This window comes from Vibrio sp. 10N.247.310.23 (assembly GCF_041467155.1).
Taxonomy (GTDB): domain Bacteria; phylum Pseudomonadota; class Gammaproteobacteria; order Enterobacterales; family Vibrionaceae; genus Vibrio; species Vibrio crassostreae_C.
Genome location: NZ_JBFSTZ010000030.1, coordinates 1 through 56,779, shown reverse-complemented (window position 1 = coordinate 56,779; position 56,779 = coordinate 1). Strand labels below are relative to the sequence as shown.

The window sequence follows — 56,779 nt, the reverse complement described above, 5'->3', positions numbered from 1 at the left end:
GTATGCTTCTTGGCCTGAAGAGCTTGCCGCAGACCAAATCTTAATAGGACGTTTATTTGCCGCTATTTCCGGTAGAAGCTTATCCGCAAGCACAGCAAACGGGTAAGTATCACGGAACCAAAGTGTCTCGTTCGTCGTCATGGCATCGACAGCAGCCACACGCAGCTCACGGTTTCGACCTGTTACTACATCTCTCAACAAATCAGACAAAGAAGCTAACTTAAACTTCGTTACTAATGGGCTTAGACGACTGCGCACTAAATACTGCTTGCTGTCACCTAATACAATGCCACATTGAGATTCTAAGAAACGGCTGAAATCGCGATACTCTTGATCACTTATTGTTATAGCAGTCATTAATGTCTCTTTTAGTTAGTTAACGCAGCTTTTACAGCTGCACCAAGCTCATCTGGGTTGAATTTAGCGATGAAGGAGTTAGCTCCAACACGCTCAACCATGGCTTGGTTAAATACACCACTCAACGATGAGTGTAAAATTACGTATAAATCTTTAAGTTCGGCGTGACGACGAATCTCAGCAGTCAGCGTGTATCCATCCATTTCTGGCATTTCGATATCAGAAATCACCAATGAAATCTGATCGTAAATACTGCCTTCTGATGACATCTGTATCAGCTTCTCGTAGGCTTCTTTACCATCCTTCACCGAGATAACTTCAAAACCAATCGACTCAATAGCACGTTGAACCTGCTTACGAGCAACGGTCGAGTCATCAGCAATCAAGATGCGGCGAACCAGTTCTTTCTCTTGTTCTACTTTCGCAATATCTTCAGCAATCTTGCTGTCCATTGTTTCATCAACAGGAGAAATTTCTGCAAGGATCTTCTCAACATCAAGAATTTCTACCAATTCATTATCAATGTTGGTTACCGCTGTCAGGTAGTTAGCTCTACCTGCGCCATCTGGCGGCGGAAGAATCGATTCCCAGTGCATGTTAATAATGCGCTCAACTGAACTTACCAAGAAACCTTGAATGGTTCGGTTAAACTCAGAGATAACCACAAAACACTTTTCAACATCCGTTGTAGGACGGCCACCAATCGCTAAGCTCAAGTCGATCACAGAGATCGTTTGGCCACGAATGTGTGCTACACCTTTAACCAGTGGGTTCAAGTTTGGCATCTTTGTCAGCTTAGGGCATTGCAGCACTTCTTTTACTTTAAAGACATTAATGCCGTAACGCTGACGCCCCATTAGGCGAAAGGTTAGTAATTCTAATCGGTTTTGACCGACGAGTTGCGTACGCTGATTCACCGAATCAAGAATACCCGTCATGAGCTCATCTCCATATCAAACTTTTTTGTATAAAAAGTGTTAGTCTACTGCAGGCTACGAACCACCAGAGAAACGGAATGACGTATTATAAAACAAATTTGCCACCTCTTTCCATAGCAATGTGTAGAGCTACTTTTAAAACTGTCGCTAAGTTTATCGGCATTTTATCAATATTGTTTAGTTTTTTTGTACAAGCTGCGACCCCAGAACAAATTGAGATGATTCAGTCTGCAGCGGAGCAACATATCCTTGATACAGTTGAGCAGCCACAAGGTGGCGAACTCTTTGTTAATTCAGCAAATGTTGACTCAAGAATCAAAGCGACAGACTGCCCAGTGCCTTTAGAGACCAGCGCCTCAACCACCACCAATACCCGCAGCAGTATTACGGTTTTAGTGCAATGTGTTCCTGATGAGTGGCGCGTTTATGTACCCGTGCGTCTTTCGATGTCGGTGCCCCTTGTCACCACCACTCGTTCACTCGCGAGAGGCGAAATCGTCGGTCAATACGATGTCACCACCGCTATGATTTCTCTTAACAAGTTTCGTCGCCAAGGTTTCACAGCCCCACAACAAGTCATCGGCGCTAAGGTAAAAAAGAACCTAAGACCGGGCGATGTTGTAGAAAGAGGTGATATCTGTGTCGTCTGCCGAAACGAGAAGGTTATCATACAGGCAGTAAAAGGTGGCATGACCATTACCACCAAAGGGACTGCGCTTACCGATGGCTCTATGGGTGATCAAGTAAGAGTGAAAAATGACAAATCACAGCGTATAATTGAAGGAATTGTTACCAGCATGTCTGAAGTCACAGTTTACTTTTAACTCTTTACTTCTAAATTGAAGGTATCGTTAGCGATTTCACTCTCTACTCTAACGCCAAATGTGACGGCGGCGGTGTTTTGTCGCTTTTCGACTATTGAGCTAAAAATTGCTAAAGTATTCGAACCCTTGGTCGATATTGACTGTACAGGTTCCCATTTTTGAAGAAAAAGGCTTAACTATGGCAGGCATTGATAATATTCGTTCAGGGCAAACCCTAACGACCACTAACCGATCAGCAGTACGCTCTGATTCTAGTTCTGAGGCATCACATTCTGATGTATCAACTAAATCACCAACAAGCAAAGATGCGGTTTCACTTAGCCAACAAGGCAAAGCGATTGGTCAGCTCCACCAAGATATGGCAGCACAACCAAGCTTTGATTCTGTGAAAGTAGCAGCGATCAAAGAAGCGATTGCGAACGGTTCATACACTGTTGATCCAGAAAAACTGGCAGACAACATGATCAAGTTCGAAGATGAATTAAAAGGTCTTTAAGCCAACACTCACTTTTGATTGAAGTGATTGTCTTAAAGCATACGAGGTTATGAATAGGTTTACGTTATGGCGGCACTAGCAGATTTAGTTAATTTTCAACTTCAAAATGCCAAAGCCTTATCTGAATTATTAAGTTCAGAGAAAACCGCTATTACGAGCCGACAATCAAACGATATTGAGCGAATCGCCAAAGAAAAAGTAGTCCTTGTTGAACAATTAAGATCAACCGATCAGCGAATCGCGACCCATACCAATATCTCAGAACTGACCGAGAATCCTGAACTTGCTCAGTTAGTCACAAAGATCCAGTCGATAGTGCACGATTGCCAGCAAGCGAACCTTGTTAATGGCGAAGCCTTGAATCGAGCACACCTTAGCTTCAAAAAACTCAGCAATATGATGCAGCAAAGCCACGGTAAAATTGGCATGACCTACAATGCCGGTGGTCAAACGCATACTATTTCCACGCTGGGAACCAACGTAAAAGCCTAGTTAAGCTACCTCTTCAACAACACTCCTACTTAAGTCTGTATCTCAGGCTATTTCTGTCGTTGTTCTTTATCAAAATTTCTAATCAGCCTTTGAACACCCTGACAAAATCGATAAACAAAAAAGCGGCAAGTATTTTCATACTTGCCGCTTTTACATCCATATTAGTTATTGGTTGCCGATATGCCATCTGGAAAGCGAGTAGCAACCAATATCACTGAATATTCAATTCGAACACCGAAATTAGAACAGTGTTTGTTGTCTCTTCTCAGGTACTGCCTGAACTTCACCGTAGTTACGTAGCTGATCCATCTTGCGAATATCCAACTGAAGCTCTGTTACGTAGCTATCACCCACAGGGTAACTGCGCACCACTTCTGCGCCACGGATAACACCATCAACCGCACCAGAAGTACGTTCCGTACCAAGGCGTTGATCTTCAAGCTCTGCCCGACCACTCACTCGCATACCGTAAACTTGTTCTGCAAGTTCACGATAGGCGTCGATCTTAGAAGCTCTCATCGCACGGATACGTCTTTCTTCATCGTTACGTCCTTTCTGCTCACTGATACTCGCGTAGCCAACGGCAACTAAGTAGTCGTCTGGCCTCATGTTTTGCAGTGGCTGACAGCCAACAAGCAGTAAAGCGGCAACAACAAATATTAACTTCTTCATCTCGAACTCCTAAGGGCGAAGAATAACAGTATAAGGCTGGCTGATCGTTGGGTCAGAACGAATGATAACGCCATCTTGAGTTCGAATACTGTTTAGAGTATCTAGGTCACGACCAATACGGTCTGCAGGCAAGAAGCCTTGTGCCGTCGCCACGACAATGCGAGTTTGCATGCCAACAACACGAGCATTGACTAACACACCACCTTCTTGGCGAAGCATAGTGCCTGTCAGTACGTACTGTACGTCTTGTTCTTGAGCTAAGTCTTTCCAATCGCGGCTTAACGCAAAGTCACCTTGATGAGTCACTTGAATAGAACCTGTTGTTTTGAAATCAACAACCTTGAAGCCACGACGCTGAAACTGATGAATGAAACCTTCTGATACCGAGTTTCCTAGCCAGTTCGTTGTGTCCATGTGTTGCAGGTCAACAAACGACGTAATCGCTATCGGAGTTCTTGCTGAGATACTCGTATTCGAAATGATCAGATCTTCGGTCATACTTTCCACGAAGAAATCCATGGTATGACGAGGGCTATCCATCAACATAAACTGACTGCCTGAATATTCAGACTTGCCGTTATAGATTGGCGAATAAGCGCATGAGGTCAACAACATGACACTCATTACTACGAGCCATTTTTTCATTCTCTTATCTCCAGATAGGTTTAGTGCTCCCTGTTCCAATATGTTCTCACCATTATTCTTTTCAATGGATTACAATGTTGGAACAGTCTTTGCTTTTCATTAATGGTTCAGATTAAGAAAAACGCACTTAAGTCAGCTTCAAGCTTATAGTTATTTGTTAAGCAATATTTATACCCAACTGGTAACGAATAGATGAAAAAAATAATTTCTTACTTATTTTCAATAAGTTCACTGATAACCATAAGCTTCAGTGCTCATGCCTCTTGGTATGAGGTTACCGGTACCGCAGCCATCGTATCGTCAGAGGAAACGGCAAGGGTCCATGCTCTGGAAGACGCGGTATATAAAGCGATCCAGTTCTCAGGAGCCGACATTGGTAGCATTGCCAACCTCACGCCCTACCTCGACGCAAACAAAAAAGAGTTTCAATTTACCAATCATGAGGTGCGCTACATCTTGGTAGAAAAAGAGAAAAAACGCAGTGGCAATATAATGATCACCGCAAGGATCGATATCTATCCTTCGGCAAATGCTTGCCATGAGAGCCAATATAAGAAGACATTTTTGGTCGGCAACATCGATGTGACTTCCCCACAGCAAGCTGTAATGGGCAGAATCTATAACATCGGTGATGATTTTGGTCATGTCGTAGATCGACAGCTGGCGCAAGAGTCTCGCAGCTTTGTTTCCGTTGGCACGACCAATTACGACATCGACAAACGTCGACCTGAAGTGATCAAGATGATCGCCCAAGACACTGGCGCACAATACATCATTGGTGGCGACATTACCGATTTAACCGCGACCATCGAGTCCAAACTGTTGAAAGACGACATCATCAATCGCCAGTTTGCGTTAGAGATGCAAGTCTTCGATGGTAAAACAGGACATCAGGTTTACAACCGTAGCTATCGTGAAGTGGCAAAGTGGCCATTTGCTAAGACCAGTGAAGTCGACACCCGCAGTGCCCGTTTCTGGGCATCAACCTACGGCAGCATGATGCTGCGTGTTAGCCGTAACATTATGTTGGACTTAGAATCGGAAGTGTCATGTAAGATCACCCTTCCAGAGGTTGCAGCGGTATTTGGTAACACTGTGACCATTGATTTAGGTCGAATGCATGGCGTACAACAAGGTGACAAGTTGCAACTGTGGCACACAGGTTCGTTTATCGACCAACGCGGTTTGCCACGCAACAAGGTTTCTCAAAGCGACATCACACTGACCGTTTCTCGCGTTTATGAAAACGAAGCAGAACTGACGATCGACCAACCAAGCCTTGCTGGAAGCATTCAAATTGGTGATGTGATGCAGAAAATCATGTAGTTAGCGACACGCCCGCCTCACAGTTTCTAATAAAGCCTTAGCACTTTTGTTAAGGCTTTATTTTTTTCATGGGTATTAGTTTCGGTTTTGCAGTATTTGGCGTAATCTTATTAATAACATAATCATCACTTAGCAAACTATGAGTCAGAATAATCTAATTGGTGCTACCGGTTACCGCTTTATCTCGAAAGGTAAAACCGCTTTTAAGATCCACATTCATACTCCCGAAGATACGGTGTTGCATCGGTCGGTCGGTTTTGTTCGTATGGGTGAAGACAAAGCACTGAAGAAAACCATTAAATTAAGAGATGAACTGGGCAGACAGCTATGGGGCAAATTTTGGCCCAAAGTCCTCAAAGAGCCCTACCTGATGACGCGCCTGCCTCATAGTCTAGAACCCAAAATTGTATTCAAACCAAATCCAACTCAGAGTGATCCCGAACACCGCGACGAATGCTACATCGCTAAGTGGCGTGTATTCTCAGAAAACGGCGACTACAAATACAAAACTAAGGTGTGCTCCATTAGAAAGCACGGCAGACTTGCCGCTTACAGCCAAACCAAACGTGCGCTGCTTGATGCTCACAAAGACGTAATTGATCTACTTATATTTATGGGACGATTGAACAGCATCGACTTAAAATAGGCTTAAATCCGATTAAGCTGACCGCCCATATTTTTCAGATACAAAAACAGCCGCACATTGCGGCTGTTTTTAATTTATGACGATCCATCGTGGCAATTTAGAGTATTGCTACATACAAAATCGATTACCTAGTTTCGGCATATCTCAGCCAGTGTCGCCAATCGGCGCTTAGACTCTTTCACATAAGGGTTGGCTTGATCCCATGCGTAACCCGCCAGAATTGAGCACACCATCTGCTTAATCTTTGGATTTGGATCTTGATAGAAAATCACATCCTGCAAAGTACCTGAGTACCACCCCTCAACATACGTTCTAAAGGTGTTTACACCAACCATCAAAGGAGCGGCATAATCGCGTTCCCAATCTACCTTCTCACCGTTAAGTTGCTTTTCGACACACTCAACCGCAAACTGTGCCGACTTCATCGCAATCGTCACGCCTGACGAGAACACCGGGTCAAGGAACTCGCCGGCATTGCCAAGCAACGCGTACTTATCCGTCGCCAAATGTTTTACATTGGCAGAATAGCCACCAATTTCACCCGCAGGGTTTGGATACTCGGCGCTTGCCAGTATCTCAGCCAAGCCCGGCTCTTCCGCTGCCAGCTGTTTAATTGCAGCAATCTTGTCTTCTGGATAGGACTCAAAGAACTTAGGCTCTCCTACGACACCAAACGAAGAGACACCGTTACTAAACGGGATCAACCAATACCAAACATCAGGGTTGGTTGGATGCACAGAGATAAGAATTTTATTTCGGTCATATTCAAGATCGGTATCCACCTCTGCAATATGATCGTTAATGTGCGTAAAAATAGCTTTGCGTGGAGGGAGCGATGACGGCTCTGCCAAGTTAAGCATTTTTGGTAGCACTCGACCAAAACCACTGCCATCCAGAACGTATTGCGCTTCTATCTGATAACGCTCTCCACCCAGCACTTGTACATCTAAAATGGTGCTGTCGTCGGTGAAATTAATGCCCATTAACTCATGTTGGTAATCAATGCAGACACCCTGCGCCTCAGCCGTATCTGCCAAAACCTTATCAAAGGCACCTCGCTGAACCTGAAACGTAGTTCCAGGGCCAGAAGAGAACTTGTCTTCAAAATTAAACGCCGTATAAACGCCATTTTTGCGAAAGGCAGCGCCATCTTTGTATTGGAAGTTAGCGTTGATCACTGCGTCAGTCATCCCAGCCTGTTCAATCACTTCCATACAAGCTGGTAATAGGCTTTCACCAATAGAAAAGCGAGGGAATACGCTCTTTTCAATCACTCGAACATCGATGCCTTTTTTATGAAGTAAAGACGCAGCAATAGACCCTGATGGCCCAGCTCCGATGATCACCACTTGAGTTGATAGTTTTTTCATTATTTAAGCCATGTTTGTTATTTTTATTGCGCGCCAGCTTTCAATTCTAGAAGCGTGTGACCAAGACCGATATCGTCGGTACGCGTTACCACTTCAAAGCCCGCTTCTTCAACAATCTCTAAGAAATCTTCACTGCGGTAAAAACGACTGTTGCCATTGGCCAAGCAGGTAAAGTAGAGAGACGTCGCGTTTAAGCTATAAGAAGCCGCATCGTATTTCTGTGAATCCCAAAACAGTTCAAGGATATAGACAGTCGCATCTTCTGACATATGAGAGCGAACGCGCTTTAATATGCTCAGAATCTCCATTGGCGAGAAACAATCAAGGAACTGACTCATCCACCAAACATCCGCGCCCGTTGGCAGAGTTTGCTGTTTATCGAGCATATTCGCTGGGAATGGCGTGACTCGCTCTTGATGACCATGCTTTGCCGCGTTTGCCATTGCCATTTCTAGCTGCTGTGGCAAATCAACAATCGTCACCTCAACGTCCGCATCATGGTTGCAGCATTGCATCGCCCACTTACCCGTGTTGCCGCCGATATCCACCAGCGACTTAGGTTTCTTGCTGAAGACTTTTTCAAGTAACACAGGGAACGAGCGATCCGAATAGAAGTGATCAAACTTGAACCAACTCTCTTTTGCTTTTTCTGGCAATTGAGACAAGCCTTGGTAAATGGTTTCCCAATCACCCAACTCTTTCAAGCCTGCAGGTGTGCCTTCTTCAATCGCTTCTGTTAGATGCATCATCGCGGCATAACAAACATCGGCTGTGAAATCCATGTTTGCGTTAGTCATACCATCATGCAGAAGGTAGAAACCAAGGTTAGCCATTTTGTAGTTAGGCTTTTCCCAAGTCACAATATGAGCACTTAACGCCATATCGAGCAGGACTTTCACGCCGTACTCAGAGACACCGGTCGATTCAGAGATAGACTCTGCTGGTAAACCCTCGTTGCCCGCGTCATCTAACGCTTTCAAAATGCCTAAATCACGAAGTGTACGAGCAGTATGAAAAACAATCGGAGCGAAAGACAATTTCTGCGCTTCTGTTTTTGCTTCTAATGCGTTGAATGGATCTAATTTATATTCCGACACGAAAAACCTAACTTTAAATAATAGAGAGTTACTCAGCTGCCATTTGCGCAAGCTTACGTTTAATATCAACGTTTAAGTTATTAACCCAACGGTTGTAATTACGGTGTATTTCACCATCGTCGTACTTCAAATTCTCTGATTCAACGTAAAGAATAGAGTAAAACTTATCACTATAAGGAATTTCAACCACAGCGTGGTGCGAACGAACATACAATTCAGCGCGGATCAAACCAGGCTTTATTTCTGAAACCAACCAGCCTCGATTTTCAGCAGATTCAGAAATAGCTGATTTAACCTGTTTACTTTGAAGATTCAGTGCAACTGGAGTATCCTCAACATTCATTACAGGTTGGACGCGTCCACATCCTGCAAGAACGAATATGAATAACATTGAAACTGCTATTTTTAGTAATTTCATTTAAATTCCTTATCTGTGTTTATTTATAAGCGCGCATAGTATTTAGTTAGACTCAAAGCAAATCAATACTCTATGTCAAATCAATCCCAATTAATGTCGTTTAATATTGAGAAATGGTCTGCAAATTCGGCTGGTCTCAATTCTGTTGCCCAATGGCAAGCGTGGAGCACTAATTTAGATTGGCCACAAGATGGCTCAACTGAATTTAAAGCGATCCCACCGATGATGCGCCGCCGAATGAGTGTGCAAAGCAAACTTGCTGTCCAAACCGCGTTAACCCTATTAAAAGACACCTCGATTGATTATCTGGTCTTTGCTAGCCGACATGGTGAGTTGCATCGAACCGCCACTTTAATTCAGTCGATATTAGAAGGTGACGATGCCTCACCAATGGCGTTCTCGCAGTCGGTACATAATACCGCAGCTGGTCTAACCACCATTGCCGCCAAAGCACCGATTCCACTGACTTCAATAGCCGCAGGGCAAGATACTTTCCATAACGCTCTGATCGAAGCTTATCTTTACCTTCATCAATATCCGTCGCATCGAGTGTTAGTTATCGATTTCGACCAACCTCTGCCCGAGCTCTACCAAGAGTACGAAACACAGAACTTTGCTGATTATGCGCTGGGCTTAGTGCTCACCGCTGGCAGTGAATACTCTATTACTAGGACAGTAGAGACCAACCAAGCACCTTCCGTGTTACCACAAGGGTTACAAACGCTCCAACATATCTTATTAGGTACAAATAGGTGGGCTATTGCTGGCAAGCACCAAACTTGGTCTTGGGTAAATAACACCGAGACAGGTACAGCGTAATGAGCAGAGTAGACCAGTATTGGCGAGTAATCGCGACAGGCCTCTGCTTTACCATCTTTGGTTTGGGTGGCTTAGTATTGAGCTTCTTAATCTTACCGACTATCGCGCTAACCAATCCCAATACCATTAAAAGAGAGCTTAAAGCACAGCGATTAATCCGTTTCTCATTCAATGCGTTTTGCCAGATCATGAAGTTCACCGGAGCAATCGATTACCGAATTGATGGTGCAGAACTACTGCGTAACGACCGTAACTGCATTATCGTCGCCAACCACCCAAGTTTGATTGACTATGTGCTGATCGCCTCTCAACTTCCTCAATGTGATTGCCTCGTCAAAGCGGCCATTTGGGAAAACCCTTTTATGAAAAGGATTGTCAAAGCGGCAGGTTATATACCGAACCAAGCCCCTGACGATCTTTTAGAGCGCTGTGAAGAACGCTTCTCACGTGGCAATGTCATGCTGATTTTTCCCGAAGGAACTCGCACAACGCCAGGAATTGAACCATCCTTACAGCGTGGGGCGGCACAAATCGCGACTCGAACACAAACCGATTTACGCGTGATTCATATTACGGTTTCTCCGACATTCTTAACGAAAGAGAAAAAATGGTATCAAGTTCCTGCGTCGAAGCCCTTTTTTCATGTCGCGGTGAAAGGTAAAATAGAAGTCGAACCATTTATTGAAGGCTCAAATAATTTAACTTCGGCAGCAAGGCGCCTTAATCATCATCTTGCACAAACAATTTTCCCTTCCGAAGAAAACATTTAGCGTATCAATAACATAACAGGCGATATCGGCATTTCGAAAATACCTCATATAATGTAGAATCGCCCCCTTAAAGCAGCATTCAGATAAAGCATTAAGTAGGCCAAAGTGGAAACATTACACAACGAACTGAAACAACTGATCATCGACGCATTGAACCTTGAAGACATGAGCATTGATGAGATTGAAACGGAAGCTCCACTATTTGGTGATGGACTTGGACTAGACTCTATCGATGCCCTTGAGCTTGGCCTTGCTATCAAGAAAAAGTACAACATTGTTATCGATGCAGATGATTCAAACACTCGACAGCACTTTGCGTCAGTTGAAAATCTAGCGAACTACATCTCTTCTCAAACGAATAACTAGACAGATCTTTATGACACAAGCTAACCAACAAGAAGTATACAACCAGGTTAAAGATGCGCTTATTGAGCTGTTCGAGCTTGATGCTGAAGATATCACCCCTGAAGCTCATCTCTATCTTGATCTAGACCTAGACAGCATTGATGCCGTTGATTTGGTCGTTCACCTACAGAACGTCACAGGTAAGAAGATCAAACCTGAAGAGTTCAAAGCAGTGCGCACCGTTAATGACGTTGTCGAATCTGTGGTTGAACTATTGAAGGACGCCTAATGCGTCCTCTGCTGACTTTACTGTCGGCAATTATACTTTTCACTTATCCAATAGCGGTTTACTTTGGACTCAACAAGTTTGGCTTACAAACCGTTGGTATTGCCTTAGCCGCTATCTTTGCTGTACGCATTTTCACCGGCGGTCAGGCTAAAATCAAAGAGCTAAAACACCTAGCTTGGATCAGTGGAAGTGCCGGTATTGTTCTGCTGGCTTTAGGCTTAGCCTTTAAGCAACACGGCTGGCTAACCTATTATCCCGTTATCGTTAATGTTTGTATGCTGGTTGTATTCGCTTCGAGCCTATGGCAACCACAAACGATTATCGAACGTCTTGCTCGCCTTCAAGAGCCTGAACTTCCGCAAAGTGGCGTTGATTACACACGACAAGTCACCAAAGTGTGGTGCTTGTTCTTTGTTATCAATGGCTCTATTGCCCTTTACACCTGCTTCCAACCGCTAGAAGTATGGACCCTATACAATGGCTTACTCAGCTATCTGTTTGCAGGGTTACTCTTTGCAGGAGAGTGGGTAGTAAGACAGCGCATTCGTCAGAGTTAAATTGTTATGACCCAAACCGTATCTTACACCTCGTTGTCTGAGCTTCTCAGCCAGGACAGAACCCCTGAATCTATTGTCTGCTTTGACGACAATAGCGAGATTACGTGGCAAACATTTAACGACGACTTATCTCAACTCGTACAATTTTTGTCTTTATCCCCTTTTCAACGAATCGCGATTTGTACCCAAGACAGCTACCTATTTACGGTGGCCTTTTTGGCATGTGCAGCAGCCAACAAACACATCATCTTACCGGGCAACTACCAGCCATGTGCGCTTGCTGAGTTAAGTAAGCAGTTTGATTGCCTGCTAGTTGATAACTCGATTGGCGAAGTTGAGGTGAGTGACGTTCGTAATATCCAAACCTTATTGGATTCAAACACTGAAGCACAAAAACCTCTAACCGAGAATCTTACGACCATTGATTTGGCAACAGTCCCATTAACTCTGTTCACTTCAGGTTCAAGTGGCACGCCAAAAGCGATAGATAAAACGTTAGAACACCTAGATATTGAAACGGCTCAGTTACACAAGAACTGGGATGCTTTACTCAAGGGAAACCGAATCCAAAGCACCGTTTCCCACCAACACATCTATGGCCTGCTGTTTAGAATCTTATGGCCGCTCTGTTCTGGTGTGCCATTTGCTCGAAACAACCTTGAGTACCCAGAACAAATTCTGTCTCATGCCAATAAAAACTGTGTACTGATCAGCAGCCCAGCGCTACTTAAACGATTAAAGCATGAGACCAACAAGGTACAACTTGCAGGAATCTTCTCTTCGGGTGGTCCATTGCCTACCGAGTCGGCTCACCAGTCACGAGATCTGCTTGGTCATTTACCGATTGAAGTCTTTGGTAGCACAGAAACCGGTGGCATCGCATTTCGTCAGCAAGAGAGCGCTCAAACGCCTTGGCAACTTTTTGCCTGTATTGAGGCTAGTCTCAACAGTGAGAATTGCATTAAGTTATTGTCGCCGTACATCGATAAGAATAACTGGTATCAAACCTCTGATGAGTGCGAGATGGTCTCGGAGAATCAATTCATATTGAAGGGCCGAACGGACCGAGTGATCAAGATAGAAGAAAAGCGAGTATCACTGGTTGAAGTGGAAAAGCGACTGGAGCAACTGCCTTGGATAAGTGAGTGCGTGGTTATTCCATTTGAGGAGCCTGAGCGATTAATATTAGCCTCTGTTTTGGTATTATCAGATGAAGGCCAAGCCGCTCTATCGACCATGAGCAAAGGTAAATTCTGGTTGATGCTGCGTACAGAACTCAGAAAGTGGTTAGAGCCAATCGCAATCCCGAGAAAATACCGTGTTGTCGATGAGATCCCCCTCAACAGCCAAGGTAAGCGATTAACATCTCACATAGAACAGCTAATAAAATCATAGAAACCGCTGATCGTATTTTACACTGAGATTATCTTTTTATATTTTTGTCAAAGAACCAATATTTGCCCAAGGATTCTAAGCACGCCCTATGGATAAAAGAAAACCAAACATCATTGCTGTAGACACGGTAGAAAATGAATCGACCCTGACACTTCATGTTAGCGGAGATATCACCGACTTTAATGGGCACTTCAAGAGCTTCCCTATTCTACCGGGCGTCACGCAAATTGATTGGGCACTTCACTACGCAGTCCAAGAGTTAGGCGTTCCTGGTTTCTTTAAAGGAATGGAAGTCATTAAGTTCCAAGAGCCTATCCTGCCTGACGCTACAATCCAGCTATCACTCAAATGGGATGCTGACAAAGACAAGCTGAGCTTTAGTTACACATCAAACAACGGTGAACAGACCCACTCTTCAGGCAAAATGAAGCTGGGAGAAAAAAGTGAATAGCGCTCCCGTCGAGGCTACTTCTCAACACCACACAAAAGAAAGCAGCTACAAGGCTTGCTTCCTTATCCCGTGCTTTAACCATGGCGCAACCATGCCGGCTGTGGTGTCGTCACTTCATCATTTTGAGTTACCGATCATCATCGTTGACGATGGCAGTGAACTCACAACAAAACAGTTTCTGTCTCCCCTAGCAGAGAATTCAAACGTAACCTTGGTGACGCTTGAACAGAACCAAGGTAAAGGCGGCGCAGTAAAAGCCGGAATCAAAAAAGCGCAGCAACTAGGCTTTAGCCACGCTATTCAGATAGATGCTGATGGGCAACACGACCTGGAAGCCTTGCCAACATTGATTGAGGCCTCACAAGCTAAGCCACAACGTCTGATATCAGGCCAGCCTATCTACGACGACAGCGTACCCAAAGCAAGGCTCTATGGGCGCTACGCGACACATATCTGGGTATGGATAGAAACCCTTTCTTTATCAATTAAAGACAGCATGTGTGGCTTTAGAGCGTATCCTATCAACCAAACTCAAACTGTGTTGAATAAGTACGATGTTGGTTCGAGAATGGACTTCGATATCGAGATTTTGGTTCGCCTGTATTGGGAAGGTTGCGACATAGACTTCGTTGAAACGCGCGTTATCTATCCTGAGAACGGCATCTCTCATTTCGATGCGTTGTGGGATAACGTCAAAATCAGTTGGATGCATACACGTCTATTCTTCAGCATGCTGCCAAGAGCACCAAAACTGATTGCTCGCCATTTCAAATCCGATTCAGCTGATAATAACCCAAATTTATCGACTGATTCAGAGCCGCAAGCTTCTGAACAACCACACTGGTCCCGCACTCAAGAACGCGGCACAGTATTAGGCATTAAGCTGTTATTAGCCATTTATACCTTGTTAGGTCGCGGTGTGTTCAACCTCATTCTGCGTGGTGTGATGCGTTACTACCACTTGACGGGCCAGCGTGCGCGAAACGCTTCCGAACAATATCTATTCCAATTAAAAGCCTATGCGGAACAGCAAAATATTGAGCTCCCCGGAGAACTAACCAGTTACAACCATCTGCTTTCATTTGGCCATACCATGCTCGACAAGCTCGCGGCATGGAAAGGTGATTTCTCGGCAGATAACCTGACTATTCATGGCCAAGACCAGTTCGAGAGCATGGTGGCAAATAAGCAAGGTGTGCTAATCCTTGGATCTCACCTTGGCAATATTGAGCTGTGCCGAGCTTTAGGTCGCAGACACTCGAACATCAAAATCAACGCCCTGGTTTTTACAGAACACGCCGAACGTTTTAATTCCGTGATGAAAGCGGTTAACCCGCAGTCTGATTTAAATCTGATTCAGGTGACATCGATGGGGCCTGATACCGCTATCTTGTTACAACAGAAACTAGAGCAAGGCGAATGGATCGTGATTGTTGGCGATCGAACTTCCACCAGCAAAGAGAGCCGCTCAGTATGGGCTGAGTTCTTAGGTAAGGAAGCTCCATTCCCTCAAGGTCCATTTATGTTAGCCTCGGTTCTCAAAGCACCCGTATTTTTGCTGTTTGGGTTACGTGACGACTCACAATCTAAGCCGCATTTTAATGTCTATTTCGAGCATTTTAGCAACAAGATCGAGCTACCAAGAAAGACTCGCGAACAATCTTTACAGCAAGTCGTGCAAAAATACGCAAATCGACTTCAGCACTACACACTGCAAGCACCGCTTCAGTGGTACAACTTTTTTAATTTTTGGACATTGAGCAAGCACCATGACGAAAAAGAATCCAAATAGCATCACCTTTGGTGCCGAGCGCCTCACGATTGAGGATGTTGTCGCTATCTCACAAGGCGCAAAAGCCTCGATGAACACAAGTGAAGCATTCACATCTAAGATCGACCGTGGTGTCGCTTTCTTAGAACGCCTATTGAAAGAAGAAGGTGTGATTTACGGTGTAACGACGGGTTACGGTGACTCATGTACGGTTGCGATTCCGCCAAACCTAGTTGACGAGCTACCACTGCATTTAACACGTTTTCACGGCTGTGGTTTAGGTGAAATATTGTCTCACGAACAAGCTCGTGCAGTCCTTGCAACTCGTCTTTGTTCGTTATCACAAGGTGTCTCTGGTGTGACTCACGATCTACTCAACCAGATCGTTACCCTAATCAACCAAGACATCTCACCACGCATTCCTCAAGAAGGATCGGTGGGTGCCAGTGGCGACTTAACACCTCTGTCTTACTTAGCCGCAGCACTGATTGGTGAGCGTGATGTAATCTACAAAGGTGAAGTGCGCCCAACCAGTGACGTCTACAAAGAGTTAGGAATTAGCCCTATCAAACTTAAGCCAAAAGAAGGCTTGGCGTTGATGAATGGTACGTCTGTAATGACGGCATTAGCTTGTATCGCTTACAAGCGTGCGGAATATCTAGCTCAGCTATCAACTAAGATCACCGCTATGGTATCAGTCGGTATGCACGGCAATGACTTCCATTTCGATGAAGCGCTGTTTGCAGTCAAACCTCATCCTGGTCAACAACAAGTTGCTGCATGGCTGCGTGATGATCTGCAAGCGGATCGCCCGCCACGTAACAGTGATCGCCTCCAAGATCGTTACTCTCTGCGCTGTGCTCCACATGTTATCGGCGTGGTTCAAGACTCTCTGCCTTGGCTACGCCAAATGATCGAGAACGAGCTAAACAGTGCCAACGACAACCCAATTATCGATGGTGATAATGAGCGCGTACTGCACGGTGGACACTTCTACGGTGGACACATTGCAATGGCGATGGATACGTTAAAAACTGCAGTTGCGAACCTTGCTGATCTGCTTGACCGTCAAATGGCTCAGCTGATGGACTACAAGTTCAACAACGGTTTGCCATTCAACCTAACGGGTGCTGAAGGCGAACGTAAGCCAATCAACCACGGCTTTAAAGCAGTACAGATTGGCGTTTCAGCTTGGACAGCAGAAGCATTGAAACACACCATGCCAGCAAGCGTATTCTCTCGCTCAACTGAGTGTCACAACCAAGATAAAGTGAGTATGGGCACCATCGCAGCTCGTGACTGTTTACGCGTTCTAGAGCTAACCGAACAAGTGGCAGCAGCGTCACTACTGGCGGGGACACAAGCACTCGAACTTCGTAAGCGCCACAATGAGCTTGATGAGCACCACATGAGTGAGAACCTCAAGCACATTCGCGACGAAGTGCTTAAGGAGTTTGAATTTATCGTAGAAGATCGACCACTTGAAAGCGATCTACGCCACTTCATTGCTCGTATTCAAAGTCAGCACTGGTCACTTTACTCATAAAGTAGCCAACCCTTTACGCAATATTGTTGAGAGCGATTTATGTCTGAAATCCTTCACCCATTACAATCTGAGGTGACGCTTATCTCCTCATTCCAAGATGCCGACCCAATGGGCGTGATCTATCACGGCAACTACTTCCGATTCTTTGAAGAAGTTAGGCGCATCATGATGGATAAGATTGAGTACAACTACCATGAGATGAAGGATTCTGGCTACATGTGGCCTATCATCGATACCCGCGTGAAATACATTAAGGCGATACCGTTTAATCACAAGATTAAGGTAACGGCGAAACTCACCGAGTGGGAAAATCGCCTGCGCGTCGATTATGAAATTCATGATGCTCTAACCGGTGCTCGAATGACACGTGCTCACACCATGCAGGTTGCCGTCACCATCGAAGAACAAGAGATGTGCTTTGCCTCACCCAAAGTGTTTACTGACAAAGTCGAACACTGGCACCAATTTGGTTGCTTACCTCTAGCAACTGAACATCAAACACAAACCTCTAACCCACAGCAGGTGAACCATGAATCTGTTTAAACGCAGTCGCAAATACATCAATATCGCGCTAATTGGACTTACTGCGATGATGGCAAGCGGCCTTGTAAGCGCCAAAGAAAACTCTGCTGCTGTCAATTCTATTTCAGAGCTGCAGACGGTGCTCAGCGAAAATAGTATTGTGCGTGGTGAGTTCACTCAAACACGCAGTATGGAGATGTTCGCCCAGCCTTTAACGTCACAAGGTACATTTCTGTTAGACAAATCAAGTGGCTTACTCTGGACACAAACCACTCCGTTTCCCGTGAACTTAGTGCTCACCGATAACAAACTGAGCCAAAGGTTTGCCGATCAACCCGCAAAAATCATCACCGACAAAGAAAATCCAATGGCGTTTTATTTCAGCCATATCTTCTTGTCAGTGTTTCATGGGGACACGCAAAAACTTCAGGAACAGTTCGCACTCAATTTTGAGCCCGCAACTAACACCAGCTCTGATGAAAATGTACAAGCATGGACACTGACTCTAAAGCCCCAAAATGCACCGATGAATGCGGTGTTTGAGGCTATCACGCTGCAAGGCAACAGCGATATTGAACGTATTGAGTTGAAAGAGATTCGTGGAGATAGCACAGTGATCGAATTCAGTCAGTTAAGCCATCTACCGGAAGTATTATCAGATGCTGAAGCGAAACAATTCCAACTCTAGTCTTGCCCTTGTTTGGCTTGTTGTTGTAATGCTGTTTAGCGGGTTGTTGACCAAACAATTCGCTTTTTCTTCGTCGGTACCGATTGAAAGCAACATTCTAAAGTTACTGCCCGAAAACCAGCAAGACCCAATGGTAGAGCAAGCCTTTCAGCAGATATCCAGCTCGATGAGCGAGCAAGTGGTATTTATCATAAGCGCTCCCGATATCGAACAAACCATGGTTGCGACCGACGCTTTTGAAAAAGCTCTCAACCAAAGAACTTTTTCAAGTCAGCCAACTCTGTTTAAGCAAGTTCAAGGTAAAATCAACGCCAGCACTCAAAGCCAGTGGAGCGATTTCTATTTTCGTCACCGATCTCAACTGCTGACCCAACAACAAAAAGAGACGCTGACACACTCGCCTGATTCGCGAGCTCAATATGTCATTCAGTCTCTGTACAATCCATTCTCAGGCGTCACTGCAGCAGAGTTATCTCTCGACCCATTCTTGTTATTTCGCGACTACATCAGTGCTATTGGCGTCCAATCAAGTAACTTTGTTCTGAAAGAGGGCTATCTCACGGCCCAGTCGAATGAGCAAACTCATATTTTAGTCACGGCTACTCTGGCGGACTCACCTTATAGCTTGGCGATTCAAGAACAACTTCCAGGTCTTGATTCAATTGAGCGCAAGCTCGAAAAGCAGTTTGGTGTCAAAGTGCAGCATACCGGTGTGGTGTTCTACGCCAATTACGGTACCGAAAGCGCGAAATCAGAAATCAGTACCATTGGTTTGGGCTCATTGGCAGGTGTAATTTTATTGGTGTGGCTGACGTTTCGTAGTGCCCTACCACTTGCCTTATCCTTACTTTCCATCAGTACTGGATTGTTGGTTGCGTTGGCAAGCACCGTCGCTATCTTCGGCAAGGTTCACCTGTTTAGTTTGGTGTTCGGTGCCAGCTTAATTGGCGTATCCATCGACTACTCTTTCCATTACCTAACCGATCGTTTGGCGGCTGGTAATCTATGGCGAAGCGACAAAGGGTTGAAACATATTATCGTTGCGATCACCTTGGGTCTGATCACCAGCTTGATCGGCTACCTAGGTCTGTTGGTGGCACCTTTCCCAGGTTTACAGCAACTTGCTCTTTTTTCGTCGATTGGACTGATCGCAGCTTACGCCAGTGTAGTGTGTTGGTATCCGGTTTTAGCGGCAAAACCAAGCCAAGAACGACCTCTTCCCTTATCGAAGCTTTGGCATACTTGGTTAAGCCTCTGGAGCAACCAAAAATTTAGAATTGGCTTACCATTAATAGTGACTGTCGTTAGTTTGATATCACTCAGCCAAATTCGCTACGACGACGATATTCGTCAACTTCAAGCGATGCCAGATCAACTCAAACAGCAAGAGCAAGCCATTACTGATATCTCAGGATTAGGCAGCGGTCAAAATATGCTGCTGGTGACCGCCAAGAGCGACCAAAAACTGCTAAAAAAACTGGCTGAGATCACCACGAGCTTAGATTCTTTGGTCGATAGCCAAGGTATCTCCGGATATCGCAGCATCAACCAACAATTGTTAAGCAAACAAGAACAACATGATAACTATCAATTGGTTGAACAACTCTACAGCCAGCAAAGCCATATCTTACAGAACACGCTTGGTTGGCCTAGCTTTCCAGAATTACCTAAGTTCGAAGCAATCACGGTATCTGGATTTTTAGAATCACCAGTGTCAGAACCTGTTCGACCACTTTGGTTAAAGCCGATAGACGGACAAGCAGCGTCGGTCATTTTGATAAAAGACGTCACTGATGCTGAGCTGTTCTCACAGTGGTTGGAGTCAGATTTTGCTCAGAAGCAAGGTGTGAAACACCTCAATAAAGCGGATGAAATCTCCTCTCTTTTTGCTGAGTACCGCGTCAAGATTACCGAGCTGTTATTGATAGCATTGGCAGCTATTGGCATGCTGTTAGGCTGGCGCTATGGTGTGAAGCAAAGCCTGTTAATGCTGCTGCCTTCATTGATTGCAGGCGTAGCAGGTTTGGCGGTCACGGGCATTTTAGGCTCGACACTGAACCTATTTAACCTGCTTGGTTTGATTCTGATTTTAGGGATTGGAATAGACTACACCCTGTTCTTTGCTGAGCAAAAGAAATCGCTGAGCACCTTATTAGCGATCACCTTGTCAGGTCTCACAACACTACTTTCATTCGGCTTACTGTCGCTGAGCCAGACTCATGCTATTCATAGCTTCGGGGTGACGGTTCTGACAGGGATCTTTGTCGCTTGGCTGCTTTCTCCACTCGCGATCAACAGTAGTAAAAACGTAGAAGGACCAATTACTCGAGAGGCTTTTAGATGATCCAGACATTAAAGGTAACCTTCGCCATACTAGTGGGCATTCTAATGAGTGCCTGCTCGATGGTTTCTCAGCAGCCAAGTGGTGCGAGCGTGTCTATCGATCAAGACACCGATCTAGCACTACCACTGCCAGCTGAACTGGGATACTCATTAACAGCCAGTCAGTTGATTAGCGCTACGTGGGAAAATGATACACAGCAGCTTCCGGTTCAAGTCGAAGTCACACCAGGTAAAGTGGTTTTGGCGGGGTTCTCCTCTTGGGGTACTCGCATTCTATCGCTGCAATACCAGAATCAAGTAATTGATACGCAGGTTTTGTCTGGGCTTGGCGCAACTTTGCCACAACCTGAACAGGTGCTATTTAATTTAATGCTTACCTTATGGCCGGCTGAAGCATGGGCTCAGCCTTTACAAAGCATAGGTTGGCACCTAGTCGATACCGACAAAACAAGAACCGTATTTGATGAAAACCAACAGGCAATCATTCAAATTGATTACCAAACAGATCCTGGTACACACAAAACGGCAGGCGACATTGTTTTCAAACATTTGACCCTGGGCTACAACATCACCATACAAACGTTGAACTCAACGATTGTCGACAATCCAAGTAAGAGTTGAACACTATGCCTATTTACATCCAAGACTGTGGTTTCCACTCAGCGCTAGGCTCAGAGATTGCCGATATTCATGGCTGTCTAAAAGACGAGCGTGAATCAAATATGGTCGAAGTGCACGATATGCTGAACGATGGTAAACACACTGTCGTTGGTCAGATCGCGGGTGAACTACCACCGATTCCTTCAGATCTTACGCAATACGCCACTCGCAACAATCAACTGGCGCTGTCGGCTCTTCACCAAATTGAAGATTCTATCGAGCAAGCCAAATCTCAGTTTGGCGCAGATAGAATTGCTGTTGTTATTGGCACCAGCACATCTGGGATCTCCGATGGTGAAGCAGTCTTCAAACAAAAATTGGCAAACGGCGAGTTTCCAGCAGATTACCATTACTCAAAACAAGAGCTTGGTGATACCTCAGAGTTCGTTAGCCAGTATTGCGCATTAACGGGGCCAAACTACGTCATATCTACGGCTTGCTCATCCAGTGGCCGCGTATTTCTGACCGCCCAGCGCTTATTAGATTCAGGTATGGCTGATGCCGTGTTAGTGGGTGGTGTGGATACCTTGTGTAAGCTGACACTCAATGGTTTCCACGGTCTTGAAGCACTCTCAACAACACATTGTAAGCCATTTAGTGCAACCCGAGAAGGTATCAACATAGGAGAAGCAGCGGCATTTATGTTGCTCAGCAAAACAAAGTTAGCCGGTGTTAATGCAGCACAAGACACGTCAAACATTGCCTTATTGGGCTGTGGGGACAGCTCTGATGCACACCACATTTCAGCGCCTCACCCTGAAGGCAATGGTGCTGAACAAGCAATGAAAAAAGCGTTACATTCTGCACAGTTAAACGCAGAAGACATTGGTTATATCAATGCACATGGTACAGCAACGCCACTCAATGACTCGATGGAAAGTAAAGCCATTCATCGTATTTTTGCAAACAAGGTTCCCGTCAGTTCTACCAAACCGCTGACCGGGCATACTCTAGGCGCAGCAAGTGCGATTGAGGCTGCAATTGCGTGGCATATTTTGAAATATGACTTACCGCTTCCCTTACAAAAATGTCAGGATAAAGCTGAAGATATTGAGATTGATTTGGTAAACTGTTCACAGAAACTTAAAGCAAAGAACATCTTAAGCAACTCGTTTGCTTTTGGTGGCAACAACATTAGCCTGATTTTTGGTGTAGTAAATGACTGATATCCCTTCTGTAGACCAACTTCTCCCTCACGATGATCCGATGATATTAATCGATCGTGCTATCAGCGTAGAGGCGTTGTCGATCCACTGTCAGGTCGATATTGGTGACCATAATCTGTTCTTTGACGCCGAATCTCAAACGGTACCAGCATATGTTGGAATCGAGTTTATGGCGCAGTCTGTAGCGGCATGGTCTGGATATCACGCACTTAAAAACGGCACCACGCCCCCAATCGGATTCTTACTCGGCTCTCGTCGCTATAAATCACTGTGTGATGAGTTTACTCAAGGTCAGACCCTTGATATCTACGCCGAACAGATGATGGAAGACAGCGGTATGGCTGTGTTTACCGCAAGAGTCGAAGACCGAGGTGAGTTAGTGGCTCAATGCCAACTCAACGTCTACGTGCCGACCGAACAAAAATTACAAGAAATGAAAACTAGGAGCCCATCATGAGCCGTCAGGTTTTAGTCACTGGTGCCAGTAAAGGTATTGGTAAAGCGATCGCTATTCAACTCGCGAAAGACGGGTTTGAAATCGCCGTTCATTACATGGGTGACAAGCAAGGTGCTGAAGAGACGCTAAAGTCGATCACCGAACTGGGTGGCGCTGGACGTCTTATTCAATTTGATATCAGCAAACGAAGCGAGTGTCGCGAAAAGCTTGAGTCTGATATCGCTGAACATGGTGCTTACTATGGTGTAGTGAACAACGCGGGCATTACTCGTGACACTGCATTCCCCGCGATGACGGAAGAAGAGTGGGATGGTGTGATCCATACCAACCTAGATAGCTTCTACAACGTACTTCACCCTTGTGTAATGCCTATGGTTCAAAAGCGTAAAGGTGGCCGTATCGTCACTCTAGCGTCGGTATCCGGCATTATGGGTAACCGTGGTCAAACTAACTATGCTGCAGCAAAAGCGGGGGTGATTGGCGCAACTAAGTCTCTTGCTCTAGAACTCGCAAAACGCAAGATCACGGTAAACTGTGTCGCTCCTGGCTTAATTGACACAGGTATGGTTGACGAGCACGTGAAAGATCATGCACTTCCTCAAGTACCACTGCGCCGTATGGGTGAGCCGGAAGAAGTAGCCGGCCTAGTCAGCTACCTAATGTCTGATATTGCAGGCTACGTAACTCGCCAAGTGATTTCAGTAAATGGAGGCTTAGTATGACCCGCCGCGTTGTTGTAACTGGAATGTCTGGTGTTACTGCTTTTGGTAACGACTGGCAACAGATAGAGCCTAAGCTAAAGGCCTGTGAAAATGCGACTCAATATATGCCAAGCTTCGAGCAATATGATGGTCTCAACACAAAACTTGCCGCGCCTATTGATGACTTCCAACTGCCTAAACACTACAAGCGTAAGCAAGTGCGTGGCATGGGCCGTGTATCACGCCTAGCTACCGTTGCGACTGAGAATGCATTGGAGCAAGCCGGCTTAATTGGTCACGATGTATTGACCAATGGCGAAACTGGTATCGCTTACGGCTCTTCAACTGGCAGTACCGATGCGGTTGGTGCTTTCGGAGTAATGCTGAACGAGAAGTCGACACGAGCAATCACAGCAACCACTTACGTTCAAATGATGCCACACACAGCCGCGGTAAACGTAGGTCTGTTCTTTGGTCTGCGTGGCCGCGTGATTCCCACCAGCAGCGCCTGTACTTCAGGAAGCCAAGCCATTGGTTACGCCTATGAAGCGATCAAGCATGGTTACCAAACCGTAATGGTTGCCGGTGGTGGTGAAGAGTTATGCCCAACTGAGTCTGCCGTTTTCGATACCCTTTTCGCTACCAGTTTAAAAAACGACACACCCAAGAAATCCCCTAGCCCATACGACAGCGAGCGTGATGGCTTGGTTATCGGCGAAGGCGCTGGAACCCTGATCCTTGAAGAGTACGAACATGCTGTTGCTCGTGGCGCAAAGATCTACGCAGAAATCATAGGTTTTGCGAGCAACTGTGATGCGGCTCATGTGACTCAACCTCAGATGGAAACCATGCAAATCTGTATGGAGAAAGCATTGAGAGACGCACAACTTCCAGCTGAGAAGATTGGCTATGTTTCTGCGCACGGTACTGCGACTGAAAAAGGTGATATTGCAGAGAGTAACGCGACAGCGAATATCTTTGGTGAAGTACCAATCAGCTCTCTTAAGAGTTACTTTGGCCATACGCTTGGTGCGTGTGGTGCAATTGAAGCGTGGCTCAGCCTAGAGATGATGCATAGCGGTTGGTTCAGCCCAACCCTAAACCTTAAGAATGTCGATGAACAGTGCGGCAAGCTCGATTACATCACGGGCTCAGGTCGCGAATTGGATGTTGAATACTTGATGAGCAACAACTTTGCTTTTGGTGGAATCAACACCTCTATCATCTTCAAGAAAGTCTAAGCTTAGCTACATAAAACGCTAAGTAAATAAAAAGGGCCAGTAACCAAGTTACTGACCCTTTTTTGATTCTATCAATCGCTCAAATTAAGCGTTAGCTTCACGCTCAGCGATGAACTCAAGAGCCATCTTGATACGAGCGATTACGCGCTCTTTACCAACAAGCTCCATCACTGCATCAACAGAAGGAGACTGACCGCCGCCTGTTACTGCTACGCGAAGTGGCATACCGATTTTACCCATGCCGATCTCTAGCTCTTCACATACTGCTGCGATAACACCGTCTTTGATGTTTGCAGTCGTGAAATCTTCAAGCGCTTCAACCTTAGCAAGCGCAAGCTCTAGTGGGCCTTTAGCAACACCACGTAGGTGCTTCTTCGCTGCGCCAGCTTCAAACTCAGAGAAATCTTCGTAGAAGTAACGAGATTGCTCAGCAAGTTCGATAAGCGTGTTACAACGCTCGCCAACTAGCTTGATCACTTCAGTGATAGCTGGACCGTTTGTTGTATCGATCTTCTGTGCGTCTATGTGCCATTGCAGGTATTTTGCAACGTACTCAGGCTCAGATGTCTTGATGTAGTGATTGTTCAACCAAAGTAGCTTATCAGTGTTGAATGCAGAAGCAGACTTGCTGATAGCGTTCAGGCTGAAGAATTCAATCATCTCTTCTTGAGAGAAGATCTCTTGGTCACCGTGAGACCAGCCTAAACGAACTAGATAGTTGTTTAATGCATTTGGTAGGTAACCTTCATCGCGGTATTGCATTACAGAAACAGCACCGTGACGCTTAGAAAGTTTCGCACCGTCATCACCAAGAATCATTGCACAGTGAGCGAACGTTGGAACTGGCGCGCCTAGTGCTTCATAGATGTTGATTTGACGAGGTGTGTTGTTGATGTGGTCTTCACCACGAACAACGTGTGTGATACCCATGTCCCAGTCATCCACTACTACTACGAAGTTGTAAGTTGGTGCACCGTCTGTACGACGAATGATCAGGTCATCAAGTTGGCTGTTTGCGATTTCAATGCGACCACGGATTTGGTCATCAAATACTACGCTGCCTTCTTTAGGGTTACGGAAACGGATAACGCACGCATCGCCTTCTTTTGCTGCTTCGTTTGCTGCAACAATTTTAGGGTGGTTAGCATCGTAGCGAGCCATTTCTTTGTTTTCTTCTTGCTCTGCACGAATTTCATCAAGCAGCTCTTTAGACGCGTAGCATTTGAATGCTTTGTCTTCAGCAAGTAGCTTATCAACCATTTCGTTGTAACGGTCAAAACGCTTAGATTGGTAGTAAGGACCTTCGTCCCATTCCATACCCATCCATTGCATGCCTTCTAGAATTGCATCAACCGCTTCTTGAGAGTTACGCTCAAGGTCTGTGTCTTCGATACGTAGAACGAATTCACCGCCTTGGTTTTTAGCGAATAGCCAAGAGTAAAGTGCAGTACGTGCACCACCAACGTGAAGATAGCCAGTTGGGCTAGGAGCAAAACGAGTTTTAACCGTCATTTAAATACCTTGATTATGTAGGTGATTCTTTTAGTGCTCGCCATTACAAGGCCTGCAATAGTCAAACATCACTAAATTTTGGGCGCTATTTTATCACCACCGCTTAAATCTACAATCAGTAGTGAATGATTAATGCGCGGATCTTGTGCGAAAGCCACTGTAGAAAGGCCAAATTCAGCTTCGATGTAGCAAATCTATAGTCTGAGCCAATAAATTATAGCCACGCTTTTCTTTAACTCCCGCTTATTTCACCAGCGTACCCCACCCATTAATATGCCACTAATATCAAATTCTTGAATTTATGTTTGACCTTACCCTTACGGGAAGGTTTATGTTAGGCGTAGATGAGAATTGGAGTATCGATATGAACCACTACACAACGGCGCTCAACGGCCTAAATTGCATGGGTTGCGCGAAGAAAGTTCGCACACTGTTTAGCGATCTCGACAGCACGATGATTAATGACATATCGCCGACCTACATCGATATTTCGACTCCATTTAGTTACATTCAGCTCAACGAACAGTTAGCAACGCTTGGCTATTCAATGGGTAATCAGCTGCACCTTTCGCTATCCGGTCTGAGTTGCGGCAAGTGTGTGAGCAAACTGACTAAAGCGCTTGAACAAACTGAGCAAGCCTTAAACCTAGAAGTCAGCAAACAGGAATTATCACTGGTTACTCTGCTTTCTGAGTCTGAGGTGATTAAGCTGGTCGAAAGCCTGGGTTACCACGCAGCTCCCTACTCAGAAACGAATGACCTTTCATCGAGTTCAGATTTAGAAGACGAACAAGCAGATAAAAAGAGTGAAGATAAAACCGCAGCTAGCCAATATACCTATCACCTTGTTCTTGAGGGGATGACTTGTGCGAGTTGTGTCTCTTCGGTAGAGAAAGCACTGAAAAAGAATGAGTTTGTCGACCAAGCTCAGATCAACCTTGCCGAACAAACTGCCTTGGTTTTCACCTCCAAAACACGTGATCTCATTGAAAACAAGCTCATCGAATCAGTCAAAGCTGCGGGGTATGGCGCCGAGTTTGTTGATGATGCGGCAACACAACAACAAAAACAGCAAGAGCAACAACTTCGCACTCAACAGGCCTTCCTAAAAAATTCAGTGAGTGCGCTACTGCTTGGGGCACCGCTAATGGCATGGGGCGTGTTCGGCGGCAGCATGACCATTACTACATTTAACGACCAACTGGCTTGGGGATTCATTGGTGTGGTTTGTTTAGTGTTGTTAGCCACTTCTGGACGCAGCTTCTTCACCAATGCTTGGCAATCCTTGATGCATAAACGCGCGACCATGGACACGCTAGTAGCTTTGGGTACAGGCGCAGCATGGTTCTACTCAATGTTGGTTGTGCTCATTCCATCGTGGTTCCCTGAAGCTTCTCGTCATGTCTATTTTGAAGCAAGTGCGATGATTGTTGGCCTTATTTCTTTAGGTCACTACATTGAAGCCAAAGCCAAAGCACGCACCACTAAGTCTTTACAGGCGCTGATAAACTTACAGCCTCAAAAAGCCGTGGTTATCGTCGATGGTAAAGAGCAAACCATCGCCGTAGAGGCCATCCAAGTTGGCATGCAAGTTCGAGTAAAGCCGGGAGAAAAAGTCCCTGTCGATGGTGTCGTGGTTTCGGGTGAATCTTATATCGATGAATCCATGCTGACTGGCGAACCACTGCCCAACGTTAAATCGATTAATGATGGCGTTTCAGCAGGAACCATTAATGGTGATGGCAGCCTGATCATTGAAGCGACGGGAATTGGCTCAAGCACTATGCTGGCTCGAATCATTCAAATGGTTCGCCAAGCGCAAAGCAGCAAGCCTGCGATTGCTAAGCTTGCCGACTCTATCTCTGCCGTTTTCGTTCCAGTTGTGGTTGCGATCGCAGTTTTTGCCGCCCTAGTTTGGTTTTTTGTTGGCCCACAACCAAGCGCCAGTTACATGTTAGTGGTATCAACCACAGTGGTGATCATCGCTTGTCCATGTGCCTTAGGCCTTGCGACACCACTTTCAATTACTGTCGGCGTTGGCAAAGCCGCTGAGTTTGGCGTTCTGATCAAAGATGCCGATGTGTTGCAATCTGCAAGCAAAATTGATGCTGTCGTGTTTGATAAAACAGGCACCCTAACCCAAGGTAAGCCAACCGTTCAGCAAGCCTTTTATGGCGATTTATCAGAACAAGAATTACTGGCTTGTGCTTATTCAGTAGAAGTAGGATCTGAGCACCCACTTGCCAAAGCCGTTTGCCAATATGCAGAGAGCTTGGAAGTTTCAGTACTCCCACACAGCGAATTTGAAAACCAACGAGGGCTTGGGGTTCAAGCAACAATTAACGGCAAGAAAGTGCAAGTTTGCTCGCTTAAGTACCTCACCCAATTAGGTATCAATACAGAGGTTGGCGCGGATTTCATCGAGCTTTGCCGCTCGCAAGCGTGGACGCCTATTTTCATTGCGATTGACCAAAAACTGGAAGGCATATTGGGCATTTCAGACGCGTTAAAAATAGATAGCAAACAGGCGATAGCTCAACTAAAATCCGCCGGAATTCACACTGTGCTATTAACGGGCGACAACGACTCTGTAGCTCAAGCGATAGGTAAAAACGTCGGTATCGACGAAGTGATTTCAGAAGTGCTTCCAGAGCAGAAAGCTCAACACATTGTTCAGCTGCAACAGCAATATAAGAGTGTTGCCATGGTCGGAGACGGTATTAACGACGCGCCTGCACTTGCTCAAGCAGATATAGGCATAGCAATGGGCAGTGGCAGTGATGTCGCGATTGAAAGTGCGCAAATGACGCTACTCAACTCGTCGCCACTGTCTGTCAGTAACGCGATCGAGCTATCTCAAGCGACCGTGAGAAATATGAAGCAAAACCTATTTGGTGCCTTCATCTACAACTCGCTTGGTATTCCTATCGCGGCCGGTGTGCTTTACCCATTTTTCGGATTTCTGCTTAGTCCAGTAGTTGCAGGGGCAGCGATGGCGATGTCGTCAATTACTGTAGTAAGCAATGCCAACAGGCTGAGATTGTTCAAACCAACTCATTCTAATATTAATAAAAACCATATTCATGAGGTTAACCATGATTCGTAAAATTATGACTCTTACTGCACTCGCTGCAATCTCAGGACAAGCTTTAGCTACTGATGTTCTAAACCACAAATCTCCATACTGCGGCTGCTGCACAGAATGGACTGAACATATGCGAGATGCTGGGTTCGATGTTACTGAGAAGCTCCACGATGATATGAACCCAATCAAGCAGAAACTAGGGATAACACAAGAGCTAGCCTCTTGCCACACTGCAGAGATCGACGGATACGTATTTGAAGGACACATTCCAGCAGATGACATTAAAGCCTTTCTAGAAAACCCACCACGTAATGCGATTGGTTTAGCGGTTCCGGGTATGCCAATGGGTTCGCCAGGCATGGAATATGGCGATAAGAAAGACGAGTATTCTGTGTATGCGTTTAATGAAAAAGGTCAGGTGTTTGAATACCGTCACTACAACGGGAAATAGAACCTAAACAGACCAACACACAGCAATAAAAAGAAGTCATAAAAATAGAGCCTAGCATTCAGTAAACCCAAGACTGTGGTTTACTTGCTAGGCTCTTTGCTTTTGGACAGTAAAGCAAATCTTGTCGCGGCACCAACCGGGCTGTTAGTACCGCTATGTTCCCCTCGCTAATTAGCTAGCAAGCTATTTAGCAAAAAGCTATTTAGCGAAGAAGCTCACTCGGCTAATAATCTAATAGACTAAGCAACCAAGCGAATCAGCTTAGAAGCCGTAAGAAGCACCGAATACGAATGCGTTGTTCTGCTTAGAATCGCCGTTTGCGAAATCTACACCGTTAGCTTGGCTACGGAATTCAAAGTAAGGTTGAACACCTTGACGAGTCCATGTTGCACGTAACTCGTGGTCCATCGCTTCAGCATCAATCATGTATACGTTGTTGTAGCTAAGCGCTAGGTCAGCATTCACTGTGTAAGCAATGCGGTTATCCATGCGGTAGTCTGTGTCAGCATTAGCTGAAGTATCATCGATGTGTGCACGAGTACGGTTACTAATAGAGATGCCGTTGTCGAAGTTGTAACCGATCTTAACTAGTGGACGGAACTGAATGCTTTCGCCTGCAGAGAATAGGTGTTGGTAACCCGCAGCAACCCATAGGTTGTCAGTGATGTTGAAAGATTGCTCACCACCTACAGTGATGCCTGGAGTAGTATTACCTGCACCGCCATTTTCAGATTCAAGTTTGCCCAGTTGGATACCATCAAACTCAGAATAAACCGTGAAGCCGCCTAGAGAGTTGTCAAACGTGTGACCAGCTTCTAGCGTAGAAGTCATGTCAGAACCGTGGATACGGCCATCGTCATGAATTTGGATGTTACCCGTTACGTAAGAAGAACCAGCAAAAGCACTAGAAGCGAAAGCAAGAGAAAGAGCACTTAGAGCGATAATTTTTTTCATAGTAAACTGCCTTAGTTTAATTTTTTCAGCGGCACATCTTCGGTACATCATTCACCTTCACCGCTTGAGTAGTTGGTAGCCTCCCTGGCATGAAATCTATGTTGCTCGAATTAATTCGCGTTTAAAAATAAAAGGGACAGCAGAGTGATCCCTCTCACTATCAAAAAAAGACAAGTTATTTAAAACTTTAAAATCAACAACTTAAAAACATAAAAATTGATAAAAAACTTAAGATGGAAAAATATACAGATCGGGATCACGTTATTTCACGAAGAAAAATTAGATCTAGATAGTTGAATCACATCTGATTTAGAGTTTTTTACAGGGGGCTTATTTTTTGAAGAGAATAATGAGAAGCGCGTCACTTTTGGGATTAAAGTCACCTTATGTGCATTGTTGATGATATGACCAAAGGCGATTTCTATATGTTTCAGTTTTGGATATGCACCTAATTCGCAGTAAACAAAAAGAGCTCCCGTTTTATCTTGAATAAGATAAAGGTCAGGAGCTCTTCTACTAATAGTGCTTATCGATTATTTAACTGAGGTCACTCGACTTACTTTCTCACCACTTTCTGAAATAGAGCGGATGTAAGTCTCACCAGAAACTGATGGACGTTGTTGCTCATCGTATGTTAGCCAGTTTTCGCCATCAGCAGAGTATTGCAGCTCTACACCTGGGAATTGAACGTTCATCGCTAGCTTACCGTCAACAACCTTCGCACCTGGAACTGGTAGTCGGTAATCAATACCCGCTTTTTCTAGCTTAGCTAGCTCACGTTGACCAAGAATATTCGCGAAGCGATTAAAGTCGCTGTTCAACGCTTGCTTATTCACTAAGTTAGTTTCTTGAGAGTATTCAACACCAACCTTGTAGTCGTTTTCCCAATCTGCTCGGTGCCATGCGCGCTCTGCTGCTGCCAATACGCGAGGGAACACCATGTATTCATATTGCTCGTCAGTACGTACTGTTTCTGACCAAAGTTGAGCTGACAGACCGTAGAAAGGTTTCGCTTCAACCTCACCTTTACCAGTAAAACCATTGCCATCACGGTCTAATGATGTTTCTGCGTTTTGTGGCATGTTTTCTGGTGCGAAGCCAAACATCTTACGAGTATCGGTTGCACGTGTTGCCCAGTAGTAACCACGCTCAGCTGCATCAACTTCGTATGGCATATCCATGTATACGTAGTCTGGGTTAGAGACAATCACGTCATACCCTTTTGCTGACCAATCGTATACTGATGAAGTTCCGCCCCAGTAAAGAACGTCCCAGAAGTTCACGCGTGTACTTTCGGTCGCAAATGCTTCCTCGCCTTCGCTGTATTTCAGACCATCTTGCCATGCTTGGAAGTGTGGAATACCCTTCTCAGCAACAATCTTAGAAACCTGTTCTGCGAAGTGGCTTGGTAAATGACCGAAATCGCTTACAGTACCATCAGCGATCAATGACTGACATTGTGGTGATTGTTGGAACGGCTTATCTTGCTTAGACAAATCGATGTTGCCTTTCCAAGCCACTTTATCTTCTGCATTAATATCTTGTAAGCCTGCGCCTAACTTGATGTTTTTCGCTTCATCGCCGCCGAAGTGCCAAGTCGTTAGCGGTACGCCCGCTTCTTGGTGCATTGCCGCCACTTCAGAGATTACTTTATCGACGAAGTGAGTTGATGACTCCATACATGGGTTAATGAAGCTTTGCTTATCGTAGAACTGAACCGTGGTTACATTCGATGTATCTTGCGGATCCATCAAGCGGTATTCGTTCGCTTCTGCTTCTTTGCCTTCCGCCATGAGACGAGTGTAACGCGCTTCCATTGATACCACAGCTGAACGAGCGTGTGCTGGCATATCAATTTCAGGGATAACTTCGATGCTGCGCGCTTTAGCGTAGCTTAGGATCTCGACGTAATCCGCTTTACTAAAGAAACCAGAGCCAAAGTTGTCTGTTGTTGGACCAGAACCTAGCTGAGGCAGTAAGCAGCTTTGTTCATCCAAATCAAAACAACGATTAGACCCTACATCCGTTAGCTCTGGTAAACCTGGAATTTCTAAACGCCAACCTTCATCATCCGTTAGGTGAAGGTGCAGTTTATTCATCTTGTATGCCGCCATTTGATCTAGCGTTGCTAGGATGGCATCTTTTGAGTGGAAGTTTCGAGCAACGTCCACCATCACACCACGATAATCAAAGCGCGGCGCATCTTTAATTGACAGTTGTGGTAATGATTCAGCGTTCTGACTATCTATTAGGCCAAAAATAGACTGAACTGCGTAGAAAGCACCCGTTTTATCAAACGCTTTAATTGCAATCCCCTCTTCCGAGATGCTTAGTTCATAAGCGCCAGATTTCGCTAAATCACCCGTAAACTGAGTAGGAACAACAGCGACACTCACAGGTAGGTCGCCACTCACATCTACGTTTACCACATCTGCACGTTCTTCAATTGCTGCGAATTGCTCAGCGTCGAATGCGTCTTTAGGTAGGGCAATACCACCAGCAATGCTAACTGAACCTTCACCGGCTTCTACCGACATTGGCGTTGGTAGTAAAGTAGTTGATACGTCTTGCGTTGCTAGATCAGCATTCTTTTCAAAACGCGTCACCGCTGTCGCCATTACGTTATTATCATCAGGCGTACGCTTAAGGTTATTACCCTCTAGACCAGTTACGAACGATGCAACATCTTCTGTATTCAATGATGCAATCATCTTAGGTTCTGCGTTTGGCGCCGTCACGAATGCACCTGGCATAAAGTCAGTTTCAAACAGTTGCCAGTATTCACTCGTTAACGGAAGAACCACTTCTTCACCAGCCGCAAAGCCGTCAAATTTTTCAGTAGGTTCTAGCTTGTGAAGGTCACCAGTAACGCGAGTGATCTTAAATTGCTCATTATCAACATCTAAAATAAGACGAATACTGTGGAAGTAGATGCTCCAATCTTTAGAGTCAATCGCTTCACCGTCATTGGTTAGCGTCATGTTCACTTTATTACATGACGCCCATTCAGCACCTAGGTCCTGACAAGCCAAGCCTTCATTCGCACCATGATTAGTTAGAATTTCGTACTGAACATCAAGATTATCAGCCAGTGCATTCACTACTTTTTGTTCTGGTGCTTGCGTTACTGCACAACCTGTTAGGCCAGCCAATACCGCTACAGATAGTAAGTTTCTCTTCAACATCGTATTCACCCATAAATTAAAAATTGAGTAAGAAGCAAAATGGAGCGCTTCGAAAGTTAGATAAACTATATGGGCTTATTTTTTACCGTGAATTAAATCGAGCTAATAAAGTGATCGGCTTCAAATCTCAAAAATATTGATAAATTTAATTTAAATAAAATCATCAAGTTACAAGCAACGGCACTTCCGTCATTTTAATTTTGACGTAAAATTTGAGAAATGAATCACAATCTTTTTTACCGATTTCATAAAATCGTGTCATTGGTAGTCAGAAAGGATTTAGAGTTTCAGCGTATTGTTATACTTTTCGTACAAACAACGTGACATTGTTCTCAAAAAAAACCGTTAAAAAACATCGTCAAAATCGATTTTAACGAGTTTAATACTTCCTTAAGGAGCTCCCTTTGCGTCCACTCTGGTACATGGTTTTATTCGTTCTCGCTTTTTCAGCTAGGCAAGCGGTCGCCGAGCCCCTTTATTGGCAAGCACAAAAGGATGATCTGACACTCACTATCTTAGGTTCAGTGCACGTTGGAGACGAGAGTATGTACCCCCTTCCTTCGGCGATCACCGACGCGCTAAAAAACAGTGATGGCTTAATTATCGAAACGGATATCAGAAAGTCTGATGGCGTTGTATATCCCCGCAACAAACTCACGACTGCCGATGTACTCAATACAGAACAGCTGCAATTATTAACCGACATATCAAAATCATTGGGCATGCCGACGCAACAACTGCTTCGCTCACCGCCTTGGGCAACTTCTCTCTCCATACAAATGCAGCAGTTAAAAAACCTTGGTTATGGCTCCGCCAGCGGCGTTGATGCGACGCTAGCGAACAAAGCGACTACCCAAGATGTTCCGGTTATCAGTTTGGAGCCTCTGCAATTCCAAATAGACCTGATGACAAAACAAAAGGACGACGGTAAAGAGTGGTTAGTCAGTAGCCTTGAAGAATTTGACCAAACTGATCGCGTGGTTCATTGTCTGATTGAAAGCTGGAAAGCGGGTGATTTAGCGAAGCTGGAAGCCTTCTCAGAACTGTCAGAGATGTCGCCTGAACTTGAGAAAGCATTCTTAACCGATCGCAACATAGACTGGGCAAACAAACTATCCTCCAATGATTGGAAGCTTAAGACTAAAGGGAACTACATGATAGTAGTTGGTACCTTGCACCTAATTGGAGAAGGTAACCTTATACAGTTATTAGAAAAGAAAGGCTTCAGTGTCATTCAGCAATCACAAAGCCAATCAGCCCAATGTCAATTTGAGACTAGCTAAAAAAGCTAACGATGCTCAACCTCATTTTGTTTTCGTTATAAAAGCATTTCCTTAATAACAGAATCTTTACATTTAATAGCACCATTGCAGTGCTATTATCTTTCGCTCTTTTTACCTATGGCGTTGTTCTAATGAAACCAGTACTTTTTGCTTTCCCTTTAGCCCTCACGATGCTGATGCCCTCAATAGCCTCAGCCAAAGAAACATGCACCATCGAACAGTTTCAGGCGATAGACATACAACCGGATACCAAAGGCGGTGTATTAGATAAAGAAAGCGGACAGTTTTTGATTACAGAGAAACCACCGATGCGCTGCGCCAATATTACGTTCACAACATCTACAACACGAAACCGTATCGCAAGCCAAATGAACAACAATTTTGAAGCAAACTTTTACGACAACCAAACGGGAAGCTCTCACTCGGTGACGTTTGATGAAGATGAAATAAAGGCAGGTTACATTCGAATAGGCCCGAATAAGCCAGCGGAAGCGTATGTTTGTTTTGTTACCTCGGAAACACCGATAAAAGATATTACGTGCGATGTGAATTGATCATTGAGTTGCTTGAAGAAAAAAACAGGGCTAAGGGAAAGGTCCGTTTTCCGCATAGCCCTATTTTGCTGCTTACTCGGTAGCTTAAAGTATGTCTGTACTCGCTTCGGAATAACGTGCGATAATCGGATTTTCTAATGCATTCGGATCGCCCGGCGACCACATTCCACGCTTCATTCCTTTCACAATCAAATGAATCACCGCGGCATCAATAGCAGACATCACAGCAATATTGACCGGTTCATTTTGGCTATAGCCCATTTCAACTTCCAACAGTTCTTTGTAATCAACAAATCGAAATGCGCCGAACCCAATCTCGTGTGAAGAGATAGTTTTAGTGGTGGTGACACTCAATAGAACTTGCCCGGTTCTAACGTCAACGGCTCTTAAATTCACAGTGACTTGATCCGTTCTATATTGTCCAGAACCACCGATCCCAAGATACTTAGCACCCGCACCGCCTGTCACGATATTCGAGTCATAAGCCACAATCCCGCCTTCGATGACGATGTTAGCGGAACTCAAAGACGACAAGTCTGCCCCATGATTATTTACGACCTTATCTTTTTTCTGAGCCGCTCGAATGATCTTACGTTCAGTCAATAAGTTTTGGAGCCCTTCACGCTCCAGAGGTACAAACCACTGAGAGTCGATAAGTGCTGTCGTCAATAAAGACGTCCCACCCTGTGGCACTGCTGTGGAAAAGTTACTGTTTGGCTGAGGCTTGTATTGGCCTGTTTGATCTCTAAAGTCATAAACTGAGACCAATATTTTCCCGCGAGGCTGAGGTAATGAGATAAGATCGGTATAAGTCGATCCTCTCGGCATCAGTTTTGGCGTTTCAGAAGTCTCTGGAATTTGCATAGAGTAAGTGCACCCTCCCAACACAAAGGTCAAGAAGACGATAATGATCGATTTCATAACACAATCCTTGTGATTAGAGGTCTGGGTTTAGTCCCGAAACACTGATTTCTGTTGATTCCCCAGTCTCTTTATCGACGATTTGAACCAACAAAGTCCCGGAATCATCCACAATATTCAGGAAAAAATCATCAGTTTCCAACTGCCCCGTGTTTCCATTACCCACGTCAGCAAGCAATTGGCTAATTAAACGGGACTCTAAACTAGACGCTAAACGATCTAAGGCTGATTCTTGCTCATCAAAGATATCCCTTGCACTTGGGTCTTCATAATCATTGATAGCATTAGCGTGATTAAAAAGGTGAGAACTGTTTAAAGCGTTTCCGCCAAAACTTGGATTTACGGGCGTATAAACTAATTCGCTTGAGTAAACCGAAGGCGAAACTATCAGCGCAATGAGCGCGGCCTTTCTGAAAAATATCGACATCCTTGGCTCCTTAAAATTCATCATGGTCTAGATCGTAAGTGTCCTGAAAGATCCGTTCCGCTTGCCATCGGATGATGTAATTCCCAACCACTCGTGTTGCATCGGCAGCGCGTTCTTTCGCTTGTCTACGACCAGGGGACAACGCCGTACGGAAGATCGGTTTTCTAGAGTGTTGAACCTCTATGATGCTTCCTGATAACGCCGTTGGCCTTTCTTTTACCGTCAAATTTTCCTTAAGGTCGGGATAACTATCATTGAGCGATTGCGAGAAGAAAAAATAGAAATCCTCTCCCAACCGCGTAATGGTTCTGTCCACAATGATTCCATCGACTTCACTGAAGTCATTGAATTTTTCCTTAAGATTATTTGTCGAGTCCTCAAGTTTTTGTCCATTTTCTAAAGGAGCAGCATTTTCAAGACCATGACTCTTTTCTTCTGCATGAAGAGCAAAGGAAAGCAGAGTTATTGTAAGCAGCTTGATTTTCATATGTGCTCCCATTCAAAGTCTATTTACAAAATGAGAATGTGATTCGTTGAAACTGAATAAAGCGTAATTCATGCTTACAGTGGCATATATAAACTTTCGAATTAATTACTGAAGGGAATTGATTAACTAAGGTTGGTAGGATTCGGTCAAATACTAATTAAATTTCATATGAACAACTAAATATTTTCAACTTTAAGTTTATAGCTGTTCGTAAATTCAAGGCCTAGGATTTCGATAAGACAAAGGTTCACTCATTCCCTACGCAGTTTATTTTCGTAGGGATCATAATCACGAACACTTTAAGGTAAAGATGATGGTAATTGGGAAAGCATCACTTATCAGCTTAACTTGTTTATATTTTTTATCAGGAGGTTTTAATAATGCTATCGCGTCAGATATAGAAGGGGATTTTTTACATAATGTTAATCAAGATATAGTCAATGATTATAATTATTTAGAAAGCTTCTCTTCTGGAGATTTAGATAATTATTCAGAATTAAATATATCTAATGCTACTGATTCAATAGCAATAATAAAGCAACGCAGTCCTGGTATTACCGCGAACAACAGAGCGAAGATAACGCAAAGCGGAAGTTCTAACTCCGCATACATTGGTCAAACAGGGCGCAATAATACCGCCTTAATAGACCAGAATGGTTCAAATAACGATGCCGCAATTGGGCAACTCGGAGTAAATTCTGAAGCGCTTATTTCCCAAGACGGGAATAACAATTTAGCAGTTATCGGACAAGCTAACGTCTCAAGACAGAGTAGTCAGCTGAGCATTGACCAAAAAGGCAATGGCAATACTGCTTATTTGGTTGGTTCTGGAAGAAGTAATTTAGGAATTTCTCAAGACGGCAACGACTTTGCTTTAGTGAAAGCGTCTAGCTCAATGAGAATTCACATCAATCAAGCCAATTAGCGCGCAGTATGGAAAGCTTGATTCACCGTTGCTTCTCGATGAAGTAACAACATAGTCGACATGGAAATGTATAAGGATACAACTTATGAAAGTTACACAAATTGGAATTATAGTCGGTGCTATTCTGGGCTTTAATGCAGCATACGCAGATAATTTACCTGCTCCTTTTCCAGCCTCTGAGCCAGCGTTGGGGACAATAGAAGGAACAACCGATCTTGGCATATCATCGACAGTAGCCGGTATTCAACCTTTAGCGATGGATAATACTGCCGTTTGGCAAATGGGTAGTGGCGATAATGCCAATGTCACCATTAACCAGAACACGTCTGGTGTTACTGATGGGCATGTTGCACTAGTTGACACACATGCTAGCTATAACTCTGACGTAGTGGTTCAACAAGATGGCAATCTCAATGAAGCTCACGTTAAGTTACGCTATGTAAACAACAACGCCTGGGTTGATCAAGATGGTGTTAGTAACCAAGCCCAAATTACAGTTCAACCTTATGGTCGAAGCAATGATTTACGAGTTACACAAGTGGGTAACGAGAACATCTCTGTCGTCAATGCTCTAGGTGGTGCTGACTACAATGAAGCTGATGTGAATGTCTCTGGTAACTCCAATACAACCTATACCGAGTTTAGTAACGCGAGTGTTGATAATAATGATGTAGACATCGATATCAGCGGCGATAATAACTATGTTCAAACGATAGTCAACACCGATGTTGGTGGTGGCGACGATAACTATGTCGATATCGATCTCGTGAGCAGTAGCGATAACCGAGTATTCACGTTACAAACAGGATCTCATTCAGATGCCATTGTTAGCTTAACAAACAGCAGTTCAAACCAATTTATGATTGAACAAACCTCTTATGATACTGCTCTCGTTTCAGGTAATGGCGCAATTGGTAATGTCGGTATAATTTATCAGAATTAATATGATAAAGAGTGCATATATTAAAACGGCGTTGATCGCCGTTTTATTTATTTCTTTCCATTTTAATGGATTTTCTTCTGATTTAAATTCAGTACAGTGCCTGATAAAAAATAAAAGTCTTATTCTGACCATAAATAACAGTGTGGCATCTTCATTAACGTTGAGTACGAACACCAACTCTAATTTCAACCAGAATACGAATAGTGGTATTACAACGTTGATTATTAATATAAATCAGTTTCCTGCCACTATAAAACTTCACCCAAACAAGGGGATCTGGAAAATTCATAAAGACTGTACAATCAATAAAATAAAACCATAAATCTCGGTAATTCCCTCTTTCTACTTAAGTATTATTTTACCTTCGACAATACTATTAAATTAATTTCATAGATTTGATGAATAATTAGCTTTAAAAATTAGCAAAATAACAATACGTGCTTTAAACTAAAACACCTAAAGTTCAAGTAATGAGTTAAGAAAAGGAGTTCCACATGGCTAAACTGGAGGCTCATAACGCCATTTTACTTGCGGAGAACAATTTACAATCGATACTACTAAAAGAGTCTATAGAACAGAAAGTTAACCTGAACATAAAACTCATATCACCGGAAAGGCTCAGTGCTAAATCCCTAAAAAACGATGACTTAGTTCTGATTATTATTGATTTCCCGACAATGAGTAAGCAATACATTGAGAAATACCAGGAGCTCAGAGATGACGTAGCAAGTGATGTCCATGAAGTGCTACTCAATACACCAGGCGATTTCCCGCACTCTGAAATGCTTAAATGGCAGTATCTTGTCGGCATTTTTTATACGTCGGACACGCTTGAAAAGCTCGTGGCCGGCTTTAACTGCATTTTGCAAGGCGAGATGTGGATGAGTAGAAAGCTCATTTACCAGTACATTAGCTTCTACAGAGAGAGGCAGTGCGCGAAAACCAGTCCTTATTACCTCAAGCTGACCAAACGCGAGCAGCAGATCATTAAGTTACTCGGTGATGGAGCATCTAACACTCAGATAGCAGATACCCTCTATGTCAGTGAGAATACGGTCAAAGCACACCTTCACAACACGTTTAAAAAAATCAAGGTGAAGAATCGCTTACAAGCTTTGATCTGGGTTAAGAACAACGTTGCGACAAATGAGTTTGTCCAATAGACCTAACTCTCTGCCCTCAACCATAAACAGTCAATGCAGTTAGAATGTAGAAATCCCAAATACAAAAAAGCCGTAGCATTTCTGCTACGGCTTTTTCTAATGTGGTCGGTGAAGAGGGATTCGAACCCCCGACCCTCTGGTCCCAAACCAGATGCGCTACCAAGCTGCGCTATTCACCGAGATATCTAACTGGCTCATTGCCTGTCGATGGAGCGTATAATACGGGTTCTGAATTTATCCGCAAGGGCTTTTTCTCATATTTATTGCGATTTTGAATCGTTCGAACAAAAGACATACAACAACGAGCATGATGTGACGAAAAACACACAGTTACCAACAAGTATTTAACTTATGAAACAGGATTGATCCAGATCAGTGAATTGATAATGCTTGTTAATACACTAAGCCATGTCATATAACTTTGAGGTATACACATGGACTTTTGGCTAGATCTCCTATTTGGTAATGCGGTGGGACTATCTTCAATGATAGTAATCTTCGGGGCTCTGGGTCTCATGATGTTTTATGGAGGCTTCTTCATATACAAAGTTATGACTGAAAAATCTCCTCACTAGAATCGCTCTGCCTAAATCATTTACTTTTAAGTATTCTTTTACTTTATAAGTAAATGTCAAAACGCTTTGCACCGGAGCAGACTTATTGTCTTCTCCGGTTTTTTCATTTTTAAACCTAACCTCAACTTAGGTATACTTACCCTATCCTTCTCCAACTTGAGATACACACTATGTCTCATGCTGATGACTTAGATCTATTCCAAGAAATGATGGGCGATGTTAAACGTATCGACCATGACACCGCTGAACACCAGAAAGTACACCGAGTCACCGAATCTCACCTTGCTAAGCGTGAAGCCGCTATGTGGCTGTCTGACGACGAGAAAGACTACTTATCATTAGACTATTCGCCAATGATCAAGCCAGACGATGTTGTTGCTTATAAAAAAGACGGTGTACAAGAAGGCGTATACAAAAAGCTGCGCCTAGGAAAATACCCTATTCAAGCCAAGCTCGACCTTCATAGGAAAACACTGAAAGACGCACGTAACGAAGTGCTTTCATTTTTGCGTCAGTGTTTAAGAATGGATGTTCGTACTGTCATCATTGTTCATGGTAAGGGTGAGCGTTCGAATCCACCTGCAATGATGAAAAGCTACGTGGCAAATTGGCTAACACAAATCAACGACGTTCAATGTGTTCATTCTGCTCAGCAATTTCATGGTGGTACGGGCGCAGTCTACGTAATGCTCAGAAAGAGTAATGAGAAAAAGCTAGAGAACAGAGAGCGCCATCAAAAACGCACCAGTTAATAGGTTGAGATAGATAAATGGACTAGTAACGATTTTGCATCAAGATCGATATTTCGTGCCTAGACTCACACCAAGTGCTAAAATTACCTCAGTTAACGAATTTCAACTCAAAGCAACTATCCAAAGGTTGCTTTTTGTTTATCTACATTTCCGTTGTGAAACGCTAAGAGAATATCATGTCACAAGAATCCCAAGCTAAACGCCTTAATAAATACATCAGTGAAACTGGTTTTTGCTCACGCCGCGAAGCCGATAAACTGATTGATGCAGGCCGAGTTACTATTAACGGTAAGATCCCTGAAATGGGTACTAAAGTCTTGCCAGGTGATGATGTTGAGATCGACAATAAGCCTGTTCGCTCAAAAGAGAAGCCGATTTACATTGCTCTCAATAAACCAACAGGTATCACCTGTACGACTGAGCGTGATATTCCTGGCAACATCGTCGACTTTATTGGCCACCACAAGCGCATTTTCCCGATTGGTCGTCTAGATAAGCCTTCTGATGGCCTTATCTTCCTAACCAATGACGGCGACATCGTAAACAAGATCCTACGTGCAGGTAACAACCACGAGAAAGAATACGTGGTGCGTGTAGATAAGCCGATTACGACGGAATTCTTGAAGCAAATGGGCGCTGGCGTTCACATTCTCGATACAGTCACTTTGCCATGTAAAGTAGAGAAAGAGACTAAGTTCTCATTCCGAATTACGCTAACACAAGGCCTTAACCGCCAAATTCGCCGTATGTGTGAAGCGCTCGGTTATGAAGTATTTAAACTGCGTCGTGTTCGTATTATGAATATCTCACTAGACGGTATTCCTAACGGCAAATGGCGCTACCTGAGCGACGAAGAGATCACTGAAATTTTAGCGATGTGTGAAGGCTCAGTAAGTACGGAAGATGCGTCAAAAATGAACGCGAAAGGTCAACGCATTCGCAAAGCGACTGACGCGAAACTTTTTGATAGCCGTGAAGAGAACCAAGCTTCAACAGCACGCCGTAATCAAAACGAGAACCGTACACGCACCTACCGCGGTAACAATGCGGATGAATTCCGTCATGCACCTAATTCAAAGCGTGGCCGCAATTCATCGAATGGTGAAAGCGGTGGTAATACCGAGAACTGGAAATCGAACTCTCGTTCAGAGCGTTCTAATTCAGATAGAAATCGTTCGGATCGCAATCGCACAGATCGCGATAATACCGATCGTAGAAGCGGGAAGCCGGCAAACCGCAGCCAAGATTCAAACAGACCGAACAAACCTGCACCAAAGCGTGTTGGTGGTACTTTAGGTCTGAAGAAGTAGTCTGAATCAGTAAGACGAGACTCTCGATATAAAAACGCCCGCTAGATTAGTCTAGCGGGCGTTTTTGTTGGTCATTCGATAGTTTTATCATCATGACGACGACAATCTATAAACATAAATCAGCAAACTGACCGCGAGTCAGAAATGTTAAGTCTTTTGGGTCTAATTCAATCTCTAGCCCACGCTTACCTGCACTCACACATATCGTTTCAAAATCTGTCGCACTGGAATGAACGAAGGTAGGCAGTGCTTTCTTCTGACCAAGCGGACTAATGCCACCAACAACATAACCCGTGGTTTTCTGAGCAATATCTGGATCAGCCATCTCTGCTTTTTTGCCTTTCGCCGCTTTTGCTGCCAGCTTTAGGTTTAGCTTCTGGTCGACAGGAATAACGGCGACTGCCAAATCTTTCGCCACACCATTCAAGCAGAACAACAGCGTTTTGAATACACGTTTGGGATCTTGACCAAGCGCTTCAACGGCTTCTAAACCATAGTTCGTATTATTGGCATCATGATGGTACTGATGCACGCTATGAGCGATTTTCTTTTTCTTGGCGAGATTGATTGCTGGGGTCATAACAAATCCAAACGATAGATAAACAAAAAGCGACGCCGAGGCGTCGCTTTAGTTAAATTTATCATGGTGCTAGAGTCAATCTAATTTAGCACCTATTGATACAATTGCTTGGATTCAATTACTTGTAAACTATTTGGCCTGAAGGCGCGTACTTGTTCACGTCAACCGGGCTGTTTGCTTCTAGGTACTCTTTCAGTACTTCAGCATCAACAAAACCAGTATTTACGTAACCTGGGTGATCAGACAGTTTAGGGTAACCGTCACCACCAGCAGCGTTAAAGCTTGGTACTGTGAAACGGTAAGTTTCGTCTAGACGAAGCTGTTTGCCACCGATGAATACATTCGATACTTCACCGTTCGCTACTGTCATAGAGATTCCAGCAAACTGAGCGTAAGCACCAGAATCGATTGGTTTAGTCGCTACTACATTTAGGTAATCCAGAACTTCTTTACCCGTCATGTCTGTGTAAGTCAGGATGTTTGCAAAAGGCTGTACCTTCAGTACATCTTTGTAAGTAACATTACCGGCTTCAATTGAGTCACGAACGCCACCAGAGTTCATCACAGCGAAGTCTGCTTTTGCACGCTCCATGTGAGAAGTCGCAATCAAACGACCTAGGTTGGTCTGTTGGAAACGAACGACGTTACGATCGCCTTCAAGCTTGCCATTTGTCTCAGCGATTTGAACTTCTAGCTGTGCCTGACCTTGCTCTTGGAAAGGACGTAGGAATTCAAGTAGCTCTGGGTCTTGTGCGATTTCATCTTGAATAAGAACACGTTGCTTCTTACCGTCGATCTTAACTTTCTTCTTAAGGTTAACTGGAATCAGGTCGTAGCTCACCATCTCTAGCTCGCCATTACGGAATTCGTAATCAGCACGACCTACGTACTTGCCCCACTCGTGAGCTTGAACGATGTAAGTACCGTTCTGTACGTCAGGCTTACACTCATCACCCGGCTTGAAGTTTTTCTTCGCAACGTTAGGGCCTTCCATACATACAGGCTCTTGAGAGTGACCACCAACGATCATGTCTAGATCGCCTTCGTTTAGGTAACGAGCAAGTGCGACATCACCCGGAGCATTGACACCACGTTGGCCATTTTCGTAGTGACCCATATGAGTCACAGCAAAGATTAGATCCGGTTTTTCTGTTTCTTTAAGTTCAGCGATTAGCTTCTTCGCTTCTTCTTTAGGATCACGGAAGTCGATGCCTGCGATAAATTCAGGGTTACCAATCTTTTGGGTATCTTCAGTTGTTAAACCAATAACCGCAATCTTGATGCCTTGCTTTTCGAACATCTCGTAAGCTTGGAACTTACGTTCACCTGTCGCTTTATCGTAGATGTTTGCAGATAGCATTGGGAAGTTAGCCCAGTCGATCTGCTTTTGTAATACGTCTAAAGAGTTATCAAACTCGTGGTTACCCAATGCCATGGCATCGTAACCAATTTTGTTCATACCTTTAAAATCAGGTTCTGCGTCCTGAAGGTCTGACTCTGGAACACCCGTGTTGATGTCACCGCCAGATAGAAGCAACACGCTACCGCCTTCTGCTTCAACTTCTGAACGAAGTTGGTCAACTAGCGTTTTACGTGCAGACATGCCGTATTCGCCATATTTATTCTGCCAGAAACGACCATGGTTATCGTTTGTGTGAAGAATCGTTAGCTTGTAAGTTTCGTCTTGGTTCCAATCATGAGCTGATTGAGACGCACACCCAGCTAGAGTAGCTAGAATTGCAGCACTTAGTGCTGTCTTTAGAATAAGGCGTTGCTTCATTGTCATACCTTTGAACTTTTTAGGGAATCCACTGCTTTTTATAATCTATTGCGACCCCTTTCCTGGAGTTCGAACAATAAGACTTCAACATGACTAATCTTAAATTAACATTCTAGATGTAACACGACGATTTCATATTTATGTCGAATTGGTCACGCATAGGTCAACAGTTAAGTGTAACAAAATTATGAGATTACACTCAAACTTCCCCTGCATCACAAGCAATCGTTTACTTACAAAGTGTGATGAATATCAGTAATTTACTGCAAACAGGACTGACCTCACACTCATATAAGAGTTTCTTAGGTAATAACCCGCCACGTTAACAACTCTTTAAATGAACGGTTTATGTTCGGCTGCTTTTACGAGATTAAAAAAAGCCCAATTCAGAGAACTGGGCTTTCTTAGATCAACTTTGTTAAATAACGTTTCCGTTACTTCACATCCATCTCAATTATTTAATATCAATATGCTCAAAGCCTTTGATAAGGTCATCAAGTGCTTTCATCTGCTTCAAGAACGGCTCTAGTTTGTCTAGAGGTAGCGCAGATGGGCCATCACAACGAGCTTGGTCTGGGTTTGGGTGAGCTTCAATGAACAGACCCGCAATACCCGTAGCAAGACCCGCTTTAGCAAGTTCAACCGTTTGCTCACGACGACCGCCAGATGCAGCACCTGATGGGTCACGCATTTGTAGAGAGTGCGTCACGTCGAAGATGATTGGGCTACCGTTTGAAGACTTCTTCATTACGCCAAAGCCAAGCATATCCACAACAAGGTTATCGTAACCCATGCAAGCGCCACGCTCACAAAGGATGATGTTGTCATTACCGCACTCAGCGAACTTATCAACGATGTTGCCAACTTGATTCGGGCTCATGAACTGAGGCTTCTTCACGTTGATTACCGCGCCAGTCTTAGCCATTGCTTCAACAAGATCAGTTTGACGAGCTAGGAATGCAGGTAGTTGGATTACATCAACCACATCCGCAACAGGCTGAGCTTGAGCTTCTGTGTGGATATCAGTAATGATCTTCACGCCGAAAGTATCTTTCAGCTCTTGGAAGATTTTAAGACCTTCTTCCATTCCTGGACCACGGTATGAATGAACTGAGCTGCGGTTCGCTTTATCAAAAGACGCCTTAAATACGTAAGGGATGCCTAGCTTTTCGGTTACTTTTACATAGTGCTCACAGATCTGCATAGCAAGATCGCGAGATTCAAGAACGTTCATGCCTGCAAATAGCGTAAATGGCTTGTCGTTTGCAATTGGCATATCGCCAATGTGAACTGTTTTTTGTTCCATCATATTCTCTCTAAGTAATTATTAATTAGTGAACGACCACTGTCTTTTCGTTCATGACGTTCACTTGAGATTTCAGTAACTCAGATGCAGGGTCATCTGGGCATTGGTCGATAAAATATTGATAATCGGTTGCGGCTACTTGGTGACAGTCTAGCTGCTGATAGATAAAACCGCGGTCACGGATTTCATATGGGTCATCAGGTACAAACGTCAAAGCAAGGTCAGTACACTTCAATGCAAGCGTATAACGCTCTTCTCGCAGCAGTGCACTCTTGAGCAGGGCTAACCACTTACCAATAATTGTTGGGTGGTCGGCGACTTCTAGGTGCTCAGGTTTCACCTTAGCTAATGGGCCGTCATGTCCAATTAACCATGCTCGCAGCGTTTGTTCGCCAACATACTCACCGTTATAAGGGTTAATATAGGCTGCAGCTTGCCCGTACCAACTTACTTTAAGTAAGAATTGAGTCGGGAAAGAGACGCCCTCTACAGGAAAGCCTAGCTTGCGACCTAGAAAAAGAAAGATCGCCCCCAGACTCACTGGAATGCCTTTCTTTCTCTCAAGCACTTTATCGATGAACGCGTTTTCCGAAGAGAAATACGCATCTTTATCGCCAGCAAAACCCCATTCATAAAAGAATAGTCGAATAAAAGATTCAAACTTCTGCTGTTCATCGGTTTCATTAACCAAAGCAAACTCGGCGTCTTTTAACAATCTCGCCAGCTCTTGCTCTGCCCAACTGTCTTGAGTTTCTGGGTTAATCGCTTTATTTAAGATCAATGCACCTTCAGCTAATTCTAGCTGGTCAAAGTCTTCATCAAAAAATTCGTACATAGATAGTTAACCGAAATAAGGAGATAATTAACCGAAAAATGTTGGTGTCTTGGTCATTGCGATTTTGCCTGCCATCGCTAACCAGCCAAGCGCACCAAAGAAAGAGAATACTCTCAGTAGCTTGTTTTTACCTAGCTTAAGCGCAAAGAAACCTAATGCGATGTAAGCCATAACACAAGTTAGTTTTTCGGTTAACCATGGTGCTGCTGGTGTAAATGGAATAAAGCCAGTGATGAAAATCAAACCAATACCCGATAGCAATAGCAACGAGTCATTGATATGAGGGAAACGCTGCAAGAAAGGATGCTTAAGCTTAGGTGAGTTAGCCATCATAAGAGCGAAACGAATCGAGAGAAGTAGCGCACTTATAGCAATCGTTAATAGGTGAAAATGTTTTAGACCTTCGTACATGGTATTCCTTTATATTTTTATATGTGCTTTCGTTAACACGAGCCTCACAATACCCGTTAATGCTCTGTAGTTCTGCATAAAATCTCTGTATTTCTGCGTTAAATGCATTATCGGGTTAAATGTATTGTCGAGTTAAAGGTATCAATTTAGCAAGTTCATCATCCATTGCTCACAAGACGATTAACAATCACTAACTATGAACAGTAACGACCCAATGTCACTCGGTCATTACCACCGTAATCTTTCTCTGTGACAACATCGAGATAACCGAGCGCCTGCATAATCTCACGAACTGCCAAACCTTGGTCATAGCCGTGTTCAAATGCTAACCAACCTTCATTTTCCAAAAAGCCACGTGCGTTTTCAGAAATGTATCGAATATCTGCAAGCCCTTTCTCTTCAGCAACCAGTGCTGTGATCGGCTCAAAACGCACATCGCCTTGAGACAAATGAGGATCATTCTTCTCAATGTATGGCGGGTTAGAAACAATCAGAGAGAATTTCACAACGCCTTCAGAGCTCAAAGGCTCAAACCAACTACCATGCAAAAAAGTCGCATTGGTGATGTTGAGACGTTGTGCATTCTCTGTAGCAAGCTGCTGTGCTTCAGGGCGAAGATCAATACCCGTTACCTGTCGATTCGGCATCTCAGACGCCAATGCTAACGCGATAGCACCTGTACCAGTCCCTAAATCGAGAATCGCGCCTTGCTTGCCGTACGTTTTATCCAAAGCTACCTCAACCAAACGCTCGGTATCTGGGCGTGGGATTAATGTAGAAGGGGAAACTTTTAACGGCAGTGACCAAAACTCACGCTCACCAATTATGTAAGCCACAGGCTCACCGGTTAAGCGACGTTTTAGAAGGGCATTGAATTCAGACTCTTGCTCTGAGGTGAGATGCTTCTCAGGCCAAGTCAGTAGGTAAGATCTTGGTTTATCTAAGGCGTGACAAAGCAGTACCGCGGCATCAATAGAGGGTGATGTGTTATCACCCTCTTGAAGCTTTACGATTGCTGCTTTTAAAGCACTTTCAACCGTATATGCTGACTGCATACTGGTTAGTTGTTCTCTGCAAGTGCAGCAAGCTGATCGGCTTGGTGCTCTTGAAGTACAGGATCAAGCAAGCTTTGCATGTCACCTTCAAGTACTTCGTTAAGACGGTAAATTGTAAGGTTGATACGGTGATCCGAAACACGGCCTTGTGGGTAGTTGTACGTACGAATACGGTCACTACGGTCACCCGAACCTAGTAGGTTACGACGTGTATCAGAAACCGCTGCCGCGCGGCGCTCTTCTTCTGCTTGAACAATACGAGCAGCAAGAACAGCCATCGCTTTCGCTTTGTTTTTATGCTGAGAACGCTCGTCCTGACACTCTACTACTGTACCCGTTGGTAAGTGAGTAATACGGATTGCTGAATCCGTGGTGTTAACGTGCTGACCACCCGCGCCTGATGCACGGAAAGTATCAATTTTAAGGTCGCCCGCTTTGATTTCTGGAAGATCCGCTTCTGGGATCTCAGGCATAACCGCAACCGTACATGCTGACGTGTGAACACGGCCTTGAGATTCGGTTTCAGGTACACGTTGTACACGGTGACCGCCTGACTCAAACTTCATGGTGCCGTAAACAGCGTCGCCACTAACCTTAGCGATCATCTCTTTGTAGCCGCCTTGCTCAGAAGCATTGCTGCTCATGATTTCAACACGCCAACCTTTCTTCTCAGCAAACTTAGAGTACATACGGAACAGGTTGCCCGCGAAGATACCTGCTTCATCACCACCCGCACCTGCGCGGATTTCTAGGAAACAGTTACGCTCATCGTTTGGATCTTTTGGAATAAGAAGAATCTGTAGCTCATCAGTCAGACGCTCAATTGCTGCTTTCGCATCTTTGATTTCATCTTGAGCCATTTCACGCATTTCTGCGTCGTCTTCGTTTGCCATCTCTTCAGCAGCTTCTAGATCTTCTTTCGCTTGCTGGTATGACTGGAAGCAAGCTGTCACTTCTTCAAGTTGAGAGTATTCTTTCGAAAGTGCACGGAATTTGTCTTGATTCCCGATTACATCTGGATCACCAAGTAGATGTTGAACTTCTTCATAGCGTTCAACAAGTGTTTCAAGCTTTACTAGAATCGAGGCTTTCATAATGTCTTATCTTGTTGGAGGTCTAATATTATTGAGGGTTTTCTAAGCCCAAACTCTGTCTAATGACCATTAATTTTGCAGGTTCTCCTTGCTCAGCTGCACTTTGAAGTGCGCGCGTTGGAGCATGGATCAATTTGTTTGTGAGCTTATTGCTGAGCTCGAGTAAAACTTTTTCAGGGTCACCGCCAGCGGCAAGCGATTGTAAACTTTTACTTAATAATTCTTCGCGGATTTCGTTAGCCGATTTACGGTAATCTCGAATACTGTCTACCGCTTGTAAAGAGCGCATCCAACTCATGAACGCGGCACTTTCTTCACTGACGATCGCTTCAGCTTGAATCGCTTCAACTTTACGTTGTTCGATATTGCCATCAACAATCGACTGCAAATCATCAACCGAATAAAGGTAGGCATCATTTAGATCACCAACCTGCGATTCCACATCACGTGGAACGGCAATATCAACCAATAACATCGGCTGATGCTTTCTTGTTTTTAGAGCAGTCTCAACCATACCCTTACCGATAATAGGCAATGGACTTGCGGTTGAGCTAATTACGATGTCCGCTCGATGAAGATGATCAGGGATCTCATTCAAGCTGATCACTTCAGCACCAAATTCTTCTGCTAGCCCTAGAGCACGTTCTCGAGTTCGGTTCGCCACAATCATTTTTGTACAGCCATTCGCCGAAAGGTGCTTAGCCACCAGCTCAATGGTTTCACCCGCACCAACCAGTAACACGGTTGAATCTGCGATGGATTCAAAAATATGCTTGGCTAAGGTACAGGCTGCGTAAGCTACAGAAACCGCGCTTCCGCCGATTTCAGTTTCAGTTCGAACACGCTTCGCAACAGAAAATGATTTCTGGAATAGTTTTTCCATTGAAGCATCAACGGATTTGTTCTCTCGCGAGTCCGTATACGCTTGCTTCACCTGACCTAAGATCTGCGGTTCACCCAAGACTAAAGAGTCCAAACCACAAGCAACGCGCATTAAGTGTTTAATCGCCGCCTGCTCTTCATGGATATAAAGGCTTGGCTTTAGCTCTTCTGGGCTAACTTGATGGAAAACCGACAACCAATCGATGAGTTTGTTTTTAGCCACGCCTTTAACGTCGCAATACACTTCAGTTCGATTACAGGTAGAAAGTATGACACTTCCATTCACGTGTGCATTTGCGTTAAGTTGCTTGAGTGCCTCAGATAATTTATCTGGACCAAAAGCGACTTTTTCTCGCAATTCAACCGACGCTGTATTGTGATTGATACCTACGGCAAGCAAAGACATGTATCAGAAGTTCTCGATCAGGGAATGGAAACAAGGGGCGAATTTTACTTGATGCATGGCTCTATTTAAAGAGCAAGCGGGATTTGTTTTCCTGAGTTCGTGAATTCAATGCTATAGTTGAAGCGTTTTTTAGATAAATTTGAACAAGTTGTGAGCAAACATGAGCAAGCTTCTCAAAATCGCGTCTCTTATTTTTATGGCCATAACTATGGTGGGTTGCTCGTCTATCCCAGAACAACCAACCAGCGTTGAATGGCAAAGTCATCAAGATCGGCTTTTACAGATAGACAACTATCAAGCCTCAGGCAAGCTCGCTTACATTTCCCCAGAGCAACGTCAAAGCCTAAATTTCATTTGGAAACATTCACCAAATCAAAGTCAATTAAGGCTCACTACTTTTCTCGGTCAAACTGCACTGAACCTAACCATAGATCCATCGGGTGCAAAAGTCGTGACCTATGGCGATCAAGTATTTACTCATGCGAGCGCTTCAGTCTTGGTTGAGCAGCTGACAGGTTTACAGATCCCTATTGATCACCTGCCACAATGGTTCCTTGGCATTCCAGACCAAGCCGATAGCTACCAATTGAACACGACCAACACGCTTGAGTCTCTCACCAAACAAGTCAGCAACCAATTATGGACACTGAGTTTTGCTAACTATCGCAATACAGAGATGCCGAATAAGCAACTATCGGGTGAAGACAACACTAAGGTAGAGATAATCCCACTCCCTACTCGATTGTCATTCAAGCAAGACAATAACAAAATCAACATTGTAGTTTCGAAGTGGACACTGAAAAAATGATAACAACGCCAACGCATTGGCCTTCTCCGGCTAAACTGAATCTATTTCTTTACATCATAGGTCGACGTGACAATGGCTATCACGAACTTCAAACTTTATTTCAGTTTGTCGATTTTGGTGATGAACTAACGGTTACCGCAAACTCAGAAACTAGCTCGATAACAATCACACCAGAAATCCCTGGGGTAGCGCTTGAAGACAACCTAATTTGGAAAGCCGCTACTGCACTTCAACAGTACACCTCAACCTCTTTCGGTGCCGATATTGAGCTAAAGAAAGTGCTACCAATGGGTGGTGGTATTGGCGGAGGCTCTTCAAATGCTGCAACTGTGTTAGTGGCGCTTAATTACTTGTGGCAACTGAATCTTTCTGATGATCAACTTGCAGAGATCGGTTTGAAGCTTGGTGCTGACGTTCCTGTCTTCGTTCGAGGCCACGCCGCCTTTGCTGAAGGGGTTGGAGAACAATTGTCACCAGCTAATCCGGATGAAAAATGGTATCTAGTCGCCAAACCTCAAGTGAGCATAGCAACTGCAGACATATTCAAACATTCAGAATTAACTCGAAATACGCCAAAGCGAGCGCTAGCAACGCTTCTAGAGCAAGAATACGTAAACGATTGCGAAAAAATTGTGCGAATGCTGTACCCAGAGGTTGATAAGCAACTTTCATGGCTGCTACAATACGCGCCGTCGAGATTGACTGGTACAGGTTCGTGCGTTTTTGCTGAATTTAACAGCAAAAAAGAAGCCGAATTGGTGCGAGAACAACTGCCTGACACAGTTTCCGCTTTCGTAGCGAAAGGAAGAAACATTTCTCCTTTAAAAGAAACTCTGGCTGAATACCAATCAGCCCACCCACAATCTATTTAAAACTGGACGCAACCCGAGGTTTCCACCGTGCCTGATATGAAGCTATTTGCTGGTAACGCAACACCTGAACTAGCCCAACGTATTGCTGATCGTCTATACATCTCTCTTGGCGATGCTACTGTAGACCGTTTTTCTGATGGCGAAGTCGCTGTTCAAATCAATGAAAACGTTCGTGGTAGCGATGTATTCCTGATTCAATCAACTTGTGCACCAACCAATGACAACCTTATGGAATTGGTGGTAATGATTGACGCAATGCGCCGTGCTTCTGCTGGCCGTATTACTGCTGTAATCCCTTACTTCGGTTATGCCCGTCAAGATCGTCGTGTACGTTCTGCTCGTGTGCCAATTACTGCAAAAGTTGTTGCAGACTTCCTTTCTAACGTTGGCGTTGACCGCGTTCTTACTATCGACCTACACGCAGAGCAAATCCAAGGCTTCTTCGATGTACCTGTTGATAACATCTTCGGCACTCCAGTTCTTCTAGAAGACATGGCTAACCGTGGCCTAGAAAACCCAGTAGTGGTTTCTCCAGACCTTGGTGGTGTTGTACGTGCTCGTGCAACGGCTAAAGCGCTAGGTGATGTTGACATCGCTATCGTTGATAAGCGTCGTCCACGTGCTAACGTTTCTGAAGTAATGAACCTAATCGGTGATGTTGAAGGTCGTGACTGTGTTATCGTTGATGACATGATCGATACGGGTGGCACACTATGTAAAGCAGCTGAAGCGCTTAAAGAGCGCGGTGCTAAGCGTGTATTCGCTTACGCAACTCACGCTGTTTTCTCTGGTACTGCTGCGAACAACATCAAGAACTCTGTTCTAGACCAAGTTATCGTAACGGATTCTATCTCTCTATCTCCAGAGATGGCTGCGACGGGTAAAGTGACAACACTTAGCCTTTCTCGCATGCTTGCTGAAGCGATTCGTCGTATCAGCAACGAAGAATCAATCTCAGCGATGTTCAACTAATCAAAGCCCAATAGCTTTTTTTACAAAAGCTTGGTTTTAGAAACACGCGAGAGAAAGATATTAAGCACTTCAGTCAATGAAGTGCTTTTTTTATGTCTGAGTAATATTGCACTGCTAGTTATCACAAACAGGAATAATCGCGCAGCTATCAGCTAGCTCGCACCTTTTTCATAAACTGTGATATCATACGGCGCTTTTTGAAATCCCAAGAGAGATCCATACCTTGAGCCAACAAATAAAACTTCTCGTTGGACTGGCTAATCCAGGTCCAGAATACGCCAAAACTCGCCACAACGCGGGCGCTTGGGTAGTTGAAGAATTAGCGCGTGTACATAACGTGACACTAAAGAACGAACCAAAGTTCTTTGGCCTAACGGGTCGTATCATGGTTCACGGTGAAGATCTTCGTTTGCTGATCCCAACGACTTTTATGAACTTGTCAGGCAAAGCAGTTGCAGCCTTAGCAAAGTTCTACCAAATTAAACCAGAAGAGATCATGGTCGCTCACGATGAGTTAGATCTGCCTCCTGGTATTGGAAAGTTTAAAAAAGGTGGTGGTCATGGCGGACATAATGGTCTGAAAGACATCATCAGCAAGCAGGGTAACAATAAAGAATTCTATCGTCTTAGATTAGGCATCGGCCATCCAGGACACAAAGATAAAGTTGCAGGTTATGTATTAGGCAAAGCTCCTCAAAAAGAGCAAGAGTGTATCGAGGCCGTCGTTGACGAATCGGTTCGCAGCCTAGACATCTTATTAAAAGATGGCCTACCAAAAGCACAAAATCGCTTACATACGTTCAAAGCAGAATAAGGTTTATATCATGGGTTTTAAATGTGGCATCGTTGGTCTACCAAACGTTGGTAAGTCAACTCTGTTTAACGCACTGACTAAAGCAGGCATCGAAGCAGCAAACTTTCCATTTTGTACGATCGAACCAAACACAGGTATCGTTCCGGTTCCAGATCTACGCTTAGATGCATTAGCAAAAATTGTTAATCCACAGAAGATCCTTCCAACGACAATGGAATTCGTAGATATCGCGGGCCTAGTTGCTGGCGCATCTAAAGGTGAAGGTCTTGGTAACAAATTCCTAGCTAACATCCGTGAAACTGACGCTATCGGTCACGTTGTACGCTGCTTTGAAAATGAAAACATTGTTCACGTTGCTGGCAAAGTATCTCCAATTGAAGATATCGAAGTGATCAACCTAGAACTTGCACTGGCTGACTTAGACAGCTGTGAGCGTGCAATTCAACGTAACGCGAAGAAAGCGAAAGGCGGCGACAAAGACGCTAAATTCGAAATCACTGTACTAGAAAAGCTACTTCCAGTTCTAACTGAAGGTGGTATGGCACGTACTGTTGAACTTGGCAAAGAAGAAGCGGCAGCAATCGGCTACCTAAACTTCCTAACGCTTAAGCCAACAATGTACATCGCAAACGTTGCAGAAGATGGTTTTGAAAATAACCCATACCTAGACGCTGTTCGTGAATACGCAGAAAACGAAAACAACGTTGTTGTTGCTGTTTGTGCAGCAATCGAATCAGAGCTTTCTGAGCTTGATGACGAAGATCGCGAAGAGTTCCTTGCGGATATGGGTATCGAAGAACCAGGTCTTAACCGAGTGATCCGCTCTGGTTACGAACTACTGACTCTTCAGACTTACTTCACAGCTGGTGTTAAAGAAGTTCGTGCTTGGACAATCCCTGTAGGTGCAACTGCGCCACAAGCAGCGGGTAAGATCCACACAGACTTCGAGAAAGGTTTCATCCGTGCTGAAGTTGTTGGATTCGATCACTTCATCGAATTTAACGGTGAGAGCGGTGCGAAAGACGCAGGTAAATGGCGCCTTGAAGGTAAAGAATACATCGTTAAAGATGGTGACGTTGTTCACTTCCGCTTCAATGTATAATTCTGATTAAACATCTAGAAAAAAGGCCAGTGAATTCACTGGCCTTTTTGTTTTTCCCCTTTCTAAATTGTCCCTCACCAGAAACTTAACTTCCTATATATATCGCCTTTTAGACCTGTTTTTTGTCGACAAATACGCCTCTTTGCCTAAAAAGAAACCGAACAGATGTTTATTCGCGATTTATTCAAAAAAAAAGTTGACGGGTTTCACTCAACTCCGCATAATGCGCCCCGTTCACAGCGAAGCGGCAACGTTTCGAAATGAGCAACAATATGGAAATGGCTACTTAGCTCAGTTGGTTAGAGCACATCACTCATAATGATGGGGTCGCAG

The 56,779-nt window shown here is 44.3% G+C and carries 58 protein-coding genes and 1 tRNA gene (1 of these 59 cut by a window edge); 37 read left to right on the top strand and 22 right to left on the bottom strand.

The annotated features are described in order from the left end of the window. A protein-coding gene (locus tag AB6D93_RS19940) for a protein-glutamate O-methyltransferase (RefSeq protein ID WP_004736174.1) crosses the window boundary here: on the bottom strand, positions 1-357 show its start. 471 nt of this gene lie to the left of the window's left edge; only the first 357 of its 828 coding nucleotides appear in the window; the start codon lies at positions 355-357; its stop codon lies off the left edge, out of view. An 11-nt stretch (positions 358-368) separates the two neighbouring features. After that, positions 369-1,295, bottom strand: a complete 927-nt coding sequence (locus AB6D93_RS19935; protein ID WP_017064134.1) for a chemotaxis protein CheV — start codon at positions 1,293-1,295, stop codon at positions 369-371. 77 nt (positions 1,296-1,372) lie between these two features. Between AB6D93_RS19935 and flgA the strand changes: the two genes are divergently transcribed. The 3 genes from flgA (at position 1,373) to AB6D93_RS19920 (ending at position 3,107) form a co-directional block, all read left to right on the top strand. Beyond that, positions 1,373-2,119 carry a flagellar basal body P-ring formation chaperone FlgA gene (flgA, locus tag AB6D93_RS19930; protein ID WP_017062262.1) on the top strand — a complete coding sequence of 249 codons (747 nt, stop codon included), beginning with the start codon at positions 1,373-1,375 and terminating at the stop codon, positions 2,117-2,119. A gap of 178 nt (positions 2,120-2,297) precedes the next feature. Continuing rightward, positions 2,298-2,615: a flagellar biosynthesis anti-sigma factor FlgM gene (flgM, locus tag AB6D93_RS19925; RefSeq protein ID WP_102333652.1), complete on the top strand. Its 318-nt coding sequence runs from the start codon at positions 2,298-2,300 to the stop codon at positions 2,613-2,615. A gap of 66 nt (positions 2,616-2,681) precedes the next feature. Then, positions 2,682-3,107 carry a flagella synthesis protein FlgN gene (locus AB6D93_RS19920; protein ID WP_017062264.1) on the top strand — a complete coding sequence of 142 codons (426 nt, stop codon included), beginning with the start codon at positions 2,682-2,684 and terminating at the stop codon, positions 3,105-3,107. 240 nt (positions 3,108-3,347) lie between these two features. Here the strand turns inward: AB6D93_RS19920 and flgP are convergent, their stop codons facing one another. After that, on the bottom strand, positions 3,348-3,779 hold the full coding sequence (gene flgP / locus AB6D93_RS19915) for a flagellar assembly lipoprotein FlgP (RefSeq protein WP_102333653.1): 432 nt from the start codon (positions 3,777-3,779) through the stop codon (positions 3,348-3,350). A gap of 9 nt (positions 3,780-3,788) precedes the next feature. After that, the gene (locus tag AB6D93_RS19910) at positions 3,789-4,424 is read right to left on the bottom strand and encodes a FlgO family outer membrane protein (RefSeq protein WP_017064137.1); all 636 of its coding nucleotides are present in this window, start codon (positions 4,422-4,424) and stop codon (positions 3,789-3,791) included. A 192-nt stretch (positions 4,425-4,616) separates the two neighbouring features. Between AB6D93_RS19910 and AB6D93_RS19905 the strand changes: the two genes are divergently transcribed. Together AB6D93_RS19905 and AB6D93_RS19900 are read left to right on the top strand one after the other, a co-directional pair. After that, entirely contained in the window at positions 4,617-5,750 is a 1,134-nt protein-coding gene (locus tag AB6D93_RS19905) for a flagellar assembly protein FlgT (RefSeq protein ID WP_017062267.1), read from the top strand. A 139-nt stretch (positions 5,751-5,889) separates the two neighbouring features. Beyond that, on the top strand, positions 5,890-6,396 hold the full coding sequence (locus tag AB6D93_RS19900; RefSeq protein WP_017062268.1) for a hypothetical protein: 507 nt from the start codon (positions 5,890-5,892) through the stop codon (positions 6,394-6,396). A gap of 128 nt (positions 6,397-6,524) precedes the next feature. On the opposite strand, the gene AB6D93_RS19895 is transcribed toward AB6D93_RS19900, so the two are convergent. Genes AB6D93_RS19895 through AB6D93_RS19885 form a run of 3 tightly spaced genes read right to left on the bottom strand, consistent with a single transcriptional unit; the run spans position 6,525 to position 9,281 of the window. Next, entirely contained in the window at positions 6,525-7,766 is a 1,242-nt protein-coding gene (locus tag AB6D93_RS19895; RefSeq protein ID WP_017062269.1) for an NAD(P)/FAD-dependent oxidoreductase, read from the bottom strand. A gap of 23 nt (positions 7,767-7,789) precedes the next feature. Then, on the bottom strand, positions 7,790-8,863 hold the full coding sequence (locus tag AB6D93_RS19890) for a methyltransferase (RefSeq protein WP_017062270.1): 1,074 nt from the start codon (positions 8,861-8,863) through the stop codon (positions 7,790-7,792). Between the two features lie 28 nt (positions 8,864-8,891). Beyond that, positions 8,892-9,281 (bottom strand): hypothetical protein, encoded by a 390-nt coding sequence (locus tag AB6D93_RS19885; RefSeq protein WP_017062271.1) that lies wholly within the window; start codon positions 9,279-9,281, stop codon positions 8,892-8,894. 72 nt (positions 9,282-9,353) lie between these two features. Between AB6D93_RS19885 and AB6D93_RS19880 the strand changes: the two genes are divergently transcribed. The 17 genes from AB6D93_RS19880 (at position 9,354) to AB6D93_RS19800 (ending at position 25,002) form a co-directional block, all read left to right on the top strand. Beyond that, positions 9,354-10,100 (top strand): beta-ketoacyl synthase chain length factor, encoded by a 747-nt coding sequence (locus AB6D93_RS19880; RefSeq protein ID WP_170967444.1) that lies wholly within the window; start codon positions 9,354-9,356, stop codon positions 10,098-10,100. After that, on the top strand, positions 10,100-10,870 hold the full coding sequence (locus tag AB6D93_RS19875; protein WP_102333655.1) for a 1-acyl-sn-glycerol-3-phosphate acyltransferase: 771 nt from the start codon (positions 10,100-10,102) through the stop codon (positions 10,868-10,870). Before AB6D93_RS19880 ends, AB6D93_RS19875 begins: the two co-directional genes overlap by 1 nt. A 105-nt stretch (positions 10,871-10,975) precedes the next feature. Beyond that, positions 10,976-11,236 (top strand): phosphopantetheine-binding protein, encoded by a 261-nt coding sequence (locus tag AB6D93_RS19870; protein WP_004736154.1) that lies wholly within the window; start codon positions 10,976-10,978, stop codon positions 11,234-11,236. A gap of 10 nt (positions 11,237-11,246) precedes the next feature. Continuing rightward, positions 11,247-11,504 carry an acyl carrier protein gene (locus AB6D93_RS19865; RefSeq protein WP_004739745.1) on the top strand — a complete coding sequence of 86 codons (258 nt, stop codon included), beginning with the start codon at positions 11,247-11,249 and terminating at the stop codon, positions 11,502-11,504. After that, a complete protein-coding gene (locus AB6D93_RS19860) occupies positions 11,504-12,061 on the top strand; it encodes a septation protein IspZ (RefSeq protein WP_048669155.1) in 558 nt (185 codons plus the stop codon). The genes AB6D93_RS19865 and AB6D93_RS19860 overlap by 1 nt, the downstream gene beginning before the upstream one ends. 6 nt (positions 12,062-12,067) lie before the next feature. Beyond that, the gene (locus tag AB6D93_RS19855; protein ID WP_102333656.1) at positions 12,068-13,456 is read left to right on the top strand and encodes an AMP-binding protein; all 1,389 of its coding nucleotides are present in this window, start codon (positions 12,068-12,070) and stop codon (positions 13,454-13,456) included. An 88-nt stretch (positions 13,457-13,544) separates the two neighbouring features. Further along, positions 13,545-13,907 (top strand): 3-hydroxyacyl-ACP dehydratase, encoded by a 363-nt coding sequence (locus tag AB6D93_RS19850; protein WP_017062276.1) that lies wholly within the window; start codon positions 13,545-13,547, stop codon positions 13,905-13,907. Next, the gene (locus tag AB6D93_RS19845; protein ID WP_017062277.1) at positions 13,900-15,699 is read left to right on the top strand and encodes a glycosyltransferase; all 1,800 of its coding nucleotides are present in this window, start codon (positions 13,900-13,902) and stop codon (positions 15,697-15,699) included. The genes AB6D93_RS19850 and AB6D93_RS19845 overlap by 8 nt, the downstream gene beginning before the upstream one ends. Further along, entirely contained in the window at positions 15,677-17,224 is a 1,548-nt protein-coding gene (gene hutH / locus AB6D93_RS19840; protein WP_102333657.1) for a histidine ammonia-lyase, read from the top strand. Before AB6D93_RS19845 ends, hutH begins: the two co-directional genes overlap by 23 nt. 39 nt (positions 17,225-17,263) lie before the next feature. After that, positions 17,264-17,767, top strand: coding sequence for a thioesterase family protein (locus AB6D93_RS19835; RefSeq protein ID WP_102333658.1), 504 nt, complete (start codon positions 17,264-17,266; stop codon positions 17,765-17,767). After that, positions 17,754-18,434 (top strand): outer membrane lipoprotein carrier protein LolA, encoded by a 681-nt coding sequence (locus tag AB6D93_RS19830; protein WP_102333659.1) that lies wholly within the window; start codon positions 17,754-17,756, stop codon positions 18,432-18,434. Before AB6D93_RS19835 ends, AB6D93_RS19830 begins: the two co-directional genes overlap by 14 nt. Next, positions 18,406-20,778 carry an MMPL family transporter gene (locus tag AB6D93_RS19825; RefSeq protein ID WP_102333660.1) on the top strand — a complete coding sequence of 791 codons (2,373 nt, stop codon included), beginning with the start codon at positions 18,406-18,408 and terminating at the stop codon, positions 20,776-20,778. Before AB6D93_RS19830 ends, AB6D93_RS19825 begins: the two co-directional genes overlap by 29 nt. Next, the gene (locus AB6D93_RS19820) at positions 20,775-21,398 is read left to right on the top strand and encodes a DUF3261 domain-containing protein (protein WP_029235193.1); all 624 of its coding nucleotides are present in this window, start codon (positions 20,775-20,777) and stop codon (positions 21,396-21,398) included. Before AB6D93_RS19825 ends, AB6D93_RS19820 begins: the two co-directional genes overlap by 4 nt. Positions 21,399-21,403: 5 nt before the next feature. Further along, a complete protein-coding gene (locus AB6D93_RS19815; RefSeq protein ID WP_017062283.1) occupies positions 21,404-22,603 on the top strand; it encodes a beta-ketoacyl-[acyl-carrier-protein] synthase family protein in 1,200 nt (399 codons plus the stop codon). Continuing rightward, positions 22,596-23,060 carry a hotdog family protein gene (locus AB6D93_RS19810; protein ID WP_017062284.1) on the top strand — a complete coding sequence of 155 codons (465 nt, stop codon included), beginning with the start codon at positions 22,596-22,598 and terminating at the stop codon, positions 23,058-23,060. Before AB6D93_RS19815 ends, AB6D93_RS19810 begins: the two co-directional genes overlap by 8 nt. After that, positions 23,057-23,782 (top strand): 3-ketoacyl-ACP reductase FabG2, encoded by a 726-nt coding sequence (locus AB6D93_RS19805; RefSeq protein WP_017062285.1) that lies wholly within the window; start codon positions 23,057-23,059, stop codon positions 23,780-23,782. The genes AB6D93_RS19810 and AB6D93_RS19805 overlap by 4 nt, the downstream gene beginning before the upstream one ends. Further along, positions 23,779-25,002: a beta-ketoacyl-ACP synthase gene (locus AB6D93_RS19800; RefSeq protein ID WP_017062286.1), complete on the top strand. Its 1,224-nt coding sequence runs from the start codon at positions 23,779-23,781 to the stop codon at positions 25,000-25,002. Before AB6D93_RS19805 ends, AB6D93_RS19800 begins: the two co-directional genes overlap by 4 nt. Before the next feature lie 84 nt (positions 25,003-25,086). Here AB6D93_RS19800 and gltX read toward each other — a convergent pair whose 3' ends face one another. Beyond that, positions 25,087-26,514 (bottom strand): glutamate--tRNA ligase, encoded by a 1,428-nt coding sequence (gltX, locus tag AB6D93_RS19795; RefSeq protein WP_017071186.1) that lies wholly within the window; start codon positions 26,512-26,514, stop codon positions 25,087-25,089. 301 nt (positions 26,515-26,815) lie between these two features. On the opposite strand from gltX, the gene AB6D93_RS19790 reads away from it, so the two are divergent. Together AB6D93_RS19790 and AB6D93_RS19785 are read left to right on the top strand one after the other, a co-directional pair. Further along, positions 26,816-29,620: a heavy metal translocating P-type ATPase gene (locus AB6D93_RS19790; protein WP_102333661.1), complete on the top strand. Its 2,805-nt coding sequence runs from the start codon at positions 26,816-26,818 to the stop codon at positions 29,618-29,620. Continuing rightward, positions 29,610-30,050 carry a DUF411 domain-containing protein gene (locus tag AB6D93_RS19785; protein WP_017064149.1) on the top strand — a complete coding sequence of 147 codons (441 nt, stop codon included), beginning with the start codon at positions 29,610-29,612 and terminating at the stop codon, positions 30,048-30,050. The genes AB6D93_RS19790 and AB6D93_RS19785 overlap by 11 nt, the downstream gene beginning before the upstream one ends. 261 nt (positions 30,051-30,311) lie before the next feature. Here AB6D93_RS19785 and AB6D93_RS19780 read toward each other — a convergent pair whose 3' ends face one another. Together AB6D93_RS19780 and AB6D93_RS19775 are read right to left on the bottom strand one after the other, a co-directional pair. Next, positions 30,312-31,004, bottom strand: a complete 693-nt coding sequence (locus tag AB6D93_RS19780; protein ID WP_017064150.1) for an oligogalacturonate-specific porin KdgM family protein — start codon at positions 31,002-31,004, stop codon at positions 30,312-30,314. 533 nt (positions 31,005-31,537) lie between these two features. Further along, complete coding sequence (locus AB6D93_RS19775; RefSeq protein ID WP_017071188.1) at positions 31,538-34,189, bottom strand: beta-N-acetylhexosaminidase; 2,652 nt, start codon at positions 34,187-34,189, stop codon at positions 31,538-31,540. Between the two features lie 404 nt (positions 34,190-34,593). Here AB6D93_RS19775 and AB6D93_RS19770 point away from each other — a divergent pair, with 404 nt between their 5' ends. Then, positions 34,594-35,472: a TraB/GumN family protein gene (locus AB6D93_RS19770; protein ID WP_029235194.1), complete on the top strand. Its 879-nt coding sequence runs from the start codon at positions 34,594-34,596 to the stop codon at positions 35,470-35,472. 131 nt (positions 35,473-35,603) lie between these two features. Beyond that, on the top strand, positions 35,604-36,026 hold the full coding sequence (locus AB6D93_RS19765) for a hypothetical protein (RefSeq protein WP_102321503.1): 423 nt from the start codon (positions 35,604-35,606) through the stop codon (positions 36,024-36,026). An 84-nt stretch (positions 36,027-36,110) separates the two neighbouring features. On the opposite strand, the gene AB6D93_RS19760 is transcribed toward AB6D93_RS19765, so the two are convergent. From AB6D93_RS19760 to AB6D93_RS19750, 3 genes are read right to left on the bottom strand one after another with little or no spacing between them, the layout of a single operon-like run. Continuing rightward, a complete protein-coding gene (locus AB6D93_RS19760; RefSeq protein WP_050646260.1) occupies positions 36,111-36,947 on the bottom strand; it encodes a CsgG/HfaB family protein in 837 nt (278 codons plus the stop codon). 16 nt (positions 36,948-36,963) lie between these two features. Further along, positions 36,964-37,374, bottom strand: coding sequence for a curli assembly protein CsgF (locus AB6D93_RS19755; protein WP_102333662.1), 411 nt, complete (start codon positions 37,372-37,374; stop codon positions 36,964-36,966). Between the two features lie 10 nt (positions 37,375-37,384). Further along, entirely contained in the window at positions 37,385-37,861 is a 477-nt protein-coding gene (locus AB6D93_RS19750; protein ID WP_017064155.1) for a curli production assembly/transport protein CsgE, read from the bottom strand. Between the two features lie 310 nt (positions 37,862-38,171). Here AB6D93_RS19750 and AB6D93_RS19745 point away from each other — a divergent pair, with 310 nt between their 5' ends. The 3 genes from AB6D93_RS19745 to AB6D93_RS19735 all read left to right on the top strand — a co-directional run bounded on the left by AB6D93_RS19745 (position 38,172) and on the right by AB6D93_RS19735 (position 40,892). Beyond that, positions 38,172-38,786 carry a curlin subunit CsgB gene (locus tag AB6D93_RS19745; RefSeq protein ID WP_241910919.1) on the top strand — a complete coding sequence of 205 codons (615 nt, stop codon included), beginning with the start codon at positions 38,172-38,174 and terminating at the stop codon, positions 38,784-38,786. Between the two features lie 85 nt (positions 38,787-38,871). After that, complete coding sequence (locus AB6D93_RS19740; protein ID WP_102333664.1) at positions 38,872-39,729, top strand: curlin; 858 nt, start codon at positions 38,872-38,874, stop codon at positions 39,727-39,729. A 494-nt stretch (positions 39,730-40,223) separates the two neighbouring features. Further along, positions 40,224-40,892, top strand: a complete 669-nt coding sequence (locus tag AB6D93_RS19735; RefSeq protein ID WP_017064159.1) for a LuxR C-terminal-related transcriptional regulator — start codon at positions 40,224-40,226, stop codon at positions 40,890-40,892. Positions 40,893-40,994: 102 nt separating this feature from the next. On the opposite strand, the gene AB6D93_RS19730 is transcribed toward AB6D93_RS19735, so the two are convergent. Further along, positions 40,995-41,071, bottom strand: a tRNA-Pro gene (locus AB6D93_RS19730). A 255-nt stretch (positions 41,072-41,326) separates the two neighbouring features. Between AB6D93_RS19730 and AB6D93_RS19725 the strand changes: the two genes are divergently transcribed. The 3 genes from AB6D93_RS19725 to rluF all read left to right on the top strand — a co-directional run bounded on the left by AB6D93_RS19725 (position 41,327) and on the right by rluF (position 43,529). Continuing rightward, positions 41,327-41,467, top strand: coding sequence for a DUF3149 domain-containing protein (locus tag AB6D93_RS19725; RefSeq protein ID WP_017062321.1), 141 nt, complete (start codon positions 41,327-41,329; stop codon positions 41,465-41,467). Positions 41,468-41,637: 170 nt separating this feature from the next. Next, entirely contained in the window at positions 41,638-42,219 is a 582-nt protein-coding gene (gene smrA, locus AB6D93_RS19720; RefSeq protein WP_102333665.1) for a DNA endonuclease SmrA, read from the top strand. Positions 42,220-42,395: 176 nt separating this feature from the next. Beyond that, a complete protein-coding gene (rluF, locus tag AB6D93_RS19715; protein WP_017064161.1) occupies positions 42,396-43,529 on the top strand; it encodes a 23S rRNA pseudouridine(2604) synthase RluF in 1,134 nt (377 codons plus the stop codon). A 106-nt stretch (positions 43,530-43,635) separates the two neighbouring features. Here rluF and ybaK read toward each other — a convergent pair whose 3' ends face one another. The 8 genes from ybaK to hemA form a co-directional block, all read right to left on the bottom strand. Continuing rightward, the gene (gene ybaK / locus AB6D93_RS19710) at positions 43,636-44,109 is read right to left on the bottom strand and encodes a Cys-tRNA(Pro) deacylase (protein ID WP_017066863.1); all 474 of its coding nucleotides are present in this window, start codon (positions 44,107-44,109) and stop codon (positions 43,636-43,638) included. A 118-nt stretch (positions 44,110-44,227) separates the two neighbouring features. Next, the gene (gene ushA / locus AB6D93_RS19705) at positions 44,228-45,889 is read right to left on the bottom strand and encodes a bifunctional UDP-sugar hydrolase/5'-nucleotidase UshA (protein ID WP_017066864.1); all 1,662 of its coding nucleotides are present in this window, start codon (positions 45,887-45,889) and stop codon (positions 44,228-44,230) included. Positions 45,890-46,343: 454 nt separating this feature from the next. After that, positions 46,344-47,198, bottom strand: coding sequence for a 3-deoxy-8-phosphooctulonate synthase (gene kdsA, locus AB6D93_RS19700; RefSeq protein ID WP_017069619.1), 855 nt, complete (start codon positions 47,196-47,198; stop codon positions 46,344-46,346). A gap of 22 nt (positions 47,199-47,220) precedes the next feature. Beyond that, positions 47,221-48,030 (bottom strand): SirB1 family protein, encoded by an 810-nt coding sequence (locus AB6D93_RS19695; RefSeq protein WP_017064164.1) that lies wholly within the window; start codon positions 48,028-48,030, stop codon positions 47,221-47,223. Positions 48,031-48,057: 27 nt separating this feature from the next. After that, positions 48,058-48,441, bottom strand: a complete 384-nt coding sequence (locus AB6D93_RS19690; protein WP_009848726.1) for a SirB2 family protein — start codon at positions 48,439-48,441, stop codon at positions 48,058-48,060. Between the two features lie 194 nt (positions 48,442-48,635). Next, the gene (gene prmC, locus AB6D93_RS19685; RefSeq protein ID WP_102333666.1) at positions 48,636-49,496 is read right to left on the bottom strand and encodes a peptide chain release factor N(5)-glutamine methyltransferase; all 861 of its coding nucleotides are present in this window, start codon (positions 49,494-49,496) and stop codon (positions 48,636-48,638) included. 5 nt (positions 49,497-49,501) lie between these two features. Continuing rightward, on the bottom strand, positions 49,502-50,590 hold the full coding sequence (gene prfA / locus AB6D93_RS19680) for a peptide chain release factor 1 (RefSeq protein ID WP_017062313.1): 1,089 nt from the start codon (positions 50,588-50,590) through the stop codon (positions 49,502-49,504). A 28-nt stretch (positions 50,591-50,618) separates the two neighbouring features. After that, entirely contained in the window at positions 50,619-51,878 is a 1,260-nt protein-coding gene (gene hemA, locus AB6D93_RS19675) for a glutamyl-tRNA reductase (protein ID WP_017062312.1), read from the bottom strand. Between the two features lie 160 nt (positions 51,879-52,038). Here hemA and lolB point away from each other — a divergent pair, with 160 nt between their 5' ends. From lolB to ychF, 5 genes are all read left to right on the top strand, one after another. Further along, positions 52,039-52,686 carry a lipoprotein insertase outer membrane protein LolB gene (gene lolB / locus AB6D93_RS19670; protein WP_102333667.1) on the top strand — a complete coding sequence of 216 codons (648 nt, stop codon included), beginning with the start codon at positions 52,039-52,041 and terminating at the stop codon, positions 52,684-52,686. Then, positions 52,683-53,558 carry a 4-(cytidine 5'-diphospho)-2-C-methyl-D-erythritol kinase gene (ispE, locus tag AB6D93_RS19665; protein WP_170967443.1) on the top strand — a complete coding sequence of 292 codons (876 nt, stop codon included), beginning with the start codon at positions 52,683-52,685 and terminating at the stop codon, positions 53,556-53,558. Before lolB ends, ispE begins: the two co-directional genes overlap by 4 nt. 27 nt (positions 53,559-53,585) lie before the next feature. Further along, the gene (locus tag AB6D93_RS19660; protein WP_004739814.1) at positions 53,586-54,530 is read left to right on the top strand and encodes a ribose-phosphate pyrophosphokinase; all 945 of its coding nucleotides are present in this window, start codon (positions 53,586-53,588) and stop codon (positions 54,528-54,530) included. Positions 54,531-54,753: 223 nt separating this feature from the next. Continuing rightward, positions 54,754-55,344 (top strand): aminoacyl-tRNA hydrolase, encoded by a 591-nt coding sequence (gene pth, locus AB6D93_RS19655; RefSeq protein ID WP_004739815.1) that lies wholly within the window; start codon positions 54,754-54,756, stop codon positions 55,342-55,344. A gap of 10 nt (positions 55,345-55,354) precedes the next feature. Beyond that, a complete protein-coding gene (gene ychF / locus AB6D93_RS19650; RefSeq protein WP_010439159.1) occupies positions 55,355-56,446 on the top strand; it encodes a redox-regulated ATPase YchF in 1,092 nt (363 codons plus the stop codon). Positions 56,447-56,779: the final 333 nt, after the last annotated feature.

What these genes read in the sequence shown, in the direction of transcription:
- AB6D93_RS19830 (WP_102333659.1), top strand. Translation starts at nt 17,754, where the DNA reads ATGAATCTGTTTAAACGCAGTCGCAAATACATCAATATCGCGCTAATT.
- AB6D93_RS19855 (WP_102333656.1), top strand. Translation starts at nt 12,068, where the DNA reads ATGACCCAAACCGTATCTTACACCTCGTTGTCTGAGCTTCTCAGCCAG.
- ushA (WP_017066864.1), bottom strand. Translation starts at nt 45,889, where the DNA reads ATGAAGCAACGCCTTATTCTAAAGACAGCACTAAGTGCTGCAATTCTA.
- AB6D93_RS19835 (WP_102333658.1), top strand. Translation starts at nt 17,264, where the DNA reads ATGTCTGAAATCCTTCACCCATTACAATCTGAGGTGACGCTTATCTCC.
- AB6D93_RS19815 (WP_017062283.1), top strand. Translation starts at nt 21,404, where the DNA reads ATGCCTATTTACATCCAAGACTGTGGTTTCCACTCAGCGCTAGGCTCA.
- hutH (WP_102333657.1), top strand. Translation starts at nt 15,677, where the DNA reads ATGACGAAAAAGAATCCAAATAGCATCACCTTTGGTGCCGAGCGCCTC.
- AB6D93_RS19865 (WP_004739745.1), top strand. Translation starts at nt 11,247, where the DNA reads ATGACACAAGCTAACCAACAAGAAGTATACAACCAGGTTAAAGATGCG.
- AB6D93_RS19905 (WP_017062267.1), top strand. Translation starts at nt 4,617, where the DNA reads ATGAAAAAAATAATTTCTTACTTATTTTCAATAAGTTCACTGATAACC.
- ispE (WP_170967443.1), top strand. Translation starts at nt 52,683, where the DNA reads ATGATAACAACGCCAACGCATTGGCCTTCTCCGGCTAAACTGAATCTA.
- AB6D93_RS19785 (WP_017064149.1), top strand. Translation starts at nt 29,610, where the DNA reads ATGATTCGTAAAATTATGACTCTTACTGCACTCGCTGCAATCTCAGGA.
- AB6D93_RS19920 (WP_017062264.1), top strand. Translation starts at nt 2,682, where the DNA reads ATGGCGGCACTAGCAGATTTAGTTAATTTTCAACTTCAAAATGCCAAA.
- AB6D93_RS19875 (WP_102333655.1), top strand. Translation starts at nt 10,100, where the DNA reads ATGAGCAGAGTAGACCAGTATTGGCGAGTAATCGCGACAGGCCTCTGC.
- AB6D93_RS19820 (WP_029235193.1), top strand. Translation starts at nt 20,775, where the DNA reads ATGATCCAGACATTAAAGGTAACCTTCGCCATACTAGTGGGCATTCTA.
- AB6D93_RS19910 (WP_017064137.1), bottom strand. Translation starts at nt 4,424, where the DNA reads ATGAAAAAATGGCTCGTAGTAATGAGTGTCATGTTGTTGACCTCATGC.
- smrA (WP_102333665.1), top strand. Translation starts at nt 41,638, where the DNA reads ATGTCTCATGCTGATGACTTAGATCTATTCCAAGAAATGATGGGCGAT.
- lolB (WP_102333667.1), top strand. Translation starts at nt 52,039, where the DNA reads ATGAGCAAGCTTCTCAAAATCGCGTCTCTTATTTTTATGGCCATAACT.
- prfA (WP_017062313.1), bottom strand. Translation starts at nt 50,590, where the DNA reads ATGAAAGCCTCGATTCTAGTAAAGCTTGAAACACTTGTTGAACGCTAT.
- AB6D93_RS19745 (WP_241910919.1), top strand. Translation starts at nt 38,172, where the DNA reads ATGATGGTAATTGGGAAAGCATCACTTATCAGCTTAACTTGTTTATAT.
- AB6D93_RS19810 (WP_017062284.1), top strand. Translation starts at nt 22,596, where the DNA reads ATGACTGATATCCCTTCTGTAGACCAACTTCTCCCTCACGATGATCCG.
- AB6D93_RS19780 (WP_017064150.1), bottom strand. Translation starts at nt 31,004, where the DNA reads ATGAAAAAAATTATCGCTCTAAGTGCTCTTTCTCTTGCTTTCGCTTCT.
- ychF (WP_010439159.1), top strand. Translation starts at nt 55,355, where the DNA reads ATGGGTTTTAAATGTGGCATCGTTGGTCTACCAAACGTTGGTAAGTCA.
- AB6D93_RS19765 (WP_102321503.1), top strand. Translation starts at nt 35,604, where the DNA reads ATGAAACCAGTACTTTTTGCTTTCCCTTTAGCCCTCACGATGCTGATG.
- AB6D93_RS19880 (WP_170967444.1), top strand. Translation starts at nt 9,354, where the DNA reads ATGTCAAATCAATCCCAATTAATGTCGTTTAATATTGAGAAATGGTCT.
- AB6D93_RS19760 (WP_050646260.1), bottom strand. Translation starts at nt 36,947, where the DNA reads ATGAAATCGATCATTATCGTCTTCTTGACCTTTGTGTTGGGAGGGTGC.
- flgP (WP_102333653.1), bottom strand. Translation starts at nt 3,779, where the DNA reads ATGAAGAAGTTAATATTTGTTGTTGCCGCTTTACTGCTTGTTGGCTGT.
- AB6D93_RS19735 (WP_017064159.1), top strand. Translation starts at nt 40,224, where the DNA reads ATGGCTAAACTGGAGGCTCATAACGCCATTTTACTTGCGGAGAACAAT.
- prmC (WP_102333666.1), bottom strand. Translation starts at nt 49,496, where the DNA reads ATGCAGTCAGCATATACGGTTGAAAGTGCTTTAAAAGCAGCAATCGTA.
- AB6D93_RS19790 (WP_102333661.1), top strand. Translation starts at nt 26,816, where the DNA reads ATGTTTGACCTTACCCTTACGGGAAGGTTTATGTTAGGCGTAGATGAG.
- AB6D93_RS19805 (WP_017062285.1), top strand. Translation starts at nt 23,057, where the DNA reads ATGAGCCGTCAGGTTTTAGTCACTGGTGCCAGTAAAGGTATTGGTAAA.
- AB6D93_RS19725 (WP_017062321.1), top strand. Translation starts at nt 41,327, where the DNA reads ATGGACTTTTGGCTAGATCTCCTATTTGGTAATGCGGTGGGACTATCT.
- AB6D93_RS19850 (WP_017062276.1), top strand. Translation starts at nt 13,545, where the DNA reads ATGGATAAAAGAAAACCAAACATCATTGCTGTAGACACGGTAGAAAAT.
- ybaK (WP_017066863.1), bottom strand. Translation starts at nt 44,109, where the DNA reads ATGACCCCAGCAATCAATCTCGCCAAGAAAAAGAAAATCGCTCATAGC.
- flgM (WP_102333652.1), top strand. Translation starts at nt 2,298, where the DNA reads ATGGCAGGCATTGATAATATTCGTTCAGGGCAAACCCTAACGACCACT.
- AB6D93_RS19885 (WP_017062271.1), bottom strand. Translation starts at nt 9,281, where the DNA reads ATGAAATTACTAAAAATAGCAGTTTCAATGTTATTCATATTCGTTCTT.
- AB6D93_RS19900 (WP_017062268.1), top strand. Translation starts at nt 5,890, where the DNA reads ATGAGTCAGAATAATCTAATTGGTGCTACCGGTTACCGCTTTATCTCG.
- AB6D93_RS19895 (WP_017062269.1), bottom strand. Translation starts at nt 7,766, where the DNA reads ATGAAAAAACTATCAACTCAAGTGGTGATCATCGGAGCTGGGCCATCA.
- AB6D93_RS19935 (WP_017064134.1), bottom strand. Translation starts at nt 1,295, where the DNA reads ATGACGGGTATTCTTGATTCGGTGAATCAGCGTACGCAACTCGTCGGT.
- rluF (WP_017064161.1), top strand. Translation starts at nt 42,396, where the DNA reads ATGTCACAAGAATCCCAAGCTAAACGCCTTAATAAATACATCAGTGAA.
- AB6D93_RS19740 (WP_102333664.1), top strand. Translation starts at nt 38,872, where the DNA reads ATGAAAGTTACACAAATTGGAATTATAGTCGGTGCTATTCTGGGCTTT.
- AB6D93_RS19775 (WP_017071188.1), bottom strand. Translation starts at nt 34,189, where the DNA reads ATGTTGAAGAGAAACTTACTATCTGTAGCGGTATTGGCTGGCCTAACA.
- hemA (WP_017062312.1), bottom strand. Translation starts at nt 51,878, where the DNA reads ATGTCTTTGCTTGCCGTAGGTATCAATCACAATACAGCGTCGGTTGAA.
- AB6D93_RS19695 (WP_017064164.1), bottom strand. Translation starts at nt 48,030, where the DNA reads ATGTACGAATTTTTTGATGAAGACTTTGACCAGCTAGAATTAGCTGAA.
- AB6D93_RS19755 (WP_102333662.1), bottom strand. Translation starts at nt 37,374, where the DNA reads ATGTCGATATTTTTCAGAAAGGCCGCGCTCATTGCGCTGATAGTTTCG.
- AB6D93_RS19800 (WP_017062286.1), top strand. Translation starts at nt 23,779, where the DNA reads ATGACCCGCCGCGTTGTTGTAACTGGAATGTCTGGTGTTACTGCTTTT.
- gltX (WP_017071186.1), bottom strand. Translation starts at nt 26,514, where the DNA reads ATGACGGTTAAAACTCGTTTTGCTCCTAGCCCAACTGGCTATCTTCAC.
- kdsA (WP_017069619.1), bottom strand. Translation starts at nt 47,198, where the DNA reads ATGATGGAACAAAAAACAGTTCACATTGGCGATATGCCAATTGCAAAC.
- flgA (WP_017062262.1), top strand. Translation starts at nt 1,373, where the DNA reads ATGACGTATTATAAAACAAATTTGCCACCTCTTTCCATAGCAATGTGT.
- AB6D93_RS19860 (WP_048669155.1), top strand. Translation starts at nt 11,504, where the DNA reads ATGCGTCCTCTGCTGACTTTACTGTCGGCAATTATACTTTTCACTTAT.
- AB6D93_RS19825 (WP_102333660.1), top strand. Translation starts at nt 18,406, where the DNA reads ATGCTGAAGCGAAACAATTCCAACTCTAGTCTTGCCCTTGTTTGGCTT.
- AB6D93_RS19690 (WP_009848726.1), bottom strand. Translation starts at nt 48,441, where the DNA reads ATGTACGAAGGTCTAAAACATTTTCACCTATTAACGATTGCTATAAGT.
- AB6D93_RS19750 (WP_017064155.1), bottom strand. Translation starts at nt 37,861, where the DNA reads ATGAAAATCAAGCTGCTTACAATAACTCTGCTTTCCTTTGCTCTTCAT.